Below are 55,180 nucleotides of genomic sequence, written 5' to 3' on the forward strand. Positions count from 1 at the left end.
GTCCTCGTCCCGCTGTTCCTGCGTTTCCTGCGTTTCCTGCGGTTCCTGCGCACCTACGGATTCGCTCACTGAGCCCACCCCGATCTCCCGGAAAGGTCCGGGCCCTGTGCCCGGTCGTCCGGGCACAGCATCGCTGGCGGCTGCTGAAGACTTCCTGAAGACCTGAAGGCGCCTTCAGCTTGGTGCCTTCCCCGTCCGGCGACCTGCCACCCTGGGGGCATGCGTGTACTGGTGGTGGAAGACGAGCGCCGGCTGGCCCTGGCGCTCCAGCACGGCCTGACGGCCGAGGGCTTCAGCGTGGACGTCGCCCACGACGGCCTGACCGGTCTCACCAAAGCCACCGAGCGCGCCTACGACGTGGTCGTGCTCGACATCATGCTGCCCGGCCTCAACGGCTACCGGGTGTGCCAGCGGCTGCGGGCCACCGGCAGCGACGTCGGCATCCTCATGCTCACCGCCAAGGACGGCGAGTGGGACGAGGCCGAGGCGCTGGACACCGGCGCCGACGACTACCTGTCCAAACCCTTCTCCTTCGTGGTGCTCGTCGCCCGCCTGCGGGCGCTTGCCCGCCGGATCGGCACCCGGGCCCCGAGACGCACTGTGCTGGGCGACCTCGTGGTCGACTCCGCCGCCCGCACCTGCACCCGCGCGGGCGTGTCCGTCCCGCTCACCCCGCGCGAGTTCGCCGTCCTTGACCACCTCGCCCGGCGGGCCGGGGAGGCCGTCTCCAAGCGGGAGATCCTGGACGAGGTCTGGGACAGCGGCGCCGACAGCGACCCCAACACCGTCGAGGTCCATGTCAGCGCCCTGCGACGCAAGATCGACACACCGTTCGGGCGGGCGGCGGTACAGACCGTCCGAGGCTCCGGATACCGACTGGCGGCCGACGGTGGCTGAGCCGGATCCGACCACGCGGAGACCGAAGCGTCCCGGGATCGTGCCCGCGACGCGCCACCGGGTCCGTACCGCGCTGCGCCGCCTCACCGGAGGACCCCGTGCGGCCGCGCTGATCCGTCGGCTGGCGCCGCGCTCGGTCCGTACCCGCACCACCCTCGCCGCGTGCGCGAGCGTGGCCGTCGTCCTGCTCGCCACGTCGGCCGCCGTCCTGCTGCTGCTGCGGGGCAACCTCGAACGCACCGTGGAGACCGGGGGCCGCGCGCAGGCCCGGGACGTCGCCCGCCTCGCCGCGGCCGGACGCCTGCCCCAACCGGTGGCGCTCGACCCCGGAGCCGACTTCATCCAGGTCGTCGACGCTCACGGAAAGGTCGTGGCGCAGAGCCAGAACCTCACCGGCCGCCCCGCCCTCACACCCACCGGCACCCACAACGGCCACCGGACGTACAACCTCGACGCCCTCGGCGAGGAACACCACCAGCGCGTCACCACGGTCACCACCACCAGCCCCACCGGCCCGGTCACCATCCACGTCGGGGCCTCACTGCGCACCGCCGACGCCGCCGAGGACGTCACCGCGGCGGCCCTCGCCGCCCTCAGCGCCCTGCTGATCTCCACCGTCGGTGTCCTGACCTGGCGTACGACCGGCCGCGCGCTGCGGCCGGTCGAGGCCATCCGCGCCGAGGTCGCCGCCATCGGCGACCGCGCCCTGGACCGCCGGGTCCCCGCCCCGCGCAGCGACGACGAGATCGCCCGCCTCGCCGACACCATGAACGCCATGCTCGAACGGCTGGAGGCCGCGGGTACGCGGCAGCGCCGGTTCATCGCCGACGCCTCGCACGAACTGCGCAGCCCCCTCGCGGTACTGCGCACCCAGTTGGAGGTCGCCCTCACCCACCCCGATCCGGAAGTGCGCGACACCCTGGTGGCGGGCGCCCTCCAGGACACCGAGCGGCTCCAGGCGCTCTCCGCCGACCTGCTGCTGCTCGCCCGCCTCGACGCCACCGGACAGAGCCGGCCCACCGAACCCGTCGACCTCGTCGAACTCGCCCGTGGCACCGTGGCGGTTCGCTCCACCGACTCCCACCCGGTCACGCTCCACGTCCCGGACGACGTCACCGTTCCCGGCAACGCCCTGTGGATCGGCCGGCTGCTGACCAACCTCCTCGACAACGCCCAGCGCCACGCCCGGCACACCGTCACGGTGCGGCTGTCGGCGGACCCGGAGACCGGCGACGCCGTCCTGGACGTCACCAACGACGGCCCCCCGATCGCCCCCGCCGACCAGGAGAAGATCTTCGAACGGTTCGCCCGCCTCGACGACGCCCGCAGCCGCGACGACGGCGGCACCGGTCTCGGCCTGCCCATCGCCCTGGACATCGCCGCCCTGCACGGCGGCACGATCACCGTCCTCGACACCCCGGACGGCACCACGTTCCGCACCCGCCTCCCCGCCGGCACCCGGGTATGACGGCGGGTGGCACTCGAACCGGCCGCGCGGCTCGTCGGGTACACGGCCGCCCGCGCACCGGGCCGGGCGCGACAGCGTGCGTCCGACCGAACGTCAGGGGACGGTGAGGGGTGGGTCCTCGGCGGGCACCGGCTCGTCCTGGACCGGTTCGCGCAAGAAGGCGGAGAGCAGCATCGCGAGCACCGGCACGGTGGCGAGTACCGCGAGTGCGCCCCGGGGACCGTGGTGGGTCGCGATGACGCCCAGCAGCGGCATGGCCAGTCCGCCGGCGCTCATCGCGAGGCCGAGGGTGACGCCGGCAGCGGTCCCGGGCCGGCTGGGCAGGTAGTCCTGGCCGAGCTTGACGAGGACGGCGAACGGGATGTTCGAGATCAGGCCGACCAGCAGCGCGAGTGGCAGCGCGACGTATTCGTCGTCGCAGATCAGCATGAGCCACAGGGCGGGCAGCATGGCCGCGTTGCCGATCCGCACGGTGCGCACCATGCCGATGCGGTCCGCCAGCCGCCCGCCGAGCAGCGTGCCGGCCACACCGCCGCCGAGTTCGAGCGTCAGCGCGAGACCGCCGAGGCCGCTGCTCGCCTCCAGGTGGCGGATCCAGTACAGCGAGATGAAGGTGTTCAGTCCGGTCGAGACGGTGGACCGCACGATCTCGACGGCGGTCAGGGCCGCGAACCGGCCCGGCCGGTCCTCGCCCTGGCGCCGCACCTTCCTGACCGCCGTATCCGACGTGCGGTTGTGGTGGCGCAGCAGGACGAAGCCCATGAGGACGCCGGGCGGGACGAAGAGCGCGGTCGCGCCCATCCCTAGGTTGCCCAGGGCCGGTGTGACCAGCGCCGGGGCGACGAAGAACCCGACGCTGCCGCCCGCGGCGAAGTAGCTCATCGCGGTGGCACTGCCCCCGGCCGCACGGCGCGCATCGCGCCCCGCGGGCGGATGGAACATCGCGACACCGACACCCGCCATCAGCAGGAGGGCGAACACCAGCGGGTAGGAGGGCACCAGTCCGGACGTGCCCGCCCCGATACCCGCCAGGCCGACCCCCAGCGGCGACATCCACCGCAGCCGGAACCGGTCGGCGAGCAGTCCGATCGGCACCTGCGGCAACGCGCTGCCGAGCGTCGCGGCGAGTACCAGCCCCGAAGCCTGCACGTAACTGAAGTCGCGCTGCAGCACGAAGTACGGGACCGCCGCGGGCACGAGGCCCTGGTAGAAGTCGTCGACGGCATGGGCGCCGGCCCAGATCCGCATCCGGCGCCAGTGCCCGGGCGGACCGCCCGCCCCACGGGGGGTACTTGTTTCCTGGATCGTTGTCACACACCCACGATGGACAGGAGCACCCCCGGCGCGCTTCCCGTATTCTGCCCATCCATGTCGCAGATCCGCCACCAGCCCGTCGCGCCGACCAGTACACGGTTCCTCGGTGGCGGCGAGACCATCGACCGGCACCGCCACGACGACCACCAGCTGATCTACGTCAGCTCGGGCGTGCTCGCGATCACGACGGAACACGGCTCCTGGATCGCCTCCAACGACCGCGCCCTGTGGATTCCGGCGAACACCTGGCACGAACACCGCTTCTACGGCCGGAGCCGCTTCCACACCATCGGCTTCCCCGCCCGCGGCAGGACGCCCCTGCTCGACGCCGAACGCCCGACGGTCATCGCCGTCGACACCCTGGTGCGCGAACTGCTCATCGCGCTCACCGGCACCACCCTCACGCAGACCGAGATCCGGCACATCGAAGAAGTGCTGCGCGACCGGCTGCGCCGCGTGACGGCCCAGCCCGTCGCCCTGCCCGCCGCCCGCGACCGACGGCTGGCCGACGCCTGCCGCCTCGTCCGGGAAGACCTGCACCAGCCCCGCACCCTGGCCCGGCTCGCCGCTCGCGTGCACACCAGCGAGCGCACCCTCTCCCGCCTCTACCGCGACGAGTTCGGCATGACCTTCCCCCAGTGGCGCACCCGCGCCCGGATCTTCACCGCGATGGTCATGCTCGCCGAGGACGCCACCGTCACCGACACCGCCCACGCCTGCGGATGGGCGACAACCAGCGCCTTCGTCCAGACGTTCGCCCGGACGGTGGGCATCACCCCCGGCAACTACCGTGCGGGCACGGGCACATCACGGAAGGGATGACGGCCGAAGCGGCGGGGGCGGTCGCGCCGACGCCCCGGAGACCCGCTGTCCAACGCGATCTCAAGTCGGGCCCCGGTCAAGGGCGTTGCCCGTCGATCCGGTTCCGTTCACATGCGTGATGCGCCTGATGCTGGGGATGTAGGGGAGGAGACACACAGGCCCCGGTCGCACAGTGAGGTGCTGCAGAGATGGATCGCACGTTCCAGCCCCGTTCACGGAGAATCGCCCCGCTCGTCGCCCTGACCGCGGCGTCCTTACTGCTCGTGGCGGGTTGCTCCAGCAACTCCGGGGGCAAGAAGGCCGAGGAGAGCGGGGACGGCGGCACCGCGGGCAAGGCGAACACACCGCGGATGACGGTCGCCCTGGTCACCCACCAGGCGCCCGGCGACACGTTCTGGGACATCGTCCGCAAGGGCGCCGAGGCCGCGGCCGCCAAGGACAACATCAGGCTCGTCTACTCGCACGACCCGAACGCGGGCGACCAGGCCGGCCTGGTGCAGAACGCGATCGACCAGAAGGTGGACGGCATCGCCATCACCCTGGCCAAGCCCGACGCCATGAAGGACGCGGTGAGCAGGGCGACTTCGGCCGGCATACCCGTCGTGGGCCTCAACTCGGGCCTGAGCGACTGGAAGAAGCTGGGCCTGACGGAGTTCTTCGGCCAGGACGAGACCGTCGCGGGCGAGGCACTCGGCAAGAAGCTGAACGCCGAGGGCGCCAAGAAGGCCGTCTGCGTGATCCAGGAACAGGGCAACATCGGCCTCACCCAGCGGTGCGACGGCGTGAAGAAGACCTTCAGCGGCGCGACCGAGAACCTGTACGTCAACGGCACCGACATGCCGTCCGTGAAGTCGACGATCACCGCGAAGCTCAAGCAGGACCCGGCGATCGACTACGTCGTCGCGCTGGGCGCCCCGTACGCCCTGACCGCGGTGCAGTCGGTGAGCGAGGCCGGCGGCAAGGCGAAGATCGCCACCTTCGACCTCAACAAGGAACTCACGGGCGCCATCAGCAAGGGCAGCATCCAGTTCGCCGTCGACCAGCAGCCTTACCTCCAGGGCTACTTGGCGATCGACTCGCTGTGGCTCTACAAGAACAACGGCAACTACAGCGGCGGTGGCGAGCAGCCCGTGCTCACCGGTCCGGCGTTCGTGGACAAGAGCAACGTCGACGCCGTCGCCAAGTACGCCGCGAAGGGCACCCGTTGATGAGCACGGCCGGGCCGACGGCGACCGCGCCGCCGGCTCCCGGCCCCCGCACGGCCGACGGGCGGACCGCGCGGCGGCCCCTGGCGCTGCGGCTGCTCGCCCGGCCCGAGGTCGGGGTGTTCCTCGGCGCCGCCGCCGTGTTCGTCTTCTTCCTGATCGCGGCGCCGTCGGTGCGCTCCGGCGGTTCCATGGCGACCGTGCTCTACCAGTCGTCGACGATCGGCCTCATGGCCCTGCCCGTGGCCCTGCTGATGATCGGCGGCGAGTTCGACCTGTCCGCCGGCGTCGCGGTGATCACCTCGGCACTGACGGCGAGCATGCTCAGCTACCAGCTCACCATGAACGTGTGGGCGGGTGTCGTGGTGGCGCTCGTCCTCTCGCTCGCGATCGGGGCGTTCAACGGCTGGATGATGGTCCGCACCGGGCTGCCCAGCTTTCTGGTGACGCTCGGGACGTTCCTGATCCTGCAGGGCGTCAACCTCGCCGTCACCAAACTGGTCACCGACAACGTCGCCACCGACGACATCAGCGACATGGACGGCTTCGGCCAGGCGAAGAAGGTCTTCGCCTCGTCGTTCGGCGTCGGCGGCGTCCAGGTGAAGATCACCGTCGTGTGGTGGCTCGTCTTCGCGGCGCTCGCCACCTGGGTGCTGCTGCGCACCAAGTACGGCAACTGGGTCTTCGCGGTCGGCGGCGACCAGGACAGCGCCCGCGCGGTCGGCGTACCGGTGACCTTCACCAAGATCACGCTGTTCATGGTGGTCGGCTTCGGCGCCTGGTTCGTCGGCATGCACGAACTGTTCTCGTTCAACACGGTGCAGTCGGGCGAGGGTGTCGGCCAGGAACTCATCTACATCGCCGCGTCGGTGATCGGCGGCTGTCTGCTCACCGGCGGCTACGGCTCCGCGATCGGCCCGGTCTTCGGCGCCTTCATGTTCGGCATGGTGAACCAGGGCATCGTCTACGCCGGCTGGAACCCCGACTGGTTCAAGGCCTTCCTCGGCGTGATGCTGCTCGGCGCCACGCTCGTCAATCTGTGGGTCCGCCGCACGGCGACCCGGAGGTGAACCGACCCATGGCAGACAACGGATCCGCAGCCGCGGGTGCCCGCCCGGTCACCCCGCCCGGGGACGGCGGCGCCGCGATCGTCGAACTGCGCGGCGCGGGAAAGTCGTACGGCAACATCCGCGCTCTCCACGACGTGTCCCTCTCCGTCCGTCCCGGCCGGGTGACCTGCGTCCTCGGCGACAACGGCGCCGGGAAATCCACCCTCATCAAGATTATTTCGGGGCTGCACCAGCACAACGAGGGCGAGTTCCTCGTGGACGGCACGGCGGTACGCTTCAGCACCCCGCGCGACGCCCTCGCCAAGGGCATCGCCACCGTCTACCAGGATCTCGCGACGGTGCCGCTGATGCCGGTGTGGCGGAACTTCTTCCTCGGCTCCGAACTGACCAAGGGCCCCTGGCCCGTACGCCGGCTCGACATCGCCCGGATGAGGCGGACCGCCGACCGGGAACTGCGCGACATGGGCATCGTCCTCGACGACCTCGACCGGCCGGTCGGCACGCTGTCCGGTGGGCAGCGCCAGTCCGTGGCCATCGCCCGCGCGGTGCACTTCGGCGCCCGCGTCCTCATCCTCGACGAACCGACCGCCGCGCTCGGCGTCAAACAGTCCGGTGTCGTGCTCAAGTACATCGCCGCCGCCCGCGACCGCGGCCTCGGCGTCATCTTCATCACCCACAACCCGCACCACGCGTACATGGTCGGCGACCACTTCAGCGTGCTGCGGCTGGGCACGCTCGAACTCAGCGCCGACCGCGGCGAGGTCGGGCTGGAGGAGCTCACCGACCATATGGCGGGCGGCGCCGAACTGGCCGCGCTCAAACACGAGTTGGCCCAGGTGCGCGAGGTCGACGTACAGCGGCTCCCGGAGGCGGAGGACCTCGGGGCGCCCGCACCCGTCTCCCCCGAGGAGGCCCCCTGACACTCCCCCGTCCGGCCCGTGCCCGACGCGTCGAGGGACCACCGGCCGGGGGCGGACGACCGCGACACCGCCCGGCCGCCCCCGGCCGGTCCCAGGACCGGTTGCCCGGACCGGTTGCCCGGGTGCGTGAGCGGCTCCGCCCGCAGGCCGCCTCCGCCCCGTGATCACGCCCCTGGAGGGGCGACGGTCACAGGGATGGAGGAACGGTTACGCTGAGATCATGCCGTCCACACGTCGTACCGCGCGCCAGACCGACCTGCTCGAGCGGCTGGTCGCGTTGCTGGTGGCGGAGGGCTTCGCGGCGTTCACGCTCGACGAGCTGACCGAGCGGCTGCACTGCTCGAAGACGACGCTGTACCAACTCGCGGGCAGCAAGCAGGAGTTGGTACGAGAAGCGGTGAAACACTACTTCCGGGAGGCCGCCCAAGCCGTCGAGAAGCAGGTGGCCGACACCTCCGCGCCCTCCGAACGCGTGGTGGCCTACCTGAACGCGGTCGCCGAACAGCTGCGGCCTCTCTCCCGGCAGTTCCTCGACGACATGGCCCAGTTCGAGCCGGCCCGCGAGGTGTACGAGGCCAACACGCGCCTCGCCGCGGGAAGGATCCGGCACTTGATCGCGGACGGCGTGGCCGCCGGGGCGTTCCGTGACGTCCATGCCGCGTTCGTGGGCGAGGTCGTGGCCGCGACCATGCAGGAGATCCAGCGCGGCGAGGTCGCCGCGCGCACCGGACTGAACGACGCCGAGGCCTACGCCGAGCTGGCCTCGCTCATCGTGCACGCCGTCTCGCCCTGATCCCCGCCACCCCGGCCCCTCCGCCCGCGACATCGCGGGACGCGCCCGTACTCGTATCGACGTCGGGACGGGCCGTGCGGCCGCCTCTCCCCGCCCCCTCGGCACCATCGCCGTGCCCGAGACCGACACCATCGCCGTGACCGGGACGGAGACCGTGACCGAGACGGAGACCGTGTCCGTGTCCGCTCCCGGCCCACCGGAGCGGTCGGCCTGAGCCCGGCGTACGGGCGCCACATGACGCCCGGATTCCTCACCGCGGTCCGCCGTCAGGCTCAGCGGTGCGCCGCGCAGGCCGTGGCGCTCCGGCCCGGCCCATCACGGACAGACACCCCGCACGGTCGGCGACCGGTGGATCCATCGATGGTCCACATGGCCTGGTGGTACCAAAAACGATACTGTTGTATCGCCTGGCGTATCAATATCGTCCGGCGAACCACCACCACCGAGGACATGCCATGCCCGCGACCCGCACCCTCCCCACGCCGGAAGCCGTCGACCTGATCGCTCTGACCCGCGAACTCGCCGAGAAGGAGCTCGCCCCGCGCGTCGCCGAGGCCGAGGCCGAGGGACGCTTTCCCCGCGAGGTCTTCCGCACGCTCGGACGGGCCGGGCTGCTCAGCCTGCCCTACCCCGAGGCGTTCGGCGGGGGCGAGCAGCCCTACGAGGTCTACCTCCAGGCGCTGGAGGAGATCGCCGCCGTGTGGGCGAGCGTGGCGGTGGGCGTCTCGGTACACGCGCTGTCCTGCTTCGCCCTCGCCGAGTTCGGCACCGCGGACCAGAAGAAGGAGTGGCTCCCGGACATGCTCGGCGGCGAGCTGCTCGGCGCCTACTGCCTGTCCGAGGCCCATGCCGGTTCCGACCCGGGCGCGATGCGCACGCGGGCGGTACGGGACGGCGACGACTACGTACTCAACGGTGCGAAGGCCTGGACCACCCACGGTGGGTACGCGGACTTCTACACGGTCATGGCCCGTACGTCCGACGAGGGCTCGCACGCCATCTCCTGCTTCCTCGTCCCGGCCGACACACCCGGCGTGGTGGCCGACCCCCCGGAGCAGAAGATGGGCCTGACCGGGTCCGCCACCGCCACGGTTCGCCTGGAGAACGTGCGTGTCCCCGCGAGCCGCCGGCTCGGCGAGGAAGGCGAGGGGCTCAGGATCGCGTTCGCCGGACTGGACTGCGGACGGCTCGGTATCGCGGCGGTCGCCACAGGCCTCGCCCAGGGGGCGCTGGACCACGCGCTGCGCTACTCCCGGGAGCGGGAGACGTTCGGCCGGCCCATCATCGAGCACCAGGGACTGGCCTTCGTCCTCGCCGACATGGCCGCGTCGGTGCAGGTCTCCCGGGCCACCACGCTCGCCGCCGCCCGGCTCAAGGACGAGGGACTTCCGTTCCAGTCCGAGGCGTCGATCGCCAAGCTGATCTCCACCGACAACGCCATGAAGGTCACCACCGACGCGGTCCAGGTGCTGGGCGGCGCCGGGTACACCCGTGACTTCCCGGTCGAGCGTTACATGCGCGAGGCCAAGGTCATGCAGATCTTCGAGGGCACCAACCAGATCCAGCGCCTGATCATCGGCCGCGGCCTGAAGGAGAGCGACCGCGGCAGCCTCCGGGTGCGCGGCGCGGGGAAGTAGGGTCCCGCCTCCCCGGTGACCGGGTAGCCGCCGGAACTCGGTCACCGGGGAGCGGTCATGCCGATGGTCTGCGACCCTCCAGGGACGCGGCTCCGGCGGAGGGCGGAACCCGGTCGCGGTGCCCCGCGATCGTGTTGTCGACGTCGACAACACGATCGCGGGGCGGCGGCGGAACCCACGTGGCCGCGCCGGGGGTTCTTGCTCCTCTCCGACGCTGCCGCTTTGTCGCTCTGTCGCTTCGTCCGGAGTCGCAGGTCCTATCGCTTCGTCCGGAGTCGAAGGTCGACCTCCTTCTCCTGGTCTCCCGGTGCCGTGCCCTGTTCCTCGACGGCGAACGAGCCGCTCAGCGCTTCACGCAGCCGGTCCACGGCGACGTAGCCGCCCTGCAAGGTGGCGCTGACCGACCCCTCCAGAGGAGTGGGACCGGTCGGGATGCGCTCATCGGTCGGATCGAAGCCCGCGCTCCACACGGGAGGACGGTCGCCCGGCTGCTCGTGAGGAACGCCGACGGCGGGCCGGTCGGTCGGGAAGGCCGTCCGCAGGACGCCGAACACGGTCGCGACGTCCTCCTTGGACACTCCGGTGAGGGACACGGTGGCCATCGGGCCACTCTCCTTTCCGCTGCGGTACGACGGTGTGCTTCGGGTCCTCCGAGCTCGCGGCGCCCCTTCCCGGCGGCCGGCTCTTGCTACGGCCAGGGGCCGTCCCGGCCTCACCCGGCCGGGCTCCCACGGCGCGCCGGCGCGTCAGGCGGACGGTTCGTCGGGCATGGGATGTTCCGGGCGGGCGCTGCCGGAGTGCGGGGCACCTCTGCGCCCGGTGCCGGCCTCGTCCGTGTCGGGGATCTCCGGGTCCGGGATCTCGTCCCCGGAGCCCTGTGCACCGGAATTCTCCGCCTCGGGCCCCTCGCCCTCGGTCCACCGCTTCGGTACGCCGACGGCGTCCCACGGGTCTTCGTCTGGTGTGGCCTGCTGGTCGGGCAGATCCCTCGGTATGGGCTTCGGTATCGGCCCACCACAGGCTCCAGGGCCATCCGGGTGGCGCTCGTTCACGGCGTCCTCACTTCCTCGCGCGGGGCGTGGCGTCAGGCGCAAGTACCCCTCTCCCCCACGATGATGCCGATGACCGCGGGACCGCCCCGGCGCTGGTCAGCCACGAGCCCGATCCGCCCGCGGAGACCGCCACGAAGATCGCGTGCAGGTCTCCGTTCGAGGGGAACCCAGAAAACAGAGTCACGCATATAGGCATCAATCAGGCATGCCGGGATGTGGAGGTGCCCCATGGGGATGCCCGGCGAGGTCCCGCGCATCACGCCGCCCGGCGTCTACGCGCCTCAGAAGGACACCGAACTCCTGATGCACGCCTTGTCGCGGGAGCGCGTGGGTCCGTCCACCGACGTGCTCGACCTGGGAACCGACAGCGCCCTCGTCCCCTTCGGCCCTGTGCTGAACTCACGCCGGACCTGGCTGCGACGCCAGGGCCTGCTCACCGATGAGAACGACGATCGGGAAGAGCTGGTGGTCATCCGTGCCCGGCAGGCCTGAGCGACCGCGCCGCGTCACCGTGGACCGCGAGGGCCCGCTTCTCGTCGAGGGTCCGGACGCGTGGGCCGGTCAGCGCAGCCGGTCGAGCCGGCGCCGTGCGCCGCCGAGCGAACGGCCCCGTCGGAACGCGTTCCGCCACGGGTTGTCTTCGAGCCGTGCGGAGATGTCCCGCAGGGTGAAGCTGCGCGCTCCGATGTCACCGTCCTCGACCTCCGTCCAGCTCACCGGGGCGGCGACCGGAGCGCCGGGGCGCGCGCGGACCGCGAAGGGAGCGACCGCGGTCTGGGCGTAGGCGTTGCGCTGAACGTCCAGATAGAGCCTCTTCTCGCGGGCCTCTTTGCGGACCTCGGTCGTCAGGCTGTCGGGGTGACCGGCCGCGAGCAGTTCGGCCACGTCCGCGGCGAAGGCCCACATGTCGTCGAAGGACGCGCTCCGGTCGAGAGGGACGAGAACGTGCAGGCCCCTGGAGCCTGTCGTCATCACCGCCGAAGGCAGGCGCAGTTGCTCCAGCGTCTCGCGCAGCAGGAGCGCGGCGGTCCGGACCGCCGCGAAGTCGTCGCCCGGCGGATCGAGATCGAAGACCAGCCGGTCGGGGTGGTCCGGACGGTCCGCCTTCGACAGGAAACGGTGCGGTGTGATGCAGCCCTGGCCGACGAGGTGGAGCAGCGTCGCGGTGTCATCGCACAGCACGTACGTCACGGTGCCGTGCTGTTTGGGCAGCTCCACGCGGTGGATCCAGTCGGGGAAGTACTCCGGAACGTCCTTCTGCATGAACGACACACCGTCGACGCCGTCGGGATGCCGCTCCAGCATCAGCGGACGGCCGCGCAACTGCGGCAGCATCCGGTGGGCGACGGTGCGGTAGTACCGAGCGAGGTCGGCCTTGGTGATGCCGTCGTCGGGGAACAGCACCTTGTCGGGCCGGCTGACCCGTACGGTGCGGCCGCCGGCCTTGAATTCCCGGGATTCAGCCGATGCCGGACTCATGTGCTTCCCGGGCCGCCGCTGCCGAAGGAGCCACGCGATTCCGAGCTCCAGCGCGGGCGGGCCTGGTCCTCACTGCGCTTGCTGCCGGAGCTGTGCAGCTGGTGCGGAGTCAGACGCTCGCACCCGTCCGTGGCCTCGGCGACCTCGTCCGGCTCCCGCACCTCCGATGCTTCGTGGATGGGTCCGCCCTCCGGCATCCGGGGATGCTCGTGCGGCTCGGGGGGATCGGACTCCCGTCGGCGCACCCGGATACCGAGCCGGACGGCCCACATCAAGGCCGCGACGACGACAAGGCCTCCGATGAACGCGCCGAGAGTGCCCACCGCCGCGTTCGTCATGGCTGTTTCGACGTAGGCCTGATTCATGGGCGGCGAGTACCCCGTCCCATGAGTTGAATACGGATCTCACCCGCCCCGGTGGCATCCGGCGTGTTCCGACGTCAGCCCGGGTGCGCCTTCCGGGACGGGCGGGCGCTCCACAGGCGACGCGCCACGATCAGCACGTCCGGCGCAGCCGACACGAACGTGACAGGTACAGGTACAGGTGAGGGAGCGGGGACAAGCAGAACCGCAACGACGTCACGATCACCACCCCCGATCAGCACCGGGAGCTCGACCCGGTGACTCCCTGGGGCGCAGACCCTTCCCGCGGCGAAATCCGCCGCGGGCCCCCGCTCGTTCGATCGGAGACCTGGTTGTCAGCCTGTTGGCGTCACTGGGCTGAAGCCGCGCAGGGTTGCGATGACCTCGTCGTCTCCGACCTGGTCGAAGTCGTCGTACCACTCGCTCACCGACCGTAGCTGCGACGGTTGGTGCACACAGAGGATGTCGTCGGCTTCGCGGCCCAACAGGTCCGCGGTTCCGGAGGCGCACACGGGCACGCCCAGGATCAGCAGGCGCGGTTTCCTGCCGCGCAGATGGCGCAGTGCCGCGCGCGCGGTGACGCCGGTGGCGACTCCGTCGTCGACGAGGATCACCGTCCGGTCCTTGACCGGGACCGGTCGGCGGCCGCCTCGGTAGACCTCCTCGCGGCGGCGCAGTTCCAGCCTTTCGCGAGCCACGTCCGCCCCGAGCCGGCCTTCACTGAGATCGAGCGTCTCCAGAGCCCACTGGTCGAACAGCGGCGGATCGTCGGCGACGATCGCGCCGATTCCGCTCTCCGGCCGGCCGGGCACACCGATCTTCCGGGCGACCAGCACGTCCAGAGGCGCCTGAAGGGCCCGGGCGACCTGCGCGGCCACGGGGACGCCGCCGCGGGGCAGCGCCAGAACGACAGGGTTGGCCAGACCACCGTCGGCGGCCCGGTCCAGGATCCGGACGGCGAGTTCCTCGCCGGCGTGCCGACGGTCGCGAAATCGCATGGCTTGCCCCTCTCGTCCCGGTGCCGCAGGAGTGGTCACGTCTGCGCTGCATGCGGCGCCTTCCTGCTGCCCGTCGCACGGTGCGGGGGCGGTGTCCTGCTTCCGGAGTTACCGTCCACGCGTCACCGAAACCGAGCGCGTGGGGCGGGCCCGCGCAGAGGTTGAGAGCACCTACCGTGTCGGAGCGTTCTGCGATCGGCAGGGCCGGGGAAACGCCGATGACGAAAAGCGGAACCTGATGCACCGAGTTACTCGTCCTGGAGGCCAGGAACAAGAACAAAGGGCGTGCGGATGGGAAGCCATGGGTGAGCGAGACCCCAGTGCGGCGGCGAAGGCGGCGACACCCCGCGATCGGTCGTCCTGGACGCGGGGGCGGGTGCTCGCCGCGTCGGCGGTGTTCACCGCGGCGCTGGTGACGTTCCATCGGCTGGTCCCGAACACCCCCGGACACCTGGGCAGTCTGCTGGAATCGTTCCTGCCCTGGTCCGGCCCGGTGATCGTGGTGCTGCTCGTCCTGGCGCTGCTGCGCCGCTCCGCGCTCGCGCTCGTGGCCCTCCTGCTGCCGACGGCGGCCTGGGCATACCTTTTCGGCGGGTTGCTGCTGCCCGGGGCACAGCCCGGCGCGGACGACCTGGTCGTCGTGCAGCACAACGTCGGCGACGAGAACACCGACCCCGCGGGTACAGCCCGCTCCCTGGCCGATGCCGAGCCCGACCTCATCGCCCTGGAGGAGCTGTTGCCCGCGGCACTGCCGGTCTACGAAAGAACGCTCGCCCCGCGCTATCCGTACCACGCGGTGGTGGGGACCGTCGGACTGTGGTCACAACACCCGCTCACCGACGTCCAGAAGGTGCACATCAAACCACCTGGGATCACGGAGCCGTGGAGCCGCGGGCTACGGGGCGTGGTCCACACCCGGCACCGCGAGATCGCGGTCTATGTCGCGCACCTGCCCTCGGTCCGTGTCCACGCGACCGGCCTCGCCTCCGCCTGGCGCGACGAAAGCGCCGGCCTGCTGGGAAAGGCCGTCACCGCCGAGAAACTGCACGCGGTGATACTCCTCGGCGACCTCAACAGCACGGTGGGCGACCGCGGGCTGACCCCGCTGTCCTCACAGATGAACGTGCCGGCACGGGGGTTCGCCTTCAGTTTCCCCGCCGCATTCCCATTGGCCCGGATCGACCAGGTCATGGCCCGCTCGGCGACCGTCAGCCATATCCGCGCCCTGCCCGCTACTGGCAGTGACCATCTCCCGGTCATCGCCCGGATCACATGGGACTGAGCGCATCCCCCCTTTTTCGCGCGGATGCGGTCGCTCATCGCCGCACGGAAGAAGGCGAACCGGACGGTCAGCCGCGAGCGCGCGGCGAACGAGCACGGCTTCGCCGACCTCAAGAATCGGCGGACCCTCATCAAGGTCCGCATGAACGCCCGTCACGCGACCACGCCCCTGCGGGCCCTGCTTGTGCTGACGAACGCCGAGGTCAGCCGCTGACGGACGATCGCCTGTCCGCGATCACGCCCCCGCCCGGCACGAGCACCACGGCCACGACTCACGCCGGCCCCGTGACCTGCAACTCCAGGTTGAAACATCTCATCGGGGACAAGCGGAAGGCCCGCGAACAAGCCCAGACGCCATGACCGTTCCACTCCGGGAGCCAAGATCGATTGTCAGTGGTGGGTGAGACAGTAGGGACATCGAGTCGGAACGAGGGGGAGCTGCCATGGCCGGAAGTCAGAACTACATCAATCACGTTGCCCTTGTGCTGGATGCCAGTTCGTCCATGTCGCATCTGAGCCGCAAGGTTGTCGAGGTCGCCGACCAGCAGATTGCGTATCTTGCTCGCCGGTCGAGGGAGCTGGACCAGGAAACCCGTGTCACGGTGTACGTCTTCGCGGACAAGGTGGAGTGCGTCATCTACGACAAGGACGTGCTGCGGATGCCGTCGCTGAAGCAGTTGTACCGGGTCGGTGGAATGACGGCTCTGCTCGCAGCCGCACTGAAGTCACAGCAAGAGCTGGCACAGACGGCCCAACTGTACGGCGACCACAGCTTCCTGACGTTCGTACTTACGGACGGGCAGGAGAACGCGAGTCATCGCTGTCCGGATGCCCCTGCCAGGGATCCGCGTGAACTGGTCAAGGCCGTGGCCGAGATGATCGCGACGCAGGAGGACAACTGGACGCTGGCCGTCCTCGTGCCGGACCAGATGGGCAAGCGCGAGGCCATGCAGTGCGGTTTCCCGAGGGACAACATCGCCGTATGGGACGCCACGAGCACACAGGGTCTGGAGGAAGCCGGACAGGTCATCCGGGAGGCCACCGAGAAATTCATGGTGGGCCGCACCCAGGGCATCCGGGGGTCGCGGGCGGTGTTCTCCGTGGGTGCGGAGGCAGTCAACAAGGACACCATCAAGGCGGCCGGCCTCGCTGCGGTGGATCCGTCGGGGTACCGGCTGATCCCGGTGACCCGTGACGCGGCGATACGGGACTGGGTCGTCGAATGCGGGCACACCTACCGTACCGGTGGCGCGTTCTACCAGCTGAGCAAGCCCGAGAAGATCCAGGCACGGAAGCAGATCGCGGTGCTGGAGAAGAAGACGGACCGGGTGTACTCGGGACCCGAGGCCCGAGCCCTGCTCGGCCTGCCGGACGTGGAAGTGCGCGTCAAGCCCGACCACAACGACGACTTCACGATCTTCGTGCAGAGCACCAGCGTGAACCGGAAGCTCGTACCGAACACACGACTGCTGCTTATGCTCTGACACCTTGAGCCTGAAGTCTGCGAGCGATTCGTGACCTTCCAGTACGGCAGTTGTAGATCGTGATCTTGTCTGTGCCCGGGGTGTGCTCGCCGTTGCGATGCCGAGATCTGCTCGGCGGGCCCCTGTCCGGCCGATCAACCTGTCGGGTCCTCTGCGTCGGCGACGACCGAACGCACGCACTTCATCCAGTCCTCCCAGGCAGCGGGGTCCGTCGTCCGGCCGTCTGCCTCGATGCCGATGTCCCCCAGGAGCGTGAGCAGGTCGTCCCCGGCGCGGTTCGCGAACTGCCGCAGGAACCGCGACATGGCCAGGAAGGCTTCGCGTTCGTTCAGCTCATAGCGGCTCATGAGGGCTCTCCGTCCTCGCGCGAGGGCAGGCGATCAAGGACCGGGAGTCCTGATCCGCTCGTCCGTGCCGAGCTCAGCGAAGAAATCAGTGGTGAATACGCTGGAGCGGTAAAAAAGCTGTTCGGCTCCGAAAAGCTACGGGGATCGCCAGAGCCGAGATTTCCGCACACCAGGTCGCCAAGAGATCCGAGCGGCCTCTTCCCTGACTTCATACCGAAGCACCCTCCCCCGCCACTGTCACGTCGGCCACGAGCACGTACCCCCTCATGGCGATCTGCCCCCGGACGTCGACGGCGGAGCGCTTTCGGCCATGCGCGCACCGACCCGAGCGTCCGCGCGCGTGACCTTCGGTGCCGCAAGGTCAATACTGCGAAGGACAGCACTCCCGCCGACCCGCATCCGACCGCCCCCGCGAACCGTCCCCGCGAAACCGGGGACCGTCGCGGGCAAGAACTGTCCACACCAGGTTCGACCAGGGAAAACGCAGATCAGTAACTCGTTTGTCGATCTCGCCAGGAGGTTCCCATGAAGATGCTCATCAACGTGGCGGAGACGGTGGTGGCGGACGCTCTGCGGGGCATGGCGGCGGCCCATCCGGAACTGACGGTGGACGTCGACAACCGCGTGATCGTACGCAGGGACGCACCGGTCGCGGGAAGGGTGGGCCTCGTCTCCGGCGGCGGGTCCGGACACGAGCCGCTGCACGGCGGATTCGTGGGTCCCGGCATGCTGTCGGCGGCATGCCCCGGTGAGGTGTTCACGTCCCCGGTTCCTGACCAGATGGTGCGGGCCGCGGCGGCCGTGGACAGCGGCGCGGGCGTGCTGTTCATCGTGAAGAACTACACCGGCGACGTCCTCAACTTCGACATGGCGGCGGAGCTGGCCGAGGACGAGGGCATCCGGATCGCCAAGGTCCTGGTCAACGACGACGTGGCCGTCACCGACAGTCTGTACACGGCCGGGCGGCGCGGAACGGGCGCGACGCTGTTCGTGGAGAAGATCGCGGGTGCCGCCGCCGAGGAGGGCGCACCCCTGGAAGCGGTCGAGGCACTGGCGCGGCAGGTCAACGCGCGCTCCCGCAGTTTCGGCGTCGCGCTCGGCGCCTGTACCACTCCGGCCAAGGGCAGCCCGACGTTCGATCTGCCGGCCGGGGAGCTCGAACTCGGTGTCGGCATCCACGGCGAGCCGGGCCGGGAGCGGCGCGCGATGATGACCTCGCGCGAGATCGCCGACTTCTCGGTGCACGCCGTCCTGGACGACCTCGCGCCGCGCAATCCGGTGCTGCTCCTGGTCAACGGCATGGGCGCCACCCCGCTGCTGGAGCTGTACGGCTTCAACGCGGAGGTGCAACGGGTGCTGGCCGAGCGCGGCATCCCCGTGGCGCGCACGCTGGTCGGCAACTACGTCACCTCCCTCGACATGGCGGGTGCCTCGGTGACCCTGTGCGAGGTGGACGAGGACCTGCTGCGCCTGTGGGACGCGCCGGTGAAGACGCCGGGGCTGCGCTGGGGTGTGTGAACCCCCGGCGGCGGGCCGGGTGCGGCAACCGGGCCCGACCCGTCGGCCCTGACCCGCAATCAGGTCAACTCCCTTACCACGCAAGGAGATTCCGTGCTCGACGCCGAATTCTTCCGCCGCTGGATGACCGTGACCGCCGCATCGGTGGACCGTGAGGCGGAGCGGCTCACCGACCTGGACTCGCCCATCGGCGACGCCGACCACGGCAGCAATCTGCAGCGTGGATTCGCCGCCGTGACCGCCACGCTGGAGAAGGAGGCTCCGGACACCCCCGGTGCCGTACTCACGCTCGCCGGGAGGCAGTTGATCTCGACGGTCGGCGGCGCGTCCGGGCCGCTGTACGGCACCTTGCTGCGCCGGACCGGCAAGGCGCTCGGGGACGCCGCCGAGGTCACCGGCGAACAGTTCGCCGAAGCGCTGCGCACGGGCGTCGACGCGGTCATGGCGCTGGGCGGAGCCGCGCCCGGCGACAAGACCATGATCGACGCCTTGGTACCCGCGGTCGACGCGCTCGCCGAGTCGTTCGCCGCGGCGAGGTCCGCCGCCGAGGAGGGTGCCCTGGCGACGACACCCTTGCAGGCCCGCAAGGGCCGGGCGAGTTATCTGGGCGAGCGGAGCATCGGGCACCAGGACCCGGGCGCCACGTCCTCGGCCCTGCTGATCGCGGCACTGGTGGAGGCGGCAGGTGAGTGACACCGGGGAACGACGCGTCGGCATAGTGCTGGTCTCGCACAGCGCCGCCGTCGCCGCGTCCGTCGCCGAGCTGGCGACGGGCCTGGCCGGCGGTGGCGCGCTCGCTCCGGTCGCGCCGGCGGGCGGCACCCTGGACGGGGGGCTCGGCACCAGCGCGGACGTCATCGCCGCCGCCGCGGCCTCCGTGGACCGCGGTGCCGGGGTCGCCGTGCTCACCGACCTGGGCAGCGCCGTGCTCACCGTCAAGGCGTTGCTCGCCGAGGGCGACGAACTCCCGGACGGCACACGGCTGGTGGACGCCCCCTTCGTCGAGGGGGCGGTGGCCGCCGTCGTCACGGCCTCGGCGGGCGCCGACCTCGCGGCGGTGGAGGCCGCGGCGGCGGAGGCGTACACCTACCGGAAGGTGTGAGGGCCGCCGTCGGGAAGGGCTCCGGGACGCGTGAGCGCCGCCATCGGGTACGGGCACCGGGAGGCGTCAGTGCCGCCGTCAGGTGCGGGCGCCGGGACGCGTGAGGGCCCGGGTCAGGTGATTCCGTTCGCCGCGACCACCAGGGCCGAGCGGATGGTCCCGGCCAGTTCCGCCCGGGCCGTCGCGGGATCGGGCTCCGCGTCGTCGGTGCGCCAGGCGTAGTGCTCGACCGCCGCGCGCAGCGCCGCGTTGAGCATGGCGGCCTGGATCTCCGAACGCAGGTCGACGGCGCCCAGCCCGGCCCGGCCGGCGAGCGCGCGGGCGAACACCGGCTCGGCCTCGTCATGGGCCTGAAGCCAGACGGCACGCAGCCCCGGCTCGGTACGGGTGAGCCTCAGCAGCGTACGGACCCTCGGCGGCTCCGGCCTCGCCATCAGCACCTCACCGTTCGTGGACGCCTGCTCCAGCGCGTCCTCCAGGGGGGTGCCCGCGCGCCAGGCCCGCAGCGCCGCGGCGATCGCGTCGATCCCGGCCGCGAACAGCGGGCTCACGCACGCCTCCTTGCCCGGGAAGTAGCGCCACAGGGTCCGCGTGGACAGGCCGACGGCCTGGGCGATCTGGTCCCCGGTGGTGGCGGTCACCCCTTGGTCCACGAACAGTTCCACCGCGGCACGGGCGATCTCCAGCCGGATCTCGGCCCTGCGTTCGTCGGTGAGCGGCGGCCGCCCGGTACGGCCGCGGCCTCGGCCGGGGTATTCGTCGATCGCGCCGTCCGGCACTGATGACTCCTCGGTTCTCGGTTCGTCCGCATATGCCGCCCGGGACTGCGGCTGCGCCGATTCTAGCGATCTCCCCCCGACGACTTTCTGTCATTCAGCGACAGTAAGTCGTACTGTGGCGGCGCGGCACCCCGCCCGCACCCGCACACACCCCTGGGAGAACGTCATGAGCACCACTGGAGCGGACGGCCGCAGCGTCATCGTCACCGGCGCAGGCTCGGGCATCGGCCGTGCCACCGCCCTCGCCTTCGCGGCGCAGGGCGCACGGGTGGTCGTGGCCGATCTCAACGCCGAGGGCGCCGCGTCGGTGGTCGGCGAGATAGAGGCGGCCGGCGGCAGCGCCGTGGCCGTGACGGGCGACCTCAGCGAGCAGGAGGTCGTCGACCGGGTGACCGCGACCGCGGTGGAGCGGTTCGGCGGTGTGGACGTACTGGTGAACAACGCCGGGATCATGGACCGCATGTCGGCGGTGGCCGAGGTCAGCGACGCGGAGTGGGAGCGGGTCATCCGGGTCAACCTCACCGCCCCGTTCCTGCTGACCCGGGCGGTGCTGCCGCACATGCTCGCCGCGGGCAAGGGAGTCGTCGTGAACACCGCCTCGGAGGCGGGTCTGCGCGGCAGTGCCGCCGGGGCCGCGTACACCGCCTCGAAGCACGGCATCGTGGGGCTCACGAAGTCCCTCGCCGTGATGTACCGGGGCAAGGGCATCCGCGCCAACGCCATCGCCCCGGGCGGCACCAGCACCGGCATCACCGTGGACATCGAGGCGGGCTCGCACGGCCCGGCCGTCCTCGGCGCCTACATGGGCAACGTCGGCCGGCTCGCCGAGGCCGAGGAGCAGGCCGCGGCGATCGTGTTCCTCGCCTCGGACGCGGCCAGCAACGTCAACGGCGTGATCCTGCCCGTCGACAACGGCTGGGCCGCCGTCTGACGACGGGACAGACCTCAGCCCCCGTCCAGGAGTCTCCGGGCCAGCCGCTCCCCCGCCTCCACCGCGGCGGCGTGGTCCTGGATGGGCGACACCCGGGCGTTCTTGAACACGAGGTAGGTGACCCCGGCAGGGGTACCGCCGCCGCGGGGATCGGCGCGGATTCCGAGCCCCGCGGCCGTCGCGTACGAGGCCTCGCCGATGATGTCCTGCGGGCCGGTGTCACCGACGACGGCGTACTGGACGCGGTCCCGGTAGATCACGACCGCGACCGAGCCGGGCCCGATGCCGTGGTCCCGGTAGTTCCAGATGCCGCTCGGCGCCGGGACGACGACGTAGGGCAGGGTCTCGGCGCTCAGATATCGGCCGTCGGGCTGCTGGAAGGCCGTGGACTCGGAGAAGAGCGGGTCGGTGTCGCTGTTGCACAGGGGGCCCGGTCTGCCGTCGCAGTCGATGTCCATGTCGGCCGTCCAGTAGACCGCGCCCGGGACGCCGCAGACCGGGATGGCGGCACGGGTGCCGTCGTCGCTGCGGTATCGCCCGTGCGAGACGGGGGTGCAGCCGCCGAGTTTCGCCAGCAGGTCGGCGGCTCGGACGGAGCCCTCCCGGGCGGGTGCGACGGGGCTTCCGGGGCGGCCCGTGACGGGGATCGTGGACAGCACCGCCGGGGCCGAGGCGAGCAGGGCGGCTGCCGCGACCGCGGCCAGCGTCAGCGACTGGGCACGCACGATGGGAGACCCTCTCCTGGGGGGCATGGACGCTCATCTGCCCAAATCTGGTGGGCCTCCGAGAGCGCGTCCACCGGGAGGGGGCCGGACGGTGCACGGCCGCTTCCGCGGGCGCGGGGGGGGGGGGGGGGGGGGGGGGGGGGGGGGGGGGGGGGGGGGGGGGGGGGGGGGGGGCGCGGCGGGCGGGGGGGGGGGCGCGGCCCCCCCCCCCGGCCCCCCGGCGTGCGTGTCCCGGGGGGGGGGGCCGCCCTTCGCCCGCCCGCTGGGGGGGGGGCGCGCGCGCGGCCCCGGGGCGGGGGCGGGCGGGGGCCCGGCCGCGGCCGCGCGCGTCGGCGCGGGATCAGCGACGACAGCGTTCCGCGCCGTGGGCAGGAACTCCCCTGACAATGGGGCGAGTTCACACCGCGTCGGGATCAGCATACGTACCCCCGCGACGGTCCGGCCAACGACGTCCGCCCTCTTGATGTGGTCGCGTCACCCGTGTCTTATAGGTACAGACCAATCCCGTCGAGGGAGGGCAGACCCGTGCGACGCGTTCCCCCCACCGTCCCGCGCGCCCTGGCGTGCGGAGCACTGCTCACGCTCACCTCCTGCGGATGGGGCGCCCCGGCGTCCGTCCAGGGCGAACGGCCGCCCGCCGCGGCGACGGGGGTGACCGCCGCCGCGGGCAGCTCGACCAGCGTGCACGTCATGTGGAACCTGACCACCGAGGACCCGAGGATCACCCGCTACGAGGTGTATCGCGGCACCACCAAGGTCAAGGAAGTACCCGGTTCCGAGCACATGGTGGACATCACCCGGCTCGAACCGTCCACCTCGTACGTCTTCAGGGTCCGGGCCCGGAACGCGGACGGGACCCCGGGGCCGCTCAGCCGACCGGCGCGGGCCACCACCCCGGCGGCGGTCGCGGCCGACCGCACCGCGCCCACCCGCCCCGGCGGACCGCACGGGAGGACCGTGGGCGGCCGGGCGGTCCAGCTGTCCTGGACCAGGTCCTCCGACGCGCGGGGCGTGGCGTCGTACGACATCTACCAGGGCTCTTCGAAGATCCACAGTGTGGGCGGCGCGCAGACGGCCGCCGTCGTCACCGGGCTGCGGCCGGGCACGGCCTACGTCTTCACCGTGCGGGCCCGCGACGCCGCGGACAACGTCTCGGCGCCGAGCGGCTCCGTCCGGATCACCACCGCGCCGGGGGCCGCGGACGACCGGAGCACGGCACCGGCCGGCTTCCGGGCGACGAGCCACCGGCGCGACGGGGCGTACTACATCGACCTGGCGTGGACGGCCCCCGAGGTCGACGGAGTGATCACGGAGTACCGGATCCAGCTCGACGGGCGTGAGGTGACCTCGCTCGTCTGGGGCGGCAGCCCGCCCCGCGGCACCTGCGACCACAGCTTCTACGTCGGCCGGGAGGCGGACGTGACGCACCGGGTACGGATCCGGGCGAAGCTGCCCGACGGCACGTGGGGCGCGCTGTCCGCGGAGCGCTCCGTGACGACGGGCCGCTGACCACCTCCACAGCGCCCCGGCCGTCACGCGGGCCCCGCGGGCGTACCCGCACCGTCACGCGTTCCCGCACCGTCACGCGTTCCCGCACCCGCTCCCGTGACCGGTGACGAGGGCGGAGAGGGAACCGGAGCCGGAGACGGTGAACCCGCGGAGGAAGCGGGCCCTCGGCCGCGTCGGCAGTCCGCCGGACGATGGAATTCGTCACCTGCCCGGTCCCCGTCCGCATGCGCGCCCCGGCCGGGGCGCATTGGCTCGCACCGAGGCAGCACGGGCCTTTCCAATCCTCGGCGGTGCATGGGATGTACCGCCAACCGTGCCGCTGGAGGGCAGTTCCTATGCGTACCACTCAGAGACTTCTCCGCTCCGGCCTGACCGTGGCCGCCACCGCTGCGCTTCCGCTCACCCTGGCCGCGCCGGCGGCCGTCGCCTGGGGTTCCGGGATCTCCGTGAGCACCAGCGGCACCTCGGTCTCGGTCACCACCAGCGCCTGCCCCAGCAACGGAAGCAGCTTCGGCAACGCCTCGCTGCTCTCCAGCGGGCAGACGAACTTCGCCCAGGGGCGCCAGATGCCGCTCACCGGGACGAGCAGCAACCAGTCGGCGGCCTGGACGGGCGTCAGCCCCGGAACGTTCACGGTGATCGTCGTCTGCCAGGACGGCACGACGGCGGGTACCCAGTCGATCATCGTCGCGGCCAGCGCGGCTCCCGCCACCTCCGCGACCCCCACGATCTCGACGACGGTCTCACCGTCGCCGTCGCGCGGTGTCATGGGCGGACTCGGCGGGGCCGTGAAGGACTACGGCACGGCCACGGTCATCGGCGGCGGCGCCCTGGTCGTGACCGGCACGGTGGCGGCGGCCTGGTTCCTGCGCCGCCGCTCCAAGCCCCACCGGCTCTGATCCGGGGCCCGTCGCGACGGACGGCCGTCCCGTCGGCTCCGGTCGCGGGCAGCCGCCTCGTGCCGGGATCCTCATAAAACGGATCCGCTCTCCGGCCGGGCGTACGCCCGGCCGTGGCCGGGCACCCGGGCGGCGCTCAGTCGCTCGCCCGCATGCTCTCGAACTCGGCCAGGGCGTGGGTCAGCCACTGGGTCCAGAAGGTCTCCAGGTCGATACCGGCTCTCAGGACGAGATGGCGCAGCCGGTCCTCGGGCGTGCTCTTCTCCGGCGGGAAGTCCCGGTCCTGGATCTGCTCGTACTCGGCCAACTGGCTTCGGTGCAGGGCGAGATGGCGGCGCAGATCGGCCTCCACGCCCTCGACGCCCGCGGTGCCGGCGACGGCCGCGGCGCGCAGGCGCAGCAGCATCGTGTCGCGCAGCGGCTTCGGGTCCTGCGAGGCGGCGGTCCAGCGGGCGAGTTCGGCGCGGCCCGCGGGCAGGACCTCGTAACTCTTCTTCTGACCCCGGGCGTGCTGCTCGGGGGGAAGCGCCTTGATGTATCCCTCGGCCTCCAGTTTTCCCAGCTCGCGATAGATCTGCTGATGCGTCGCCGACCAGAAGTAGCCGATCGACTTGTCGAACCGCCGGGTCAGTTCGAGGCCGGACGAGGGCTTCTCGAGCAGGGCGGTGAGGATCGCGTGCGGGAGTGACATGAGGTCATCCTAGGGAGCGCCCGGGGCGCCGCCCGGTGTCCGGCCGCGCTCCGCCGGACACCGCGACAGGGCACTCGCCCGGCGGGACTCGGTGAGTCCCGCCGGGGCGAGTCGGGTCAGGCGTCCCCGCACGGGCACCGGGTGGCGCGCGGTGGCCGCGCGGAGCGGCGGGTCAGCGGGTGAACGTGACGCGCTGCTCCTTGAAGGCGCCGCAGTTGGAGCCGGACACCTGGGTGTACACGTTCTTGATCTGGCCGCCCCAGTCGACGCAGTGGCCCTTGCCGTACACGTACGTCGGTCCCGCGTACGACGTGTACAGCCCGTAGTCGTCGTCGCCCAGGCCGGTGTCGGAGACGTAGACCCATGCGGCCATTTCCACGGCGGTACCCGGGCTGTTGCGGATGGTGGTGACGCAGTTCTTGCCGTTCGAGGAGTTGTACGTCAGGTACACGGTGCCCAGAGAGCCGATGGGCGCCGAGTTCACCGTCTTGTAGGCGCTGCCGCAGACCTTCTGCGGCGTGGTGTTGGCCGCGGCCGAGGCGGGCGCCGCCATGGCGGTGGTGGCCCCCACCATCAGGGCGGCGAAGGCACCGGCCATCAGGGCGGAACGGTTGAATCGCATATTTCCCCCTTGCGATCTTTGGAGACGTTTGCTCCTGCCTGATGTGACCCGTGACACTCCAAAACGGTTGTGCTTCCCCGCGAAAATTCGTGCGGCCGGTACGACGTGCGGCGGGCGGGTCCGCGGCGCGGGCCGCCCACCACCGCCGTCGACCGGGTGAAGCCGCTCCCCCGGCGGGTCCTCCGGCGCGGGGCCCTAGAGCGCCGCCGCCAGCTCCGTGCCCTGCTTGATGGCCCGCTTGGCGTCGAGTTCGGCGGCCACGTCGGCGCCGCCGATGAGGTGGACACCGCGGCCCGTGGCGCGCAGCGCCTCGTACAGGTCGCGGCGCGGCTCCTGTCCGGTGCACAGCACGATCGTGTCGACCTCCAGGACCTGGCTGTGGCCGTCGACGGTGACGTGCAGTCCGGCGTCGTCGATCCGGTCGTACTGGACACCCGGCACCATGGTGACGCCCCGGTGCTTGAGTTCCGTGCGGTGGATCCAGCCGGTCGTCTTGCCCAGTCCGGCGCCGACCTTGGAGGCCTTGCGCTGGAGGAGGTGCACGGTGCGCGGCGGGGCGGGCCGTTCGGGGGCGGCGAGACCGCCGGGGGTCCGGTAGTCCATGTCGACGCCCCAGCCGCGGAAGTACGTCGCCGGGTCCTCGCTCGCCTTGTCGCCGCTGTCGGTGAGGAACTCGGCGACGTCGAAGCCGATGCCGCCGGCGCCGAGGATGGCCACGCGGTCGCCGACGGGGGCTCCGTCGCGCAGGACGTCGAGGTAGCCGACGACGCTCGGGTGGTCGACACCCTCGATCTCCGGGGTGCGCGGGCTGACGCCCGTGGCGACGACGACCTCGTCGTACGTCTCCAGGTTCTCCACGGTGGCCGGCGTGTTCAACCGGACGTCCACACCGTGCAGTTCGAGCTGGGTACGGAAGTAGCGGATCGTCTCGTCGAACTCCTGCTTGCCGGGAACCCTGCGGGCCACGTTCAGTTGACCGCCGATGTCGTCCGCGGCGTCGAACAGCGTGACGTCGTGGCCGCGTTCGGCCGCGCTGACGGCGCAGGCGAGTCCGGCGGGCCCGGCGCCCACGACGGCGACGGTCTTGCGCAGCCGGGTCGGCGCGAGGACGAGCTCCGTCTCGTGGCAGGCGCGCGGGTTGACCAGGCAGGAGGTGATCTTGCCGCTGAAGGTGTGGTCGAGGCAGGCCTGGTTGCACCCGATGCAGGTGTTGATGGCCTCCGGACGTCCGGCCTCGGCCTTGGCGACGAAGTCGGGGTCGGCGAGCATCGGCCGGGCCAGCGAGACCATGTCGGCATGGCCGTCGGCGAGCAACTGCTCGGCGATCTCGGGGGTGTTGATGCGGTTGGTGGTCACCAGCGGGATCGAGACGGAGCCCATGACCTTCTTGGTCACCCAGGCGTACGCGCCGCGCGGCACCGAGGTCGCGATGGTGGGGATACGGGCCTCGTGCCAGCCGATACCGGTGTTGATGATCGTCGCTCCGGCGGCCTCGACGGCCCGCGCGAGCGTGATGACCTCGTCGAGCGAGGAGCCGCCGGGCACCAGGTCGAGCATCGACAGACGGTAGATGACGATGAAGTCGTCACCCACGGCCTCGCGTACGCGGCGGACGATCTCGACGGGGAAGCGCATCCGGTTCTCGTACGAGCCGCCCCAGCGGTCGTCGCGCCGGTTGGCCTGGAGGGCGATGAACTCGTTGATGAGGTAGCCCTCGGAGCCCATGATCTCGACGCCGTCGTAGCCGGCCTGCCGGGCGAGCCGGGCGGCGCGGGCGTAGTCGTCGATGGTCCGCTCGATCTCGGCGTCGCTGAGCTCGTGCGGCACGAAGGGGCTGATCGGTGCCTGGAGCGCGCTGGGGGCGACCAGGTCCTGGTGGTAGGCGTACCGGCCGAAGTGCAGGATCTGCATCGCGATCTTCCCGCCCTCGCGGTGCACCGCGGCGGTGATCTCGGCGTGCTGCGCGGCCTCGGCCTCGGTGGTCAGCTTGGCGCCGCCCTCGTACGGCCGTCCGGCGTCGTTGGGCGCGATGCCGCCGGTGACGATCAGGCCCACACCGCCTCGCGCGCGGGCGGCGTAGAACTCCGCCATGCGCTCGAAGCCGCGCTCGGCCTCCTCCAGGCCCACGTGCATGGAGCCCATGAGCACGCGGTTGGGCAGGGTGGTGAAGCCCAGGTCGAGCGGGTTCAACAGATGCGGGTAACGGCTCATCGGGCCCTCCGTGCGCGGTGTCGTCGTAAGTCTGTTGTAGACGACGGGCCACGCGTTATGCAACTAGTTGCACAATGAGGAGGATCACTCGCCGGGAGGCCGGGGAAGCCCCGGCCCGGGCCGGAGGAACACGCGGCGCGGGACGGGGAGCATCGGCGTGGGCCGGAGGCGGGGTCAGCCGAGGGCGACCCGGGCCACGAGTTCGGCGACCGTATCCGGCTGCTCGACCATCACCAGGTGGCCCGCGTCGGGGACCGAGACCAGGGTCACGCCGGGGGCCGCTTCCAGTCCGGCGCGCTCCTCCTCCGACAGACTGACGTCGTCGCGGTCGCCGCGCACGACCCAGGCGGGCACACCCGACTCGCGGAGCCGCGAGACCAGGTCCGGGTACCGGTCCAGATAGTCGAAATAGTGCCGGATCACCTGGCGGCAGAACGCCGGGTCGTTCTTCTCGAACTCGGCGGTCAGCGCCTCACGCCGGACCGGGGGCAGTTGGCTCACCATGACGCGGGGCGTCAGTTTGAGCAGACCGGACCAGGTCAGTGCCCCGATGCCGGGCACCCGCCCGAGGCTGTTGGCGATCGCGAGCGCCTTGTCCTCGTCCGATGCCGAGAAAGTGGGCGAGAGCAGGACGACGGGACCGGTGAACTGCCCGCCGGCCGCCATCTCCAGGGCGACGTTGGCGCCGATGCTGTGGCCGACCACGACGTCGCAGGCCCGCTCCGCGGCCAGGGCGCCCGCCAGCGCCGCGTAGTTCTCCATGGAGAGATCGTGCGGCGGCGTGGTGCCCGCGTGCCCCGGCAGGGTCGCGGCCACCAGCCGCACCGGCGCGGAGGCGAGCGCCGGCGCGGCCATCAGATCGTCGTAGAACGCGGTGCTGCACATCCCGCCGGGCAGCAGCAGCACCCGGGTGCCCGCGTCCGCGGGCCCCGACTCCTTGATGTCCCACGCGTCGAACGTCCGGGGGGTGCTGCTCATGTCCGGGCCTCCCTCTGTCACCTGCCGTCAGCCGGAGTGTGGCGCGCGGGGCGGCGCGATCGGCCGACCGAGGGCCGAACGCGGCATGTCGCCGCGTCCGGCCCGCCCGGTCAGGGCTTCACGCCGATCACCACGTTGGCGTACCTCTCCTCCGAGACGGCCAGGCGCGCGATCAGCCCGGCGCGGGCGAAGGCCTCGACGGCCGTGGGCGCCTGGCGCTCGCTCGTCTCGACGAGGACGCAGCCGCCGCGGGCCAGCCAGCGCGGCGCCTCGGCGGCGACGCGGCGCGCGAGGTCGAGTCCGTCGGCGCCGCCGTCGAGGGCGACCAGGGGTTCGTGGTCCCGGGCCTCCGAGGGCAGCAGGCCGACCTCGTCGGTCGGGACGTACGGCACGTTGGCGGCCAGGACGTCGATCCGGCCGCGCAGCGTGGCGGGCAGTGCCGCGAAGAGGTCCCCCTCGTGGACCCGGCCCGCGAACGGCGCGACATTGCGGCGGGCGCAGCGCACCGCCGCCGGGTCGATGTCGGCGGCGTGCAGTTCGGGACCGCCGAGGGACGCCGCCAGCGCGGCGCCCACCGCGCCCGAGCCGCAGCACAGGTCCACCACGAGGGACGCGCCGTGCGCGAGCGCGACGGCCTGCTCGACGAGGAACTCGGTACGGCGGCGCGGCACGAAGACGCCCGGGTCGAGGCTGATGCGCAGACCGTGGAACTCGGCCCAGCCGAGGACGTGTTCGAGGGGCAGTCCCGCGACGCGGCGGTCCACCATCGCGGAGGCCTCGTCCGGCGTGCGGGCGGCGGAGCGGATCAGCTCCGCCTCGTCCTCGGCGAAGACACAGCCGGCGGAGCGGAGCGCGGCGACCATGGGGTCTGCCGCGTCGGGAACGTCAGGAGAGAGAGGAGGCATGAAGCCGAGGGCCTTTCGACGAACCGAAGGGCGCTCCCACGGCCACCGTCAGACGGCGACCGCGTTGCCTGGAGAGGAGAGCACCCGACCTGACACAGCGGTAATGGGTCTCACCTCCTCGGCCACTCGTCGGCCGAGACGGTCCTCGGCCGGGACGGTCACCTTACAGGAGCGATCACCCGACGGGCGTCGACAGGCGGATGTCGGGCGCCGACCGCTCGCCGCCGGATCCACTCGGGCCGACATGCGTGACTCCCGCCCCTCCCGCCCCAAGTTGTACTATGCAACCAGGGCGGCTCAGGGAGGTCCCGTCATGGCATCCGAAGGTTCCGGTGAGCACGCCGTCACCACCGGGACAGCGACCGGCGGCGTGACGGCCGACGCGGCGGTGGAGATCATCCAGCGGGAGATGACCGTGTTCGCCCGGAGGGCCCGCGCCTCGGCGGGGCGCATGCATCCCGAGCTGTCCCTGGTCTCGTACACCCTCCTCGGCCATCTGGAGGAGGTCGGCGGCTGCCGGGCCACGGACCTCGCCGCGCACTACGCGCTGGACAAGTCCACGGTGAGCCGTCAGGTGGCGGCGCTGGAGCGGGCCGGACTGATCGGGCGGCGCACGGACCCCGAGGATCACCGCGTCCAGGTGCTGTATCCGACCGCCGCGGGCACGGAGATCCTCGCCCAGGTGACCCGCAGCCGCCGGACGGCGTTCCGCGAGCGGCTCGCGGACTGGCCCGAAGAGGACCTCGCCCGCTTCGCGTCGTATCTGCTGCGCTACAACGCCACGGCTCCCGTCCTCGGCGCGGGGAAGCCGGAATCAGGGCCGCGGAGCGACTGACCCGGCGTCCTGTGGTGTCATCCCACGCTCGCGGTCCGGCCGTCACCCAGGTGTTCGGGCACCCGCGCGGCCATGAAGCGGACCCTGCGGCGCAGCCGGAATCCCAGCGACTCGTAGAGGCGGATGGCGCCGGTGTTGCTCGCGGCCGTGTGCAGGAACGGGGTCTCACCGCGCTCCCGGATGCCGTGGGCGACGGTCAGGATCAGACGTGTGGCCAGGCCCTCGCCGCGGTGGCCGGGGTCCGTGCAGACCGCGCTGATCTCGGTCCAGCCCGGCGGGTGGAGCCGCTCGCCGGCCATGGCGACCAGGGCGCCGTCGCGGCGGATCCCGAGATACGTCCCCAGCTCGACCGTGCGCGGCTCGAACGGGCCCGGCTGGGTCCGTTCCACCAGGTCCAGCATGTCCGGCACGTCGGCGGGGCCGAGCCGTACCGCCTCGGCGTCGGGCGCCGCGTCCAGCCCGTCGTCCACGAGCTGGACTCCCTCGAGGCTGAAGACCACCTCCCAGCCGTCCGGGGTCCGCCCGTCGAAACCGGCCAGCGGGGCATCGCCCCCGGGGCCCACCAGGGCCGCCAGGTCCGCCCAGTCGGCGGCGCCGGGATCATCGGGCAGCGCCAGCCACGGAGACACGTCCAGGGGGTAGCGGAGCACACGTCCACGCCGTTCGGCGAAGTGCGCGTGGGGCCCCGTGAGGGAGCCGAGCGCCGGGTTGTCGAGAGGGTGACGGCCGGCGGGGGTCTCCTGCGTCTCCGGGCCCTCGAACCGTGCGGAGACGTACGCCTCGGTCATCTGCTCCCTCACTCTCCTTCGCTGTGGCCACCGGTCACCGGTCACCGTGACACCGCCCACCGATGGTGCGTGTACGAGCCACCGGAGTCGGCTTCAGGAGCAAGGAGGATCGGGGCGCGGCTATTCCCGGGCTCCGGAAGAGTTCATACGTACGCAATGATCAGCGCCCGGTACCGGCTCGAAGCACGATCCGTGTACGCGTACCGTTGAATGGTCAAGCAGCGGTGCGTGTGTGGGCCACCGATCCGTGCACGCACCCGTACCCGAACCCGTCACCCTCGATCCGCGGGTGGCCGCCGCGGCGGCCGCGCCCGATCGGCGGGCCGTCGTCCCTGCGGTCCTGGAGGCACCACCCGTATGAACGTCACGCGAGGCTTCACCGGCCGCCCGCGCGTCCACAACGCCGGACTGCCGCCCGGCCAGTACGACGCCGGCGACGACTGGCCCGTCCTGTCCGCCGAGGTGACCCCGGACCTGGCTCCCGCCGACTGGACCCTGCGGATCGACGGCCTGGTGGCCGAGCCGCGGACCTGGGACTGGGAGCAGGCGCACGCGCTGCCCGCCTCGTCGTACGAGGGTGACATCCACTGCGTGACGAGCTGGTCGAAGTTCGGGGTGCGCTTCGGCGGCGTGTCCCTGGACACGCTGCTGGAGGCCGTACGACCGGACCCGGCCGCCACCCACGCGGTCGCGTACTCGCACACCGGGTACACCGCGAACCTCCCGCTGGCCGACCTCACCGGTGGTCGCGCCTGGATCGTGTGGGAGTACGACGGCCGGCCGCTTCCGGCCGAACACGGCGGACCCGCCCGGCTGATCGTGCCCCATCTGTACTTCTGGAAGAGCACCAAGTGGATCGCGGGGATCCGGATCCTCGACCACGACGAGCCGGGATTCTGGGAACAGAACGGCTACCACGCCCGCGGCAACCCCTGGGAAGAGCAGCGTTACTCCGGTGACTGAGACCACGACCTTCGTACCGCCGACGGCCTTCGTACCGCCTGCACGGTTCGCCGTGCCCGGACGCATCGCCGTGAACACGAGCACGGCCACCACCTGGCAGACCGCCACGCTCACCGAGATCCGCCGGGAGACCGCGCACGCGGCGACGTTCCGGTTCGCCGTGCCCGCGTGGGAGGGGCATCTGCCCGGCCAGCATCTGATGCTGCGGCTCACGGCCGGGGACGGGTATGTGGCGCAGCGCCACTACTCCATCGCGTCCTCACCCGACGGCACCGGTCACATCGAGCTGACGCTGGACCATGTCGACGGCGGCGAGGTCTCCGGCTGGTTCCACACCGTGGCCCGGCCCGGCGACTCCGTCGAGGTACGCGGTCCGCTCAGCGGCTTCTTCGCCTGGCCCGGGGACCGGCCGGCGCTTCTCGTCGGCGCGGGTTCCGGGGTCGTGCCGCTGATGTCGATGCTGCGGCACCACCGCGCGCAGGGGCTCGACGTACCGCTGCGCCTGCTGGTCTCCGCGCGCAGCCCCGAGGAACTCGTCTACGCACCGGAGTACGGCGACGAGACCACAGCCGTGTTCACCCGCGCGGCCCCGGACGGTGTGCCCGTCGGACGTATGACCGCCGCGCATATGGCGCCCTTCCTGGCCGAACAGCCGCCCGGTGGATGGGAGGCCTACATCTGCGGTTCCAACGGATTCGCCGAGCACGCCTCGCGCCTGCTGGTGGAAGCCGGGCAGCCGGTTGACCGGATTCGGATCGAGCGGTTCGGCTAGGACCTGTCGTTCGGATCATGCGGCGGGACGTGGAGCGTGCCTCGGCTCCACCTGACCCGAACGACAGACCCTGGAGCCCGGGGCGGGTCAGCCGTGTGGCACCACGACGACCGGGCAGGTCACCTGGCGGATGACGGTCCGTGCCGCGCGGCCCAGGCGCTCGCCCGCGCGGCGGCCGACGATCAGCAGGCCTGAGCCGGTGGACGCCCTCAGCAGCCTGTCCGCGGGACGGCCGTGGACGACCTCTTCCGAGACCGGGGTATCCGGGAACTCGGCGCGCCAGGGCCGGAGCGTGTCGCTCAGGGCGTGCCGTCGGGCGGTCTCCCGGTCGTGCGCGCCGCCGGGCGAGGCCACGGTGGCCGACGGCTCGGCCGGGACGTGGTCGTCGTCCGGGGGCGGGGTCCAGGCGTGCACCACGAGGAGCGGTGCCGAACGGACGGCGGCGGTCTCGAAAGCGTGGCCGACCAGTTGGCCGGCGGGGTCCTCCAGATCGAGGCCGAGGACCACGGGACGGTAGGGCACGGTGCCCGGGAGTACGTCTCCGGAGGTGAACGCCCTCTCGTCCTGCGGAAGTTCCCCCTCCCGGACGAGAACGACGGGGCGCTCCGCGGCGGCCGCGACGGCCAGGGCGACGGACCCTGCCAGGAAGCCCGCCGGAGCGGGATGGCCGGTGTGACCGCGGGAGCCGACGACCAGCGTCTGTGACTCAGCGGCCGCCGCGAGCAACGCGGGCACCGCGGGCGCCTCGGTGTGGCGCGCGAGGATGTCCAACGCCGGGTGCGCGTAAGACAGTTGGATCGCCGCCCGGTCGAGCGCCGACCTGGCGCACCCCGCGGGCACGTCGACGTCCGGAACGCGCGCGGCGACACGCCGCGGTGTGCCCGCGTGCACCAGACGCAGTGGCAGGCGCCGGCGTTCGGCCTCGCGGGCCGCCCAGTCGGCGGCGTCCAGACTGGCGCGCGAACCGTCGATTCCCGCGGTGATGGTGGTGCCGGTGTTCATGACCGATGCCTTTCGGGGTGTGGACGGCGGGTGCCGGGATGCCTTTCGCGCCCGGCACCACCGGGAATCCGGGCCGGCGGGTGTACCCGGCCCGGGGCGGGGCAGTCGGATGTGCGCCCGGGTGTCGCGGGCGGCGGCGGTCTGTCTCGCCATCGGGGCTCCTGTTCGCCGACGCGGTGGTGTGCGGGTTCCACGGCGGGCGGGGATCAGTCGTACGCCTTGCGGGACCGCGCGGGCGACGCCGGACCGGCCGGACCGGGTGCTGTGTGCCGGGTGGGGTGTGGCAGGTGCCGCGTGCCGGGTACCGCATGCCGGGTGGGGTGTGTCAGGTGCGGTGAACCGGCCTCGGTCGGCGGGCTGTTCGAGGCCGGGGCCGCGTGGCACCGGTCGCCGGGATCGTCCGGGCGTCGGCGTGGCGCGCGGCAGTGAGGAGGGGACATGCGAACCCGGGTGCGCGGCTGGCGCTGGCGCCGCAATCCGCTGCGGCGCCGTTCCGATGTCGTCGAGGCGTGGTGGACGCTGGCCGTCTGTGTTCTGCTGTGCGTCGGCGCACCGCTCGTGGGGGCGGGGGCCGCGTGGTGGACGTATGACGGCGCGCGGGCACACGCGGCGGCCCGGCGCGCCGCCCAGCAGCACGTCCGTGCCGTACTGGTGGAGGACGTGCCGACAGCGGTGCCGTCGAGGCCCGGCGCCAGGCCGCCTTCGCCGTCCGCGCGGGTTCGCTGGACAGGGTCGGACGGGACGCGGCAGACCCGTCTGGTGGGCGTGCCCGCGGGTCTGCGGCGCGGTACGCGCGTCGACGTGTGGACCGACGCGCGGGGACGGATCGTGCGTCCGGCGCCGACCTCCTCGGTGATCCTGCAACAAGCCCTGGCCATGGGCGTCTTCGCGTCCGCCGGCACGGTCTCCGTCCTCTTCGTCGCGCATCTCTGCGTGCGCAGCTCTCTGGCGCGCCGCCGGCTGGCCCGGTGGGAGCACGACTGGGCGCGGACGGAACCGGACTGGACCCGGCGCACGGCCTGACGGCCTGACCCCCTGGCCTTCTGACCGCCTGACCGCCTGACCGCCTGACCGCCTGACCACCGGGAGTCTCCCCGTCCCGGCGCGGTCGTAGCGGGCCCGGAAGGGCGGACGTACGGTGTGATCATCCGCGCCCATGTGCCGAAAGGTGGTCCCTGATGGCCCTGTTCGACCTCCCGCTCGACGAACTCCGCACCTACCGCAGCGCGTCCGCCGAGCCCGCGGACTTCGACTCCTTCTGGGCCAAGACGCTTCAGGAAGCCCGCGAGCACGACCTCGCCGCCCGCTTCGAACCGGTCGACTCCCCGCTGAAGACCGTCACGGTCCACGACGTCACGTTCGCCGGGTTCGACGGGCATCCGATCAAGGGCTGGCTGACCGCGCCGGCGTGGGCGGACTCCCCGCTGCCCACGGTCGTCGAGTTCATCGGGTACGGCGGCGGACGCGGACTCCCGCACACGCATCTGCTGTGGGCGTCGGCCGGCTTCGCGCACTTCGTGATGGACACCCGCGGCCAGGCGAGCGCGTGGGGCGGGGGCGAGACCCCGGACCCGGTGGGCAGCGCCCCCGCTTTCCCGGGGTTCATGACACGGGGGATCGAGGACCCCGAGACCTACTACTACCGGCGGCTGTTCACGGACGCGGTACGCGCGGTGGAGGCGGCCCGCTCGCACCCGTTGGTCGACGCGGCGCGTGTCGCGGCGCTGGGCGGAAGCCAGGGCGGCGGCATCACCATCGCGGTCGGCGCCCTGGTGCCCGATCTGGCGGCGGTCGCCCCCGACGTACCGTTCCTGTGCGACTTCCCGCGTGCCACGGTTCTCACGGACCGCGCCCCGTACCGGGAGATCGGCAACTACCTCAAGACCCATCGCGGACGCACGGAACAGGTGCGGCGCACCCTCTCCTATTTCGACGGGGTGCACTTCGCCGCGCGCGGCCGGGTACCCGCCCTGTTCTCCGCGGCCCTGGAGGATCAGACCTGCCCGCCGTCGACGGTCTTCGCGGCCTTCAACGCCTGGGCGAACGAGGACAAGGAGATCGAGGTGTACGACTTCAACGACCATGAGGGCGGCGGCCCCTACCAGCAGGCCGCGCAGTTGCGCTGGCTGCCCGCGCGCGTCTGAGGCCCGTGATGGACACGATCACCGCGGCCCGGCGCTTCGTACGGGTGTGGGAGCGGGCCTGGGCGGCCCATGACGTCGAGGCGATCCTGGAGTTGTACTCGGACGCGTGCGTCCACCGGTCCATGCCGTTCCGGGAGCCGCACCGCGGCCGGGACGAGCTCGCCGCGTATCTGCGCTGGTCCTTCGAGTCCGAGACCACGACCGACGTTCGCTTCTCCGACCCGCTGGTCGGCCAGGACGGCCGTGCGGTCGCGGAGTTCCGCGTCCTCGCGCAGGAGGACGGCCGTCCCACGACACTCGCCGGCTGTGTCCTCGTCCGCTTCGACGCCGCGGGACTCGCGGTGGAGACACGGGACTACTGGCACAGCACCCCGGAGTCCGCACCCGCTCTCCCCTGGCGGACGACCTAGTACTCCAGTGCGACTTCGTGATCCATGCGCTGGAGGGTGCAGCGCGCCGGAGACATCGTGCCGAGTCGGCCGGTCTTCGTCAGCCCTGCCTGGGCCGAGGACCTTCACCGCCAGGACCTCCTCGTCGTCCTGCGGCTCGTGGGTGAGGTTGCCGCCGGCCCGGGACACCACCCCGTGGCCACCGCCCTCGACGCGGACACGGGGACAGGGCCCGATACGCTTCCTCACCCGGAAAGCGCCTCCGACGGCGGCGGGAAAAAAGGACCTCAGCAATCCTCATTCCTACCGGTCAGAGGCGCTTTTCGCTTACCTGACCATCCGTCGGACAATCCGCTTCGCGAAAGGGTGAGGCCAGAAACTTACGGGCGGCCGATAATCAAGCTTTCGCTCCGCTTCACGTGGTCTCGATCTAGACATTCAGGGGCGCATTCTGGCCCAGAAGGCCATGGATCCTTGCTGTATGCAGCCGCCTTGCAGGATCTTCGTAGGGCAAGCCCGAGAGACGAGACGACGGAAGGGCCGCACGGAGACAGGCAGGCGCCTTTTCGGCGAGCCTTCACGCATCCGGCCGTGACGTGCGCTCCCCGTTCAAATATTGAATGAAGGAGAAGTTGTGATCTCAAGGACGATGAGGACAGCCCGTTCCGTGGCCGTGGCGGCAGTGGCCACCATGGCCGTCACGATGGCCATGCCCACGGGCAACGCGTTCGCCATCGACCACATCGAGTGCCGTGGCGGGGCGGACTTCCTGAAGATCTGGTCGCACCTGGACGGGAGGTCCAGCGTGGACTGCTACGCCAACAAGGGCCGGACCAACTTCGGCTCATGGTGGGTCGACCGCATTTCGACGGGCAACAACGATCTCATCTACTACGACGCGAACGGCGACTCGGTGCGCATCAACCGGTGGACCGACATCACTTTCCCGAGCCGCCCTCCGAGGGTCAAGGACATCGAAATCCTTTAGCCGACGAGCGGGCAAATCCCGGGAAGGATCGTGCCGACACACGATCCTTCCCGGATAGGAATTCTTTCTCGCGTGGAACCGAATTCCACGCGGGGTTCCACTGAATTATCCTCGGCTTGTCGACGCAGGTCACGCAATTTCCGCGCGACCTGCATCGGCCTGTTCCCGTAACATTCCAAGGGCCGTGGTCACGGGTGCGCAGGGGAGAGGAGAGAGATCTCCACCGATGACATGCCGGTCGGGGACGCCACGGCTTCGAGAACCGAATGGGACGACCTCGGACCGGCCGGGTCCGGGGCCGTCCGTCGGGTGATCGCGTCAGAAGAGGCTGTCCCACCGCACGTCCACGCTCCACGTGGTCGCACCCGACGCGTAGTCGGCGAAGAGCGCGGCCACCTGGCCCCTCTCGCTCAGCACGCATCGGTAATGGCGTTCCGGCGAACCGTCCCGGCGTTCGACGGCGAACCCGCCCGCGGGGAGGCCCGCGTTCGGGCCGTGACCGACCTGGAGGAAATGGCCGCCGCACCCCTCCAGGATCAGGAACCAGTTGTCCTCGGACAGCCGGTGCACGGCACGTTCGATCACGTCGGGGTCCGCGTCCTCCACCTTCAGCCCGACGCACGGCTGAAGGCTCAGTACGTCCGTCCCGCGCTGCGCGGGCGGGCGGTGCAGCACCCGGGCCTGCGGATCGAAGCAGACGAGTCCGTGCCGGCCCGCGAGGGCAACCACCTCGGGCGCCGTACCGCCGGCCCGGCTCCAGGACATGGGCATGATCACATGCGCGGCGGAGACGTCGAAGCGCGCCGCCCACGGTGACGCCTCCGCCCCCAGCCCGTCGTCCTCGGCGGCCGAGAGCTCGGGAAATCGCCCGGTCAGCTCCCGGTGGAACGCGGCCACGGCCTCGCTCGCGACGACCCCGGCCCCGGCGAGGTCGCCGTCGCACAGCCGCTCGTACGTGCCGGCGGCGTCGGAGACCGGGATCCGCTCGGACTCGAACCACACCGCAAGATCAAAACTCACGCCGCCCCCATCCCGCCCGATCCGGACCTGCCACGGGGAGACTATGGCGGACCACCGACAGCGCGCCCCCGTCACCGCGGCGTCCGAGCGACCGCGGCGACAGCGCCCACGCCCCTGAAGATCTGGAACTGTCGCCGACCGGCACCCCGAGCCGCTCCTGGCGACCGTGCGGAACGGTGGCTCGCGCACGCGTCGCCGCGGGCTTTCGGACACGACTGATCCGGCGGATTCCGCGAGCCCGCGCCCCGGAAGCGGGGCCCCGCCGAGGTGTACGGCAGCCCGCGTGCGCCCGCGCATCGCCCTCGCCCCAAGGGCGGCGGCACGCGTCGGCACCGGGGGCCGCGCGCTCCGAACGCGGTGCGGACCGACCGGGGTGCGGGCGGAAACAGGCCGAAGTCCCCGGACACTCTTTCCTGGTGGTTTAGACCAATGCTAGATGTGGTGGCGCACCGAGCTCACACGGCTACATTTTGTCACCACGCAGGAGGCGCGGACATGGCCCGCACCACCCATCCGTCCGACCACGAACCGCTCTACGCGCGGATCGCCGCACAACTGCTCGGCGAGCTGCGCAAGGGGATCATTCCACCCGGCGAACGGCTGCCGGGAGAACGCGAGTTGGCTACGCGTTTCGGCGTCAGCCGGGAGACCGTACGGCAGGCGCTGCACATGCTGCGGCGCGACGGCCAGGTCTCCACCGACCGGCGCGGCAGCCACGCCACCCTGTCCGGCACCGGCGCCGAGCACGTCCCGTCCCTCGACTTCCCCGTCGGCGCGCACACCGGCGAACCCGACGGGTGCCGGCGGACCACCGTGACCTGGGAGACTCCACCGCCGGAACACGCGGAGGCCCTCGGACTCGCGCCGCTACGGGCGACGTTGGTCCACCGCTACGAGTCCGCGGCGGCCGACGGCAGCGGACTGCGCTCGGCCGTGACATCGTTCTCCGCCATCGCGGTGACGGAGGTGGAGGAGCTCGCCCGCTACCGAGACCGCGCAAACGGCCACGCCTCGGCGCAGTTGTCACGGGCCTACGACTGGATGCGCAAGGCGGGTCTGACCCTGCACCACCGGGACGCCATCACCAGGCTCCCGCAGTCGGTACGGGTCACCCGGCGCGTGCACGACCAGTACGACCGCCCCCTGGAGATCACCGACCTGACCGTGGCCGCCCAACAGGACGCCCTGGTCTACGAGTTCACGCTGCCGGCGGCCAAGTGAGCGCCCGGAGCGGGTAACAGCGTCACGCGACTTCGGCGGCGGCTCCCGGGGTGCCCTCACGGGTGGCCACGACCATCCGGGCCCGCGGGCTGCCGTCCCGTCGCCGGCCGAACCCGTCCAGCGCGTGAAGCTCCGTCCGGAATCCGGCCCGCGCCAGCTCCCGCTCCACGTCGCCCAGCCGGAACGTGCGGTAGTACATGACGAAGGTCGGACGCCGGACGGCGTTGCGCACCCGCATCACCGTGTCGAAGCCCAGCATGGCCCAGTACCAGGGCGAGATGGGCCGCGGCGGAGCCATGACCGGGAAGGCGAAGCGTCCGCCCGGGCGCAGGACGCCGTGGACACCTGCGAACAGGCCGGGCAGCTCGTGTGGCAGAAAGTGCCCGAAGGCGCCGAAGCTCACGACGAGGTCGAAGGCGGGCCCGAAGGGCAGGTCACGGGCGTCCGCGCGCACGAAGGCGACCGACGGCGACCGGCCCCCGCCCGCCGGGGACGGCCGATCACCAGTTGCCGGGGACGGTCGATCCCCGGTCGCCCGGGACTGCCGATCCCCGGTCGCCGGGGGCAGTGGATCAGTGACCCCGAGTCGCGAGCGCCCCACCGCCAGCATGCCCGCGCTGACGTCGACCCCGGTGACGCTGTCCCGGCACAGCTCCCGCAGGACCTCCATGCCCGCGCCGGTGCCGCAGCAGAGGTCGAGTCCCGCGGTGAACGGCCCCATCGGCGCGAGGGCGCTTCCCACGGCTTCGAGGATCGCGTCCGGGGTCCGGAAAGGCGTGCGGTCGAACTTGGGCGCGAGCAGGTCGTAACCGTGTTCGATCGACGAGAGTGCCTGCACGGTCAGTTCGCGGAGGGTGGGACCTTGCGGGGAGAACATCTCGCCGAGCTTAAGGGCTGCGGGGGCGCCTGCGTGGACCGCCGGCTGCGGTTGCGGTGCGGGCGGTTCGGATCGGCGCCGCCGTCACCCATGACGGCATCGCCGGCCGGACCGCCCGGCACGCACGACGCCCTCCCCGGCCGGAGCACCCCCCCCCTCCCGGGCAGGGCCCTCTCCCCCGGCCGGAGCCCCCCGGTCCCGGGCGGGGCCCCGTGTCCGCGGCGGGGCACCGCCACGTCCGGGCCGGGAGGCGAACGGCGGCCGAACGGCGGCCCATGGGGCAGCGGACGCCCGGTGGGCTGATCTATCGTCACCGGCATGACCTCGTTCCGCCCCGCCCCCGCCTGGCTGGCCGACGCCGTCTTCTACCAGATCTATCCGCAGTCGTTCGCCGACTCCGACGGTGACGGCATCGGCGACTTCGCCGGGATCACCGAGCGCCTCGACCACCTCGCGTGGCTGGGCGTCAACACCGTCTGGCTCAACCCGTGTTTCGTGTCCCCGTTCGGCGACGCCGGGTACGACGTCGCCGACTACCTGCACGTCGCACCCCGCTACGGCACGAACGACGACCTCGCCCGCCTCGTCGACGAAGCGGGCCGCCGCGGCATCCGCGTCCTGCTCGACCTCGTGGCGGGCCACACCTCCGACCAGCACCCCTGGTTCCGGGCCTCGATGGACGATACGGCCGACGACCGGTACATCTGGGCGCCCGAGGGCCCCCTCCCGGACGGGTTCGTCCCCTCCCCCGGGACCCGCCCGGGGGCGTACCTGCCGAACTTCTTCGCGTTCCAGCCCGCCCTCAACTTCGGCTACGGGCGCGCCCGTCCGGACGAGCCCTGGCGCCTGCCGGTCGACGCACCGGGTCCGCGCGCCAACCGCGCCGCGCTGCGCACGGTCATGGACCACTGGCTGGGCCTCGGACTGGCCGGCTTCCGGGTGGACATGGCCGCCTCGCTCGTGAAGGACGACCCGGACAAGCGGGAGACCGCCGCGGTCTGGACGGAGTTGAGGCACTGGCTGGACGGCGCGCACCCCGAGGCCGTGCTGCTCTCGGAGTGGGGCGAACCCGAGGTGTCCGTCCCGGCGGGATTCCACGCGGACTTCTTCCTCCAGTTCGGCGGCCCCACCGACGGGCTCGCCCTGCGCTCGCTGTGGAGCAACGGCGAGGGAACGGTCAACGAGGCCTGGGACCCGCTCGACTGCTTCTTCGACGCCGAGGGCCGCGGCTCACCGCGCCCCTTCGTGGAGGCCTGGCACGATGCGGCCGACGCGCTCGGGGAGCAGGGATTCATCGCGCTGCCGACCGCCAACCACGACTTCTCCCGTCTCAACTGCGGCCCCCGCACGGCCGGTCAGCTGCCCGTCGCCTTCGTCTTCCAGCTCACCTGGCCGACCCTGCCGGCGATCTACTACGGCGACGAGATCGGCATGCGCTACGTTCCGGGACTGCCCGAGAAGGAGGGCAGTGTGCTGGGCCCGCGCTACAACCGCGCGGGTTCCCGTACGCCGATGCAGTGGGACGAGGGCCCCGACGCCGGTTTCTCCACGGCCCCTTCCGACCGCCTGTACCTCCCTCTCGACCCGTCCCCGGACCGCCCGACGGTCGCCGCCCAGCGGGCCGACGACACCTCGCTCCTGCATATCGTACGCCGCCTGGTCGCGTTGCGCACCGGCACACCGGAGCTGGGGCCGGCCGGCTCGGTCGAGGTGGTGCACGCCGGATACCCGTTCGTGTACGTGCGGGGCGGCCGGTACCTCGTCGTGGTCAACCCGCGTCGAGAACAGGCGAGTTGTGCCGTCGCGTGGGCCACCGGCCTCCGCTCCCTGGAATCGGACGGCGTCGGGATCGACGCCGGAACGGTGAGCGCCCGGGGATTCGGCTACGGCGTGTTCGAGCTCGCCGAGGCACGGCGCGGATCCTGACCGACCGCCGTTCCCGCCCCGCGACCCGGCGGCTGGGCCGGCGCCCGGCCCGCCCCCGTCACGGCGGGCGGCCGGGTCAGCCTCCCAGGCGAAGGCAGGCCAGCCAGACGTCCGGGGTGCCGGGGACGGCTTCCTCCGCGGGCGAAGCGGTCCGCGTCGGGCCGACCGCCTTCGGCCGTGCGCGGCGGGCGAGCAGCAGGCGAAGTGCGGGAAGGCCAGAGCCTGACAGGGATAGCGGGGCTGACCGGGTTACCGGGGCTACGGGGTCGTGAGGGCCTGAGGGGTCATGGGAGAGAGCCTCCTGGGGCTTGGGGTCCGGGTGTCCGCGCTCCCGCCCGATACCGGCCAGGAGCGCTGCTTCACCCCACCGACGAAGAGGTCCTGCCCCTACTGGCGTGCCATGGCGATCCGGAGCCGTTCCTCGGGCTGGATGAGGTGGCCGGGGTCACCGGGTTCGGCGTCGATCTGGACCCAGTGGATGTCGCCGGTGAACGCACCGTTCGGGCTGTCGTAGTCGGGCGCCACGGCGGTGCCGAGATCCTGGCCCACGTCGGCGGTCTCATCGGCGGAGAAGAGGAAGGCGAGGGTGTGTTCGAGTCTTCCCTCCCCGACCTGCTCACCGTCGTAGGACAGCGTGACCCTGCCGCCCTTGCCCAGACCGCCGCCGTCGTACACGAAGTCCATCCGGACCTGGTGGTCGCCCGTGGGAACCGGCCGGTCTGCCTCCACCACGGTGAGGTCCAGAGCGCAGAGGTTGTAGGCGAACCTGGCGCGGCCCTGCTTGGTGTAGAGACTCCAGCCCCCGAAGCTTCCGCCCTGGCAGAGGATGACTCCGGTGACCGCGTCGTCGGCGCAGGTGATCCGTGCGGTGATGGAGAAGGACTTGTTCTTTACGTTGATCAGACTGTTCTCACTCAGACGGCCCATGCCCTGGTACAGGACCTGGGAGCGGCCGGTGACGAGTTCGGGGCGTCCGGCGAGGTCGGAGTTCATCCGTTCGAGAACCCGGTCGTCCATGGGGAGCACGTTGTACCGGGCGGCGTCGATGAGCCAAAGTCGTTGCAGGTGGCGGAGCTTGTCCGGCATCTCGGCTGCCAGGTCGTGGGCCTGCGTCCAGTCGGTGGAGCCGTCGTAGAGCTCCCACACGTCGTCGTCGAAGGGGGTGTTCTGGCCCGCGCCGACGATCCACGGGGTCCGGTGCTTGGTGACCGCCGACCAGCCCCGGTGGTAGATGCCGCGGTTGCCGAGCATCTCGAAGTACTGGTGGTCGTGCCGTTCGGTGGCGTCGGCGTCGTTGAAGGCGTAGAGCATCGAGGTGCCTTCCATCAGCGACTGCTGAACGCCGTTGACCATGGTGGGCTCCGGGATGCCTGCGGCCTCCAGGACGGTCGGGGCGACGTCGATCACGTGGGTGAACTGGTGGCGTTCCCCGCCGGGGGCGGTGATGCCGCGCGGCCAGTGCACGATGGTGCCGTTGCGTGTGCCGCCCCAGTGCGAGGCGACCTGCTTGGTCCACTGGTAGGGGGTGTCCATGGCGTGGGCCCAGCCGACGGCGTAGTGGTTGTAGGCCTCCGGCGTGCCGAACTTGTCGATCCGCTCCGCCATGAACTCCGGTGTCTCCACGTCGGCCAGGGCGTTCATGACGATCATTTCGTTGAAGCTGCCGCGCAGGCCTCCCTCGCCGGAGGCGCCGTTGTCACCGGTGATGACGTACACCAGGGTGTCGTCGAGGACCCCGAGGTCCTCCAAGGCGTCGATCAGCCGGCCGACGTGGTGGTCGGTGTGGGTGAGGAAGCCCGCGTAGACCTCCATCTGCCGGGCCAGAACCGGCCTCAGCTCGGGCTCGACCTCGTCCCAGGCGGGGATCTCCTCGTGCCGCACCGTCAGTTCCGCGTCCTGCGGGACGACACCGAGCTCCTTCTGCCGGGCCAGGGTCTCCTCGCGGACGGCGTCCCAGCCCTGGTCGAAGCGGCCGCGATAACGGTCGGCCCACTCCTTGGGCACGTGGTGCGGAGCGTGGGTCGCCCCTGGCGCGAAGTAGCAGAAGAACGGCCTGTCGGACATCAGGGTCTTCTGCTGGCGCACCCAGGCGATGGCCCGGTCGGTGAGGTCCTCGGTGAGGTGGTATCCCTCCTCCGGGGTCTTCTCGGGCTCCACCGGAGTCGTGCCCGCGTACAGGGACGGGCTGTACTGGTTGGTCTCACCACCGATGAAGCCGTAGAAGTGCTCGAAACCACCACCGCCGGAGGGCCACGCGTCGAACGGCCCGGCCGGGCCCGTCTGCCAGACCGGCACCTCGTGGCACTTGCCGAACTGGGCTGTCGAATAGCCGTTGAGGCGCAGGATCTCCGCGATCGGCGCCTTGGTGTTGGGCCGGACGGAGCTGTACCCGGGTGCGGAGGTGGCCATCTCGGTGATGCCGCCCATGCCGACCGAGTGGTGATTGCGTCCCGTCAGCAGGGCCTGTCGGGTCGGCGAACACAGTGCCGTGGTGTGGAAGCGGGTGAACCGCAGGCCGCCGGCGGCCAGCCGCTCGAAGACCGGTGTCTCGCAGGGTCCGCCGAAGGCACTGGGCGCACCGAAACCGACGTCGTCCAGCATGATCACCAGGACGTTGGGCGCGCCCTCCGGGGGCAGCAGCAGCTCGATGGGCGGGAAGGCCGTGTCGGGGTCCTTCGCGTCGTACGTGACCGTGCCGGGCCGCGGCAGGTCGGGGACGGGAAGGATCTGGCGCTGCGCATCGGCCATCGGAGGCCCTTCTTCGCGAAGTGGTGGGGACGTACCCGCGTCACGGCATCGGAACGCCGTCCGTCCGGCCGGGTCGCGACGGCCCGGTATCAGGGTGCGGGCCCCCACTAGGTCGTCGCCCGTGCGGGGTGTCGCAGGCCCTCGGTGACGGACACTCACACGGGCACGGTGACGTCCTCCACGGTGCGCCCCCGCGCGGTCCGCAGCAAGGCGACGCGCAGAGCCGACCCGCGTCGGGTTCGGCTGCCCGGACTACCTTGCGCCGCCCCGCACCAGCCCTCGCACCACCACAGGCCCACGCCCCCCGGGCGTCGAACCGACGGTCGACGGATCAGAGCCCCCACAGGACACGCCGCCTGTCCTCCGACGGCCACGGCCCAGCGCCCTCGCGCCGTGCCGGCCGTCGACGGATCAGTCTCCAGAGACACGTGGTCGACCGCCGACCGCCGCCACGCCGAGCCGTCGTCCTCCCTGGTGCCGGAGGTCGTCGGTGGACAATGTGCGCATGACGCCCGGGACCTGCCCCGGGCGTCGGAGCGTGTCCCCGCGTCGCTCCACCACGCCGACGGATGGCCGTGCGAGGGAGCCTCGATCCAGGATGACGAGCGAACCGTCTGATTGCTGCGCCCCCGGCCGCCCCGCTCGGACGATCGAAGCCTCCCGACCCGCCCGTCAGGAGCCGCCGATCGGCACCATGTCAGCGGCCGCTGTCCGGTTGGAAGGTGGCGCGTTCGCCATGGGCAGCGCCGATGTCCTCGCCTATCCGGAGGACGGCGAAGGCCCGGTCCGCGAAGTCCGGGTCAGCCCCTTCACCCTCGACCGGCACTGTGTCAGCAACGCGCGGTTCGCGGCCTTCGTCGAGGCCACCGGTCACGTCACCGACGCCGAACGCCACCGGGCCTCGTTCGTGTTCGGCGGGCTGCTGCCCGACGACTTCCCGCCTACCCGTGGCGTCGCGGCCGCCCCGTGGTGGCGTGAGGTGTTCGGCGCCGACTGGCGGCACCCGGAAGGCCCCCACTCCGACCTGAGCGGTCGTGCGAACCACCCGGTGGTCCACGTCTCGTGGAACGACGCCGACGCCTACTGCGCCTGGGCCGGGCGCCGACTGCCCAGCGAAGCCCAGTGGGAGTACGGCGCGCGCGGCGGCTTGGAGCAGATGCCCTTCCCCTGGGGTGACGAACGGACACCCGGCGGCCGGCACCGTATGAACGTCTGGAACGGCACCTTTCCCCACCACAACACCCGCGAGGACGGCTACCTGGGCACCTGCGCCGTCGACGCCTTCGAACCCAACGGCTACGGCCTCTACAACATGACCGGCAACGTCTGGGAGTGGACCGCCGACTGGTTCCACCCCACGTGGCATGCCACCGCGCCCCGCACCGATCCGACCGGGCCGCCCACCGGCACCGCTCGCGCCCTGCGCGGCGGCTCCTACCTCTGCCACGCCTCCTACTGCCGCCGATACCGCGTCAGCGCCCGCATGGCCAACACTCCCGACTCCTCCACGGGCAACATCGGCTTCCGCTGCGCAGGCCCCGTCGCCCCGTGACCTGGTGCGTGGTCCAGGCGGCGCACCGCCCTCAAGGATCCGCCACCACGCTATGGCGTTGAGACGGACGCTCCGAACCGTGGGCGAAGTCAACAGACCCGTCAGGAAATCGAGTGCACGCGCACCTGCGCGAACCGTCCGGGGTCGCTGGCCACACACGGCTGCGCGCACGGACGCTCGACCCGTGCGGTGGCCGCTCGGTCAGGCGTTGGAGTTGGTGAGGGCGAAGTAGGGCGAGAAGTCGTCGAGCAGGCCGGTCAGGGTCGCGAAAGCGGCGAGGTCGCCGTCCGCCGTGATCTGGCCGGCTTCGACGGCCGCCGCGAGGGCATCCGGCCTGAGCAGGGCGCCGGCGAGCTGTGCCTTGCCCAGGCGCAGTGTCAGGTCCGCGTTGTCGGTGTGGCGGGGGCGGTGGTGCAGGACGCCGTGGGCGAGCTGGAGGCTGTGCGGGCCGGGCTGGTCGCCGTCGGTGAGGTCGAGGTTGACGGCCAGGGCGGTGTCGGCCGCCTTCGGCCCGTTCAGGCGCACCGCGATGAAGTCGAGGAACAGGTCGAGCGGCATCGCCATGACCGTCTCGATGCTGCCGGTGCTCTGGACGCCGGTGGTGGGAACGCCGTCGCGCAGTTCCTGCGCCGCGGTGAGGTAGAGGTTGCGCCACTGCGGGCCTTCGGACTGGTAGCCGAGCTGCTCGTAGGCGTCGGCCTGGATCCTGCGGGCGATGTGGTTGCCTGGGTCGGCGAACACGGCCTGCCCGGCCAGCTCCACCACCCAGCGGTAGTCGCCCGCCTCGAAGGCCTCGCGGGCCAGCTCGACGACCCTCTCGGTACCGCCGATGGCCTCGACGTAACGCCGGGCGCTCTCGGCCGGCGGCAGGGGGTGCAGGTGCATCGGGTTGCCGTCGTACCAGCCGAGTTCCTTGGCGTAGACGGCCTTGAGGTTGTGGTTCACGGTGCCGTGGTAGCCGCGGTTCCACCAGGCTCGGCCGAGTGCCGGCGGCAGGTCGAGCTGTTCGGCGATCTCGGTCGGGGTCAGCCCGTGGTTGGCGAGGCGCAGGGCCTGGTCGTGGAGGTACTTGTAGGCGTCACGCTGGGAGCCGAGGAAGTCCCGGACGTTGTCCCTTCCCCAGACGGGCCAGGTGTGCGGGCCGTAGTGGATCTCGGCGTCGGGGAACAGCTCCATCGCCTCGTCCAGGCAGGCGGCGAAGTTCGCGGCGTCGCGGGTGCGGGCGCCGCGAAGGGTCTGGATGTTGTGCAGGGAGTGGTTGGCGTTCTCCGCGCAGGTCAGCGCCTTCAGCTCGGGGATGTAGAAGTGGAACTCCTCGGGGGCCTCGGTGTCCGGGGCCATCTGAAAGACGAATTCCAGCCCGGCCAGGGTCCGCTTCTCGCCGGTGGTGGTGATGGTGTCGGTGGGCGGGAGGTAGGCGAACGTGCCGGTCGGCGGCAGTGCCAGGCCGCCGCCGTCGGTGACGAAGCCGAGCGGCCCGTGCGGCAGCAGGGTACCGAACGCGTGCGCGGCCCGGCGCGACATGACGTTGCCACAGATCACGTTCTCACCGAGCGCGTACTTCTCGAAGTGCGCACCGGGCGCGAGGATCGCGACCTTGCCGGAGGCGACCTCCTCAGGGGTGACGATCCCGGTGATGCCGCCGTAGTGGTCGATGTGGGTGTGCGTGTAGATCACCGCGACCACCGGCAGCTTCTCGGGCCGGTGCGCGTAGTAGAGGTCCATCGCGACCTTGGCGCACTCGGCCTTGGAGCCGGTGTCCACGACGATCAGTCCGCCGTCGCCTTCGATGATCGTCACGTTCGCGAGGTCGTGGTTGCGGACCTGGTAGATCCGGTCCGACACCTCGTAGAGGCCGGCTTCGGTGATCAGCTGGGACTGCCGCCACAGGCTGGGGTGCACCGAGTCCGGGGCCGGCTCGCCCGCCTCGACGAACGAGAACCACGCCAGGTCCCACACCAGGTCGCCGGCCGCATCCCGGATCACCCCGTTGTCCGGAAGTTCCGCGATGAACCCGCGCCGGACGTCCTCGAAGTCGCGTACGTCGTCGAAGGCCAGACTCTCAAGCGCGGCCCGGTTGGCAGCCGCAGTGGCCTGCGAAGCTGCTTTGGGGTGAATCGCCATGGCACGTTCCTCGATCCGGGCAGTCCAGCGGTCGGCACCATCCTGGCCCGCCCCAGAGGATTCGGCAGCCTGAGGTTCTTGCCCCACCGGTACGGCACTGCAAGCCGTGGAGCACGTCAGGCTCTCCGGCACGGCCCTTCGAGACCTTCGGGAATTCGAGTGGCGTGCCGTCCGTCGCCTGGGCCGGCAGCGAGGTCCCGGCGTGACGTCCGGGCTCAGGGGGACGCCGGCTCGGAGGTCGGCGGCGTGGGTGCAGGATCGAGTCGCAGCGAGAGCACGTAGGAGACCACGACCGCGACGATCACGAGCGGCATCACGGTGAGGCCCTGCGTTCCCAGCAGCAGGGTGGCCAGCAGGACCGCGGTCATGGGCAGCTTCAGCATCGCCACGCACATCGCTCCGACACCCATCGCGAAGCCGGACGTCACGTCCAGTCCGGGCAGATGGGCCATGGCGAGTCCGCCGGCCGCTCCCAGGAACATCGACGGAAAGACGGGCCCGCCGCGGAAGCTGCTGAGAGAGAGGCTGTAGGCGACGGCCTTGCAGACCAGCAAGACCACCAGGGTGCCGACCGTGTAGCCGGCCTGGCCGGCCAGCAGCGGGCTCAGCGCGTCCTGGCCGGAGTACAGCACCTCTGACGCGTCGTTGCCCGTCCCTTCGGCGTACACCAGCGCGGCCACCCCCACGAGCGCGCCGGTCAGTACCGTGACCACCACCCGCCGCCGTTCGACCTGGGCCTGCAGGAGGAGCGCGGATCGGCGGATCCCCGCGCCGAGGAGGGCCGAGGCGACACCGATGACGAGGGCCCAGCCGAAACCGGCGACGTCGGGGCGGCTTGCATGCGGCACATGGCCGAGGACCAGTGAGTAGGTCCCCAGACCCGTCCACGAATCCAGACCGGTGAAGATCAGCGCGCCGACCCCGGCCGCGAGCAGGCCCGGCGCCAGGACGACCCCCATCATCGCGCCACCGAGGCCGGCCGCCTCCATCAGGAGGAACGCCCCGAGCAGCGGCGAGCCGAGCAGCGTGCTCACGGCCGCGAAACTTCCCGCGGCCCCCAGCACAGCGCTCGCGCTCGGCTGGATGTCGCGTTTCACGGACCGTACGGCGAACACCGCCAGGCCGCCGCCCAGCGCGATGAGCGGTGCCTCGGGCCCGATCACGGCCCCGGCCGCCAGCGAGGCCACCGCGGCGAGTGCGATGCCGGGCAGTTCCACCGCCGACGGCGCTCCCCTCGTGACCAGACCCTCCGCCGGCTTGTGTCCGCCCTCGCCCGGCAGATACCGGATCGCCAGCGCCACCAGCAGTCCGGCCACGGCGAGCAGCGGGATCGGCCACCACGACGGCGTTCCGTCGAAGCCCAGGCCGCGGGGCAGGTCGGTGTAGGTCAGCGACTGCAGTTCGGAGACGAGTGCGAGGAACCCAAAGGCCGCCGCGGAGATCGGGATGCCGAGTAGGGCCGTCATGATGAGCAGGACCGCGTACTTGCGGGTTCGGACCAGGGCGAACGGATCCGGCGGTGTCGCGGCCGGCGGCCCGACGGGGGTGGCCGACATACTCATCGTCTCCTCAGCGTCGGAAGCCGTCCGGTCGCGTCGGTCGACAGGTCTCAGAGCGTTCCTATCACTGCACCGCGGCATGCCGAGTGTGTCCGGCCCGTGGCTGCCCGGCGATTCACCGAATGCCGTTCCGACGGCCCAGTCCATCTCGTGGGATCACGCGTCGCACTGGAGGCAGGCGTGTGCGCGTCGAGCACTGACCCGGCGCCAGATCTCCCGCCGGCACCAGAGCGTGATGGCGCCGGCTCGATCTCGAGGAAGCCGCGCCGTAGCAGATGAAGGTGCACGCCCAGACCCGCTTGGATCCGGCCTGAGCCCTCGATCCTCGGCAGCGGGGAGCGACTTCTTCGCCCGCCCATGAGGATGCGGGTGGCCGGGTCAGTAGCCGGTGCCGCGCTTGACTTGAGCCCGCTCCACCGCGGTGGTCGCAGCCTTGTGGTCCAAGGTGGCGCACGCGTCGGTGATGTCCTGGGTCAGACGCTCGATCTGCTCGCGGCTCAGGTCTTCTTGGCCCACAGGATTTTCACCCGCTCGGCATTGGCCGGAGTGTGTGCGCCGGCACCATCCAGCCACGCTCCGCCGAGAACTGCCAGGCGATGTCGGACTTGTACCTTGAGGACTTCTGGACCTAGTCGGGCCGCGCTGTCGACCACTTGAGCTCGATCTCCAGCTCGATCTGGTCGTCTCCCACCTCCACCTCGACTTCGCTCAGCAGCTCGTCGGGAATGTGCACGCTCAGCTTGCCGGGGCCGAGCTGGAGTTCGGCTCGGCCGCCATGGCGCAGCGCGGCCGCGAGGGCTGCGAGCTGATCGGCGGCTTCAAGGCGTGACAGCGACCGCTTGTGCTCGAATTCGAGATCCTTCACGGATGCCCCCGATCCGGTAGATAAGACTCATACCAGAACATTGTGAGGCCGTGTGCCGCGGACGGCACACTCACGTTGCGCAAGCCTTCCGCTCCAGGGAGCACGGCCAGGCGATAAGGGTGTGGGGGGAGTGAGGATCGCACCGGGTAGGGGGAGTGAGTCCCTGAGTCCTGTTCCACCCCTTCTGCGGCCAGGACAGGGATCGGCGCGCTGACGTTCACGGCCCGACCGGCAACTCCGCTCGTTCTCTGGGCACGTTGAGAGCCCACCAAGAGGTACAAGCAACGCGCAACTGTCGGCAGGGCGCCGGACCGTCAGCGGTCGTTACGGCTTGCTCGTACGTGCGCGGCGAAGGGCGACCCGGCGCCAGAGCGCCCGCTGACAGCGGAGCGTGGCGGTACCGACCACGATCAGCACGATGATGTTGACCAGCAACTGCACGAGTGAGCCCCAGGCCGAACTCGCACTGCCGAAGGCGGCGGAGACCGCGATGTCGGCGGCGGCCGGAATGGTCGTGACGGAGATGAACACACCCAGCAGCGCGCTGGTCTTCGCTTCGGTGAGCGAGACCACGCCGACGATCCCGGCCAGGCCCGCGACGGCGAACGAGAAGAAGTTGGGTGTGTCGATCAGGTCGGAGACCGGCCGCAGACCCAGGCTGAACGCTTTCGACTCGAAGTCGCACGCGCGGATCAGCAGGGCGAAGAGGAAGGTGACGACGATGGCCAGGAGGAAGCCCACGAGCAGCGCGCGCAGCCCCTGGCGGATCCGCGGCCCGTTGTGCCGGTCGACGCCCAGGGCGATGCTGACGATCGCCCCGTACTCGGGACCGACCACCATGGCCGCGACGATCAGGATCTGCGAGTTGGTGACGATCCCGACCGCACCGAGGAGACCGGCGATGACGAGGTAGAGGTAGAAGCTCGGCGCGTACGTCCCCTGGGCCCTGATCCGTGCCTCGACCTGATCCCAGACGGGCGCGTGGGTGAGTGCCCCGATCCCCTGTGCGGCCGCGGTGCCCCCGCCGACGAAGGCCATGTCCACCGGCTCGATGACGATGGAGCCCCGGCTGTCCAGGTGGAATGCGCGCAGGGCCCGCAGGACGTCGTTCGCGGCGCCGGTCAGCACGTCGCAGACGATGCCGTCGCCGTCCGGGTTGCGCGCCGCGCCGCGCTGCACGATCAGATCCAGGACCGAGGGGTCGCCGGAGAGGAAATCGACGACCTGGTCGGTGAGGTCCGGCGGGCTCACCGCACGGACATGGATCATGTCCAAATCCTGAACCTCCACGAGCTCCGGTGTCACGGCGCGCTGCCGGTCTGTGCAGGATCCCTCACACGGACCGGCCCTCCACGGCAACACCGCGCGCGAGGTTGCCGACTGTCTGCGATTCCCGCGAGAGTCGTGCGGGTGGACCGCCGACAACAGGCGCGTCCCGTGCTCCTGGCCGATAGTGAATCCCAAGGACCGCTCTGACCTGGGGACATTCATGGACCGCTATGCGCCCATCGCCGAGCACGGCCTCATAGGCGACCTGCAGACCGCCGCGCTGGTGACCTCGCGGGGCGTCGTCGACTGGTTCGCGGCGCCCCGCTTCGACTCTCCGAGCATCTTCGCCGCGCTGCTCGACCATGACCGCGGCGGCTACTTCCGGATCGCCTCGGCGGATCCGGAGGCCAGCTGCAAGCAGCTGTACTACCCGGACACCGCCGTCCTCGTCACCCGCTTCATGTCCCCCGACGGCGTGGGCGAGGTGCTCGACTGGATGCCGCCGAACACCAGCCGCACCCCGACCGACCGGCACACCTTGATCCGAGCTGTGCGCGCGGTGCGCGGCACCGTGCGCTTCGACATGGAGTGCCGCCCGCGCTTCGACTACGGCCGGGCCACGCACGACCTCGACGTGCGCCCCGAGGCCGCCGTCTTCAGGGCGCCCGGTGTCTGCGCGTACCTCCAGAGCACCTTCCCGGTCGAACGTGACGGCGATGACCTGCGCGGCTCCGTCACGCTGAACGTCGGCGAAACGGCGGCGGTCGTCCTGACCGTCTGCGACGCCGACGGACAGGCCCCGCCGCCTCCCACCGCCGACGGGATCACCCAAGGACTGTGGGACGCCGCCGACTTCTGGCAGAAGTGGGTGCGCGGCTCCAACTACCGAGGCCGCTGGCCCGACATGGTCAACCGCTCGGCCATCACCCTCAAACTGCTCACCTACGCCCCCACCGGAGCACCCGTCGCCGCGGCCACCATGGGCCTGCCCGAACAGGTCGGCGGCGAACGGAACTGGGACTACCGCTACACCTGGGTCCGCGACGGCTCGCTGTCCGTACGTGCCCTGCTCGACCTCGGATTCGTCGAGGAGGCCACCGACTTCACCCACTGGCTCGGGGACCGGCTGCGTGAATCCGCGGGCAAGGACGGTGAACCCCTGCAGATCATGTACCGGGTCGACGGACAGCCCATCCTGAGTGAAGAGATCCTCGGTCATCTGAAGGGCTACCGGGGGTCCGCACCCGTACGCCTCGGGAACGCGGCCGCCGACCAACTGCAGCTCGACATCTACGGCGAAGCCCTCTACGCGCTGTCCGAAGGCCGCGAGATCGCCCGCCAGGCCAGCTACAGCGGCTGGAAGGTGCTCTCCCGGACACTGGACTGGCTGGCCGACTCCTGGGACCGCCCCGACGAGGGCATCTGGGAGACCCGCGGCGGCCGCCAGGACTTCACCTACAGCCGGGTCATGTGCTGGGCCGCCTTCGACCGCGGCCTCCAAGTGGCTGCCGAGTTCAGACGGCCGGCCGACACCGAGCGCTGGACGAAGGCCCGCGACGCCATCCTGCTGCAGGTCATGGAACACGGCTGGAGCGAGAAGACTCAGGCGTACGTCCAGCACTACGGCGATGACGCCGTCCTGGACGCCTCGCTGCTGCTCATGCCCCGGGTCGGATTCGTCGCCCCGCAGGACCCGTCCTGGTTGTCCACCCTGGACGCCATGGACCGCACCCTGGTGTCCGACAGCCTCGTCTACCGGTACGACCCGGCCGCCTCGCCCGACGGACTGCGCGGCTCCGAGGGCACCTTCAGCCTCTGTACCTTCCTCTACGTCGACGCACTCGCCCGGGCCGGCCGGCTGCGGCCCGCCCGGTACACGTTCGAGAAGATGCACACCTACGCCAACCACGTCGGCCTCTTCGCCGAGGAGGTCGGCCCCAGCGGTGAGCAACTCGGCAACTTCCCGCAGGCGTTCACCCACCTGTCGCTCATCATGGCCGCGAGCACCCTGGACGAGGCCCTCGACCAGCAGCGTGGCTGACCGGCCCCAGGAGCGATGTTCATGCCCGCACACCAGCAGAGGCATACTCAACCGCGCCAGAGCCAGGACGATTCCAAGGAGCTCTACGGGCGCCTCGC

At 71.3% G+C, this 55,180-nt stretch carries 53 protein-coding genes (1 of these 53 cut by a window edge); 29 read left to right on the plus strand and 24 right to left on the minus strand.

Annotated features, from left to right (window positions below):
* On the minus strand, window positions 1-69 hold the start of the coding sequence (locus ACFYW9_RS24395; protein ID WP_389154067.1) for a hypothetical protein. Its footprint begins 519 nt before the window's first position; only the first 69 of its 588 coding nucleotides appear in the window; the start codon lies at window positions 67-69; the stop codon falls past the left edge of the window.
* 150 nt (window positions 70-219) lie between these two features.
* On the opposite strand from ACFYW9_RS24395, the gene ACFYW9_RS24400 reads away from it, so the two are divergent.
* Together ACFYW9_RS24400 and ACFYW9_RS24405 are read left to right on the plus strand one after the other, a co-directional pair.
* Window positions 220-897: a response regulator transcription factor gene (locus ACFYW9_RS24400; RefSeq protein ID WP_389154070.1), complete on the plus strand. Its 678-nt coding sequence runs from the start codon at window positions 220-222 to the stop codon at window positions 895-897.
* 40 nt (window positions 898-937) lie between these two features.
* The gene (locus tag ACFYW9_RS24405) at window positions 938-2,365 is read left to right on the plus strand and encodes an ATP-binding protein (RefSeq protein ID WP_389154073.1); all 1,428 of its coding nucleotides are present in this window, start codon (window positions 938-940) and stop codon (window positions 2,363-2,365) included.
* A 93-nt stretch (window positions 2,366-2,458) separates the two neighbouring features.
* Here ACFYW9_RS24405 and ACFYW9_RS24410 read toward each other — a convergent pair whose 3' ends face one another.
* Window positions 2,459-3,613 carry an MFS transporter gene (locus tag ACFYW9_RS24410; RefSeq protein WP_389154299.1) on the minus strand — a complete coding sequence of 385 codons (1,155 nt, stop codon included), beginning with the start codon at window positions 3,611-3,613 and terminating at the stop codon, window positions 2,459-2,461.
* Between the two features lie 120 nt (window positions 3,614-3,733).
* On the opposite strand from ACFYW9_RS24410, the gene ACFYW9_RS24415 reads away from it, so the two are divergent.
* The 6 genes from ACFYW9_RS24415 to ACFYW9_RS24440 all read left to right on the plus strand — a co-directional run bounded on the left by ACFYW9_RS24415 (window position 3,734) and on the right by ACFYW9_RS24440 (window position 10,126).
* Window positions 3,734-4,501 carry a helix-turn-helix domain-containing protein gene (locus ACFYW9_RS24415; protein WP_389154076.1) on the plus strand — a complete coding sequence of 256 codons (768 nt, stop codon included), beginning with the start codon at window positions 3,734-3,736 and terminating at the stop codon, window positions 4,499-4,501.
* Between the two features lie 188 nt (window positions 4,502-4,689).
* Window positions 4,690-5,709 (plus strand): sugar ABC transporter substrate-binding protein, encoded by a 1,020-nt coding sequence (locus tag ACFYW9_RS24420; protein ID WP_389154079.1) that lies wholly within the window; start codon window positions 4,690-4,692, stop codon window positions 5,707-5,709.
* Complete coding sequence (locus ACFYW9_RS24425; protein WP_389154082.1) at window positions 5,709-6,776, plus strand: ABC transporter permease; 1,068 nt, start codon at window positions 5,709-5,711, stop codon at window positions 6,774-6,776. The genes ACFYW9_RS24420 and ACFYW9_RS24425 overlap by 1 nt, the downstream gene beginning before the upstream one ends.
* 8 nt (window positions 6,777-6,784) lie before the next feature.
* A complete protein-coding gene (locus ACFYW9_RS24430) occupies window positions 6,785-7,696 on the plus strand; it encodes an ATP-binding cassette domain-containing protein (RefSeq protein ID WP_389154085.1) in 912 nt (303 codons plus the stop codon).
* Window positions 7,697-7,916: 220 nt separating this feature from the next.
* On the plus strand, window positions 7,917-8,489 hold the full coding sequence (locus ACFYW9_RS24435) for a TetR/AcrR family transcriptional regulator (RefSeq protein ID WP_351865445.1): 573 nt from the start codon (window positions 7,917-7,919) through the stop codon (window positions 8,487-8,489).
* Between the two features lie 455 nt (window positions 8,490-8,944).
* Entirely contained in the window at window positions 8,945-10,126 is a 1,182-nt protein-coding gene (locus ACFYW9_RS24440; protein WP_389154089.1) for an acyl-CoA dehydrogenase family protein, read from the plus strand.
* A gap of 257 nt (window positions 10,127-10,383) precedes the next feature.
* On the opposite strand, the gene ACFYW9_RS24445 is transcribed toward ACFYW9_RS24440, so the two are convergent.
* A complete protein-coding gene (locus ACFYW9_RS24445; protein WP_389154092.1) occupies window positions 10,384-10,728 on the minus strand; it encodes a hypothetical protein in 345 nt (114 codons plus the stop codon).
* Window positions 10,729-11,406: 678 nt separating this feature from the next.
* On the opposite strand from ACFYW9_RS24445, the gene ACFYW9_RS24450 reads away from it, so the two are divergent.
* Window positions 11,407-11,670: a hypothetical protein gene (locus tag ACFYW9_RS24450; RefSeq protein ID WP_389154095.1), complete on the plus strand. Its 264-nt coding sequence runs from the start codon at window positions 11,407-11,409 to the stop codon at window positions 11,668-11,670.
* A gap of 69 nt (window positions 11,671-11,739) precedes the next feature.
* Here the strand turns inward: ACFYW9_RS24450 and ligD are convergent, their stop codons facing one another.
* From ligD to ACFYW9_RS24465, 3 genes are all read right to left on the minus strand, one after another.
* Entirely contained in the window at window positions 11,740-12,657 is a 918-nt protein-coding gene (gene ligD / locus ACFYW9_RS24455; protein ID WP_389154098.1) for a non-homologous end-joining DNA ligase, read from the minus strand.
* Window positions 12,654-13,022, minus strand: coding sequence for a DUF6479 family protein (locus ACFYW9_RS24460; RefSeq protein WP_389154101.1), 369 nt, complete (start codon window positions 13,020-13,022; stop codon window positions 12,654-12,656). Before ACFYW9_RS24460 ends, ligD begins: the two co-directional genes overlap by 4 nt.
* A gap of 332 nt (window positions 13,023-13,354) precedes the next feature.
* The gene (locus tag ACFYW9_RS24465; protein ID WP_389154104.1) at window positions 13,355-14,017 is read right to left on the minus strand and encodes a phosphoribosyltransferase; all 663 of its coding nucleotides are present in this window, start codon (window positions 14,015-14,017) and stop codon (window positions 13,355-13,357) included.
* Window positions 14,018-14,318: 301 nt separating this feature from the next.
* Here ACFYW9_RS24465 and ACFYW9_RS24470 point away from each other — a divergent pair, with 301 nt between their 5' ends.
* From ACFYW9_RS24470 to ACFYW9_RS24480, 3 genes are all read left to right on the plus strand, one after another.
* Window positions 14,319-15,299: an endonuclease/exonuclease/phosphatase family protein gene (locus ACFYW9_RS24470; protein WP_389154108.1), complete on the plus strand. Its 981-nt coding sequence runs from the start codon at window positions 14,319-14,321 to the stop codon at window positions 15,297-15,299.
* Between the two features lie 24 nt (window positions 15,300-15,323).
* Window positions 15,324-15,512, plus strand: a complete 189-nt coding sequence (locus ACFYW9_RS24475) for a hypothetical protein (RefSeq protein ID WP_389154111.1) — start codon at window positions 15,324-15,326, stop codon at window positions 15,510-15,512.
* 229 nt (window positions 15,513-15,741) lie between these two features.
* On the plus strand, window positions 15,742-16,782 hold the full coding sequence (locus tag ACFYW9_RS24480) for a vWA domain-containing protein (RefSeq protein ID WP_328664997.1): 1,041 nt from the start codon (window positions 15,742-15,744) through the stop codon (window positions 16,780-16,782).
* Between the two features lie 134 nt (window positions 16,783-16,916).
* Here the strand turns inward: ACFYW9_RS24480 and ACFYW9_RS24485 are convergent, their stop codons facing one another.
* Window positions 16,917-17,129 (minus strand): hypothetical protein, encoded by a 213-nt coding sequence (locus tag ACFYW9_RS24485; RefSeq protein ID WP_389154115.1) that lies wholly within the window; start codon window positions 17,127-17,129, stop codon window positions 16,917-16,919.
* A gap of 525 nt (window positions 17,130-17,654) precedes the next feature.
* Here ACFYW9_RS24485 and dhaK point away from each other — a divergent pair.
* The 3 genes from dhaK (at window position 17,655) to ACFYW9_RS24500 (ending at window position 19,749) form a co-directional block, all read left to right on the plus strand.
* Complete coding sequence (gene dhaK / locus ACFYW9_RS24490) at window positions 17,655-18,647, plus strand: dihydroxyacetone kinase subunit DhaK (protein WP_389154118.1); 993 nt, start codon at window positions 17,655-17,657, stop codon at window positions 18,645-18,647.
* 93 nt (window positions 18,648-18,740) lie between these two features.
* On the plus strand, window positions 18,741-19,340 hold the full coding sequence (gene dhaL, locus ACFYW9_RS24495) for a dihydroxyacetone kinase subunit DhaL (protein WP_389154121.1): 600 nt from the start codon (window positions 18,741-18,743) through the stop codon (window positions 19,338-19,340).
* Window positions 19,333-19,749 (plus strand): PTS fructose transporter subunit IIA, encoded by a 417-nt coding sequence (locus ACFYW9_RS24500; protein ID WP_389154124.1) that lies wholly within the window; start codon window positions 19,333-19,335, stop codon window positions 19,747-19,749. Before dhaL ends, ACFYW9_RS24500 begins: the two co-directional genes overlap by 8 nt.
* Window positions 19,750-19,862: 113 nt before the next feature.
* Here the strand turns inward: ACFYW9_RS24500 and ACFYW9_RS24505 are convergent, their stop codons facing one another.
* Window positions 19,863-20,528: a TetR/AcrR family transcriptional regulator gene (locus tag ACFYW9_RS24505; RefSeq protein WP_389154127.1), complete on the minus strand. Its 666-nt coding sequence runs from the start codon at window positions 20,526-20,528 to the stop codon at window positions 19,863-19,865.
* A gap of 166 nt (window positions 20,529-20,694) precedes the next feature.
* On the opposite strand from ACFYW9_RS24505, the gene ACFYW9_RS24510 reads away from it, so the two are divergent.
* Window positions 20,695-21,459, plus strand: a complete 765-nt coding sequence (locus ACFYW9_RS24510) for an SDR family NAD(P)-dependent oxidoreductase (RefSeq protein ID WP_389154130.1) — start codon at window positions 20,695-20,697, stop codon at window positions 21,457-21,459.
* 14 nt (window positions 21,460-21,473) lie between these two features.
* Here the strand turns inward: ACFYW9_RS24510 and ACFYW9_RS24515 are convergent, their stop codons facing one another.
* On the minus strand, window positions 21,474-22,184 hold the full coding sequence (locus ACFYW9_RS24515; RefSeq protein WP_389154133.1) for a glycoside hydrolase family 75 protein: 711 nt from the start codon (window positions 22,182-22,184) through the stop codon (window positions 21,474-21,476).
* Between the two features lie 525 nt (window positions 22,185-22,709).
* Between ACFYW9_RS24515 and ACFYW9_RS24520 the strand changes: the two genes are divergently transcribed.
* Entirely contained in the window at window positions 22,710-23,693 is a 984-nt protein-coding gene (locus ACFYW9_RS24520) for a fibronectin type III domain-containing protein (protein ID WP_389154136.1), read from the plus strand.
* Between the two features lie 335 nt (window positions 23,694-24,028).
* The gene (locus ACFYW9_RS24525; RefSeq protein ID WP_389154139.1) at window positions 24,029-24,592 is read left to right on the plus strand and encodes a hypothetical protein; all 564 of its coding nucleotides are present in this window, start codon (window positions 24,029-24,031) and stop codon (window positions 24,590-24,592) included.
* A 136-nt stretch (window positions 24,593-24,728) separates the two neighbouring features.
* Here ACFYW9_RS24525 and ACFYW9_RS24530 read toward each other — a convergent pair whose 3' ends face one another.
* From ACFYW9_RS24530 to ACFYW9_RS24550, 5 genes are all read right to left on the minus strand, one after another.
* Window positions 24,729-25,283, minus strand: a complete 555-nt coding sequence (locus ACFYW9_RS24530; protein WP_389154142.1) for a PadR family transcriptional regulator — start codon at window positions 25,281-25,283, stop codon at window positions 24,729-24,731.
* 172 nt (window positions 25,284-25,455) lie between these two features.
* Complete coding sequence (locus tag ACFYW9_RS24535) at window positions 25,456-25,905, minus strand: spore-associated protein (protein WP_328455646.1); 450 nt, start codon at window positions 25,903-25,905, stop codon at window positions 25,456-25,458.
* Between the two features lie 195 nt (window positions 25,906-26,100).
* Window positions 26,101-28,116 carry an FAD-dependent oxidoreductase gene (locus ACFYW9_RS24540; RefSeq protein ID WP_389154146.1) on the minus strand — a complete coding sequence of 672 codons (2,016 nt, stop codon included), beginning with the start codon at window positions 28,114-28,116 and terminating at the stop codon, window positions 26,101-26,103.
* A gap of 174 nt (window positions 28,117-28,290) precedes the next feature.
* Window positions 28,291-29,094, minus strand: a complete 804-nt coding sequence (locus ACFYW9_RS24545) for an alpha/beta fold hydrolase (RefSeq protein WP_389154149.1) — start codon at window positions 29,092-29,094, stop codon at window positions 28,291-28,293.
* Window positions 29,095-29,204: 110 nt separating this feature from the next.
* Complete coding sequence (locus ACFYW9_RS24550) at window positions 29,205-29,999, minus strand: putative protein N(5)-glutamine methyltransferase (RefSeq protein WP_389154152.1); 795 nt, start codon at window positions 29,997-29,999, stop codon at window positions 29,205-29,207.
* A gap of 409 nt (window positions 30,000-30,408) precedes the next feature.
* Between ACFYW9_RS24550 and ACFYW9_RS24555 the strand changes: the two genes are divergently transcribed.
* Complete coding sequence (locus ACFYW9_RS24555; protein WP_389154302.1) at window positions 30,409-30,834, plus strand: MarR family winged helix-turn-helix transcriptional regulator; 426 nt, start codon at window positions 30,409-30,411, stop codon at window positions 30,832-30,834.
* Window positions 30,835-30,851: 17 nt separating this feature from the next.
* Here ACFYW9_RS24555 and ACFYW9_RS24560 read toward each other — a convergent pair whose 3' ends face one another.
* Window positions 30,852-31,622, minus strand: a complete 771-nt coding sequence (locus tag ACFYW9_RS24560) for a GNAT family N-acetyltransferase (RefSeq protein ID WP_389154305.1) — start codon at window positions 31,620-31,622, stop codon at window positions 30,852-30,854.
* Between the two features lie 357 nt (window positions 31,623-31,979).
* On the opposite strand from ACFYW9_RS24560, the gene ACFYW9_RS24565 reads away from it, so the two are divergent.
* Both ACFYW9_RS24565 and ACFYW9_RS24570 read left to right on the plus strand, forming a co-directional pair.
* The gene (locus ACFYW9_RS24565; RefSeq protein WP_328455637.1) at window positions 31,980-32,585 is read left to right on the plus strand and encodes a sulfite oxidase-like oxidoreductase; all 606 of its coding nucleotides are present in this window, start codon (window positions 31,980-31,982) and stop codon (window positions 32,583-32,585) included.
* Window positions 32,578-33,357 carry a ferredoxin reductase gene (locus ACFYW9_RS24570; RefSeq protein ID WP_389154156.1) on the plus strand — a complete coding sequence of 260 codons (780 nt, stop codon included), beginning with the start codon at window positions 32,578-32,580 and terminating at the stop codon, window positions 33,355-33,357. The genes ACFYW9_RS24565 and ACFYW9_RS24570 overlap by 8 nt, the downstream gene beginning before the upstream one ends.
* A gap of 87 nt (window positions 33,358-33,444) precedes the next feature.
* On the opposite strand, the gene ACFYW9_RS24575 is transcribed toward ACFYW9_RS24570, so the two are convergent.
* Window positions 33,445-34,359 (minus strand): universal stress protein, encoded by a 915-nt coding sequence (locus ACFYW9_RS24575; protein WP_389154159.1) that lies wholly within the window; start codon window positions 34,357-34,359, stop codon window positions 33,445-33,447.
* 438 nt (window positions 34,360-34,797) lie between these two features.
* Between ACFYW9_RS24575 and ACFYW9_RS24580 the strand changes: the two genes are divergently transcribed.
* The 4 genes from ACFYW9_RS24580 (at window position 34,798) to ACFYW9_RS24595 (ending at window position 37,880) form a co-directional block, all read left to right on the plus strand.
* Complete coding sequence (locus tag ACFYW9_RS24580; RefSeq protein WP_389154162.1) at window positions 34,798-35,382, plus strand: hypothetical protein; 585 nt, start codon at window positions 34,798-34,800, stop codon at window positions 35,380-35,382.
* Window positions 35,383-35,537: 155 nt separating this feature from the next.
* The gene (locus ACFYW9_RS24585; RefSeq protein WP_389154165.1) at window positions 35,538-36,503 is read left to right on the plus strand and encodes an acetylxylan esterase; all 966 of its coding nucleotides are present in this window, start codon (window positions 35,538-35,540) and stop codon (window positions 36,501-36,503) included.
* A gap of 8 nt (window positions 36,504-36,511) precedes the next feature.
* The gene (locus tag ACFYW9_RS24590; RefSeq protein ID WP_389154168.1) at window positions 36,512-36,913 is read left to right on the plus strand and encodes a nuclear transport factor 2 family protein; all 402 of its coding nucleotides are present in this window, start codon (window positions 36,512-36,514) and stop codon (window positions 36,911-36,913) included.
* Between the two features lie 628 nt (window positions 36,914-37,541).
* Window positions 37,542-37,880 carry a beta/gamma crystallin domain-containing protein gene (locus ACFYW9_RS24595; protein ID WP_389154171.1) on the plus strand — a complete coding sequence of 113 codons (339 nt, stop codon included), beginning with the start codon at window positions 37,542-37,544 and terminating at the stop codon, window positions 37,878-37,880.
* 318 nt (window positions 37,881-38,198) lie between these two features.
* On the opposite strand, the gene ACFYW9_RS24600 is transcribed toward ACFYW9_RS24595, so the two are convergent.
* Window positions 38,199-38,900 carry a hypothetical protein gene (locus tag ACFYW9_RS24600; RefSeq protein ID WP_389154174.1) on the minus strand — a complete coding sequence of 234 codons (702 nt, stop codon included), beginning with the start codon at window positions 38,898-38,900 and terminating at the stop codon, window positions 38,199-38,201.
* Window positions 38,901-39,395: 495 nt separating this feature from the next.
* Here ACFYW9_RS24600 and ACFYW9_RS24605 point away from each other — a divergent pair, with 495 nt between their 5' ends.
* The gene (locus ACFYW9_RS24605) at window positions 39,396-40,121 is read left to right on the plus strand and encodes a GntR family transcriptional regulator (protein ID WP_389154177.1); all 726 of its coding nucleotides are present in this window, start codon (window positions 39,396-39,398) and stop codon (window positions 40,119-40,121) included.
* 22 nt (window positions 40,122-40,143) lie between these two features.
* Here ACFYW9_RS24605 and ACFYW9_RS24610 read toward each other — a convergent pair whose 3' ends face one another.
* Window positions 40,144-40,998, minus strand: a complete 855-nt coding sequence (locus ACFYW9_RS24610) for a methyltransferase domain-containing protein (protein WP_389154180.1) — start codon at window positions 40,996-40,998, stop codon at window positions 40,144-40,146.
* Window positions 40,999-41,316: 318 nt separating this feature from the next.
* Between ACFYW9_RS24610 and ACFYW9_RS24615 the strand changes: the two genes are divergently transcribed.
* Window positions 41,317-42,924 (plus strand): alpha-amylase family glycosyl hydrolase, encoded by a 1,608-nt coding sequence (locus tag ACFYW9_RS24615; protein ID WP_389154183.1) that lies wholly within the window; start codon window positions 41,317-41,319, stop codon window positions 42,922-42,924.
* A 387-nt stretch (window positions 42,925-43,311) separates the two neighbouring features.
* Here ACFYW9_RS24615 and ACFYW9_RS24620 read toward each other — a convergent pair whose 3' ends face one another.
* Window positions 43,312-45,672, minus strand: coding sequence for an arylsulfatase (locus ACFYW9_RS24620; RefSeq protein WP_389154186.1), 2,361 nt, complete (start codon window positions 45,670-45,672; stop codon window positions 43,312-43,314).
* Between the two features lie 598 nt (window positions 45,673-46,270).
* Here ACFYW9_RS24620 and ACFYW9_RS24625 point away from each other — a divergent pair.
* Window positions 46,271-47,224 (plus strand): formylglycine-generating enzyme family protein, encoded by a 954-nt coding sequence (locus ACFYW9_RS24625; RefSeq protein WP_389154189.1) that lies wholly within the window; start codon window positions 46,271-46,273, stop codon window positions 47,222-47,224.
* A gap of 201 nt (window positions 47,225-47,425) precedes the next feature.
* Here the strand turns inward: ACFYW9_RS24625 and ACFYW9_RS24630 are convergent, their stop codons facing one another.
* The 5 genes from ACFYW9_RS24630 to ACFYW9_RS24650 form a co-directional block, all read right to left on the minus strand.
* A complete protein-coding gene (locus ACFYW9_RS24630; RefSeq protein ID WP_389154192.1) occupies window positions 47,426-49,348 on the minus strand; it encodes an alkyl/aryl-sulfatase in 1,923 nt (640 codons plus the stop codon).
* 215 nt (window positions 49,349-49,563) lie between these two features.
* A complete protein-coding gene (locus tag ACFYW9_RS24635) occupies window positions 49,564-50,904 on the minus strand; it encodes a chloride channel protein (RefSeq protein ID WP_389154196.1) in 1,341 nt (446 codons plus the stop codon).
* Window positions 50,905-51,285: 381 nt separating this feature from the next.
* Complete coding sequence (locus ACFYW9_RS24640) at window positions 51,286-51,423, minus strand: hypothetical protein (protein WP_389154199.1); 138 nt, start codon at window positions 51,421-51,423, stop codon at window positions 51,286-51,288.
* A 112-nt stretch (window positions 51,424-51,535) separates the two neighbouring features.
* Window positions 51,536-51,772: an amphi-Trp domain-containing protein gene (locus ACFYW9_RS24645; protein ID WP_384241090.1), complete on the minus strand. Its 237-nt coding sequence runs from the start codon at window positions 51,770-51,772 to the stop codon at window positions 51,536-51,538.
* 324 nt (window positions 51,773-52,096) lie between these two features.
* Window positions 52,097-53,047 (minus strand): DUF389 domain-containing protein, encoded by a 951-nt coding sequence (locus tag ACFYW9_RS24650; protein ID WP_389154308.1) that lies wholly within the window; start codon window positions 53,045-53,047, stop codon window positions 52,097-52,099.
* 214 nt (window positions 53,048-53,261) lie between these two features.
* Here ACFYW9_RS24650 and ACFYW9_RS24655 point away from each other — a divergent pair, with 214 nt between their 5' ends.
* Complete coding sequence (locus ACFYW9_RS24655) at window positions 53,262-55,082, plus strand: glycoside hydrolase family 15 protein (protein ID WP_389154202.1); 1,821 nt, start codon at window positions 53,262-53,264, stop codon at window positions 55,080-55,082.
* Window positions 55,083-55,180: the final 98 nt, after the last annotated feature.

The organism is Streptomyces sp. NPDC002698 (genome assembly GCF_042888945.1).
In the GTDB taxonomy this organism is placed as follows: domain Bacteria; phylum Actinomycetota; class Actinomycetes; order Streptomycetales; family Streptomycetaceae; genus Streptomyces.

What these genes read in the sequence shown, in the direction of transcription:
- ACFYW9_RS24400 (WP_389154070.1), top strand. Translation starts at nt 220, where the DNA reads ATGCGTGTACTGGTGGTGGAAGACGAGCGCCGGCTGGCCCTGGCGCTC.
- ACFYW9_RS24410 (WP_389154299.1), bottom strand. Translation starts at nt 3,613, where the DNA reads ATGCGGATCTGGGCCGGCGCCCATGCCGTCGACGACTTCTACCAGGGC.
- ACFYW9_RS24415 (WP_389154076.1), top strand. Translation starts at nt 3,734, where the DNA reads ATGTCGCAGATCCGCCACCAGCCCGTCGCGCCGACCAGTACACGGTTC.
- ACFYW9_RS24420 (WP_389154079.1), top strand. Translation starts at nt 4,690, where the DNA reads ATGGATCGCACGTTCCAGCCCCGTTCACGGAGAATCGCCCCGCTCGTC.
- ACFYW9_RS24425 (WP_389154082.1), top strand. Translation starts at nt 5,709, where the DNA reads ATGAGCACGGCCGGGCCGACGGCGACCGCGCCGCCGGCTCCCGGCCCC.
- ACFYW9_RS24430 (WP_389154085.1), top strand. Translation starts at nt 6,785, where the DNA reads ATGGCAGACAACGGATCCGCAGCCGCGGGTGCCCGCCCGGTCACCCCG.
- ACFYW9_RS24435 (WP_351865445.1), top strand. Translation starts at nt 7,917, where the DNA reads ATGCCGTCCACACGTCGTACCGCGCGCCAGACCGACCTGCTCGAGCGG.
- ACFYW9_RS24440 (WP_389154089.1), top strand. Translation starts at nt 8,945, where the DNA reads ATGCCCGCGACCCGCACCCTCCCCACGCCGGAAGCCGTCGACCTGATC.
- ACFYW9_RS24445 (WP_389154092.1), bottom strand. Translation starts at nt 10,728, where the DNA reads ATGGCCACCGTGTCCCTCACCGGAGTGTCCAAGGAGGACGTCGCGACC.
- ACFYW9_RS24450 (WP_389154095.1), top strand. Translation starts at nt 11,407, where the DNA reads ATGGGGATGCCCGGCGAGGTCCCGCGCATCACGCCGCCCGGCGTCTAC.
- ligD (WP_389154098.1), bottom strand. Translation starts at nt 12,657, where the DNA reads ATGAGTCCGGCATCGGCTGAATCCCGGGAATTCAAGGCCGGCGGCCGC.
- ACFYW9_RS24460 (WP_389154101.1), bottom strand. Translation starts at nt 13,022, where the DNA reads ATGAATCAGGCCTACGTCGAAACAGCCATGACGAACGCGGCGGTGGGC.
- ACFYW9_RS24465 (WP_389154104.1), bottom strand. Translation starts at nt 14,017, where the DNA reads ATGCGATTTCGCGACCGTCGGCACGCCGGCGAGGAACTCGCCGTCCGG.
- ACFYW9_RS24470 (WP_389154108.1), top strand. Translation starts at nt 14,319, where the DNA reads ATGGGTGAGCGAGACCCCAGTGCGGCGGCGAAGGCGGCGACACCCCGC.
- ACFYW9_RS24475 (WP_389154111.1), top strand. Translation starts at nt 15,324, where the DNA reads ATGCGGTCGCTCATCGCCGCACGGAAGAAGGCGAACCGGACGGTCAGC.
- ACFYW9_RS24480 (WP_328664997.1), top strand. Translation starts at nt 15,742, where the DNA reads ATGGCCGGAAGTCAGAACTACATCAATCACGTTGCCCTTGTGCTGGAT.
- ACFYW9_RS24485 (WP_389154115.1), bottom strand. Translation starts at nt 17,129, where the DNA reads ATGAGCCGCTATGAGCTGAACGAACGCGAAGCCTTCCTGGCCATGTCG.
- dhaK (WP_389154118.1), top strand. Translation starts at nt 17,655, where the DNA reads ATGAAGATGCTCATCAACGTGGCGGAGACGGTGGTGGCGGACGCTCTG.
- ACFYW9_RS24510 (WP_389154130.1), top strand. Translation starts at nt 20,695, where the DNA reads ATGAGCACCACTGGAGCGGACGGCCGCAGCGTCATCGTCACCGGCGCA.
- ACFYW9_RS24525 (WP_389154139.1), top strand. Translation starts at nt 24,029, where the DNA reads ATGCGTACCACTCAGAGACTTCTCCGCTCCGGCCTGACCGTGGCCGCC.
- ACFYW9_RS24530 (WP_389154142.1), bottom strand. Translation starts at nt 25,283, where the DNA reads ATGTCACTCCCGCACGCGATCCTCACCGCCCTGCTCGAGAAGCCCTCG.
- ACFYW9_RS24535 (WP_328455646.1), bottom strand. Translation starts at nt 25,905, where the DNA reads ATGCGATTCAACCGTTCCGCCCTGATGGCCGGTGCCTTCGCCGCCCTG.
- ACFYW9_RS24540 (WP_389154146.1), bottom strand. Translation starts at nt 28,116, where the DNA reads ATGAGCCGTTACCCGCATCTGTTGAACCCGCTCGACCTGGGCTTCACC.
- ACFYW9_RS24545 (WP_389154149.1), bottom strand. Translation starts at nt 29,094, where the DNA reads ATGAGCAGCACCCCCCGGACGTTCGACGCGTGGGACATCAAGGAGTCG.
- ACFYW9_RS24550 (WP_389154152.1), bottom strand. Translation starts at nt 29,999, where the DNA reads ATGCCTCCTCTCTCTCCTGACGTTCCCGACGCGGCAGACCCCATGGTC.
- ACFYW9_RS24555 (WP_389154302.1), top strand. Translation starts at nt 30,409, where the DNA reads ATGACCGTGTTCGCCCGGAGGGCCCGCGCCTCGGCGGGGCGCATGCAT.
- ACFYW9_RS24560 (WP_389154305.1), bottom strand. Translation starts at nt 31,622, where the DNA reads ATGACCGAGGCGTACGTCTCCGCACGGTTCGAGGGCCCGGAGACGCAG.
- ACFYW9_RS24565 (WP_328455637.1), top strand. Translation starts at nt 31,980, where the DNA reads ATGAACGTCACGCGAGGCTTCACCGGCCGCCCGCGCGTCCACAACGCC.
- ACFYW9_RS24575 (WP_389154159.1), bottom strand. Translation starts at nt 34,359, where the DNA reads ATGAACACCGGCACCACCATCACCGCGGGAATCGACGGTTCGCGCGCC.
- ACFYW9_RS24580 (WP_389154162.1), top strand. Translation starts at nt 34,798, where the DNA reads ATGCGAACCCGGGTGCGCGGCTGGCGCTGGCGCCGCAATCCGCTGCGG.
- ACFYW9_RS24585 (WP_389154165.1), top strand. Translation starts at nt 35,538, where the DNA reads ATGGCCCTGTTCGACCTCCCGCTCGACGAACTCCGCACCTACCGCAGC.
- ACFYW9_RS24590 (WP_389154168.1), top strand. Translation starts at nt 36,512, where the DNA reads ATGGACACGATCACCGCGGCCCGGCGCTTCGTACGGGTGTGGGAGCGG.
- ACFYW9_RS24595 (WP_389154171.1), top strand. Translation starts at nt 37,542, where the DNA reads ATGAGGACAGCCCGTTCCGTGGCCGTGGCGGCAGTGGCCACCATGGCC.
- ACFYW9_RS24605 (WP_389154177.1), top strand. Translation starts at nt 39,396, where the DNA reads ATGGCCCGCACCACCCATCCGTCCGACCACGAACCGCTCTACGCGCGG.
- ACFYW9_RS24610 (WP_389154180.1), bottom strand. Translation starts at nt 40,998, where the DNA reads ATGTTCTCCCCGCAAGGTCCCACCCTCCGCGAACTGACCGTGCAGGCA.
- ACFYW9_RS24615 (WP_389154183.1), top strand. Translation starts at nt 41,317, where the DNA reads ATGACCTCGTTCCGCCCCGCCCCCGCCTGGCTGGCCGACGCCGTCTTC.
- ACFYW9_RS24620 (WP_389154186.1), bottom strand. Translation starts at nt 45,672, where the DNA reads ATGGCCGATGCGCAGCGCCAGATCCTTCCCGTCCCCGACCTGCCGCGG.
- ACFYW9_RS24625 (WP_389154189.1), top strand. Translation starts at nt 46,271, where the DNA reads ATGACGAGCGAACCGTCTGATTGCTGCGCCCCCGGCCGCCCCGCTCGG.
- ACFYW9_RS24630 (WP_389154192.1), bottom strand. Translation starts at nt 49,348, where the DNA reads ATGGCGATTCACCCCAAAGCAGCTTCGCAGGCCACTGCGGCTGCCAAC.
- ACFYW9_RS24635 (WP_389154196.1), bottom strand. Translation starts at nt 50,904, where the DNA reads ATGTCGGCCACCCCCGTCGGGCCGCCGGCCGCGACACCGCCGGATCCG.
- ACFYW9_RS24655 (WP_389154202.1), top strand. Translation starts at nt 53,262, where the DNA reads ATGGACCGCTATGCGCCCATCGCCGAGCACGGCCTCATAGGCGACCTG.